This is a genomic window from Asanoa iriomotensis, assembly GCF_016862515.1.
GTDB lineage: Bacteria > Actinomycetota > Actinomycetes > Mycobacteriales > Micromonosporaceae > Asanoa > Asanoa iriomotensis.
On sequence record NZ_BONC01000026.1, the window covers coordinates 1 to 53,969 of the forward strand.

A 53,969-nucleotide genomic window follows, 5' to 3' on the forward strand; every position below is an offset into this window, starting at 1 on the left:
TGGCTAGTGCCGCACGTGGACTGGGACCGCGACGGGCCCGGTGGTCAGTGCCGCAGGGTCCGCTGGGCCGTGGTCGGGTCCGGCGTTGTCAGGTGCCGCACATCAGCCGCGACCGGGACCGGGTCCGGCGACTCGGTCGGGGCGCCGGTCGGGTCTGCGGCTGGGGCGGAGGTCTTGGGGAAGAGGGTCAGGTTGCGGACGCCCGGGACCACCGCGGTGCCGGCGGTCGACACCGCGACCAGGATGGCGGCGATGACAAGGGGAACCGCCTCGCCGCCGAACTGGGTCGCGGCCAGGGGAGCGAGGGCGTAGCCGAGGGGCATCGCGGAGTACGAGATGAGCATGTCCCAGGAGTTGACCCGCGCCAGGCGGTCCGGCGCCACGTGTTGCTGCACCACCGACACCCAGACGGGGTTGAGGAACCCGAGCCCGGCCATCGACAGCCCGTAGCCGGCGACGAGCCACGGCGCCGACGCCGGCACGGCGAACAGCAGCAGCGGCACCGAGAACGCCGACAGGGCGAGGTTGGCCCAGAGCACCGGCCGGCGCGGGTTGATGCCGAAGCGCCCAGTGGCCCCGACCCGGGTGGCCAGCACCGAGCCTGCCAGTATGCCGATCGCGCCGGCCTGGGTGACCGCCACCCACACCGCCTCGCCGCCGGCGCGATGGACCGCGATCAGTGGTCCGAGTGTCATCAGGACCGCGGCCGACAGGTTCCAGATCCCGTGGCCGATCAGCGTGGTCCACAGCCAGTCGTGCCGGCCCAGCTCGCGCCAACCCTCCGCCAGTGCTCGCCGCATCGGCACCACGGCCGCGGCCGCCCTGGCGACCGGGACATGCAGGCGGACCAGGGCCAACGCGATCGCGCTGACGACGAACGTGCCGGCGTCCACCACGAACGCCCAACCCGAACCCACGGTCAGCACCAGCGTGCCGCCGACCGCGGGCCCGAGCACCCCGGCCGCGCCGCGGGACACGCCGAGCAGCCCGTTGGCCCGCGGTCGGCCCTCCGGCGGCACCGTCGCGCTGACCAGGGGGCCGCCGGTCGGCAGCGCGAACGCCGCCGCCGCGCCGGACACTGCCGCCGCCACCGCGATGTCCGTCAGCCGGAACGTGCCCGCGACCAACTCCACCCCGATCCAGATCTGCACCGCTGCCCGCGCCACGTCGGCGACGATCGCCACCGTGCGCGGCGACCACCGGTCGGCGAGCACGCCCCCGATCGGCAGCAGCACCAGCCGCGGCACGCTGCCGCAGGCCAGCACCAATGCCAGCGCGCTCGCCGAACCCGTCGCCTGGATCACCGCCAGCGCGAGCGCGGCGGGCACCACCGCGTCGCCGAAGGCCGAGAGCGAGTAGCCCAACCAGATGAGTCGGAAGTTCATGGCCGCAGATTACTTCGGCACCGAAATATTCGTCAACAAAATGTCTGGCGCCGAAAAATCAAGGGCCGAAAAATCAGTTGACGAAGTACACTCACCGCCATGCGGGACTCCGTCGACGATCACATCGAGCAGTGGCTGCCGCTGCTCGTCGGCCTCGACCCCGACGCCGAGGGCGCGATCACCCGCATGCAGCACCTGGTCCGGCACATCCGCAAGCACAAGGACGCGATGCTGGCCAAGCACGACCTGCAGGCCGGCGAGTTCGACACGCTGCACACGCTGATGCGCCTCGGCGAGCCGCACCGCACCACACCCACCCGCCTCGCCACCGAGCTGGCCATGTCACCGGCCGCGATGACCGGCCGCCTGGACGCCCTCGCGCAACGCGGCTTCGTCCGCCGCGCACCGTCCACCACCGACCGCCGCAAGGTCGACATCGAGCTCACGGAAGCCGGCAAGCGCGCCTGGACCGACGCCATAGCGGACATGGGCTTCGAGGAGACCCGGGTGCTCGCCGTGCTCAACTCCCGCGAACGCCGCCAACTCTCCGACCTGCTCCGCCGGGTCCTCATCGCGGCCGAGAAGGGCCCACCCCCACCGCAGTAATGGGTCCGGACGTGCCGCCGGCCAGGCGGCGCCGGTCAGGACCGATCGGCGGCGGCCCGTCGGGATCGGAAAGTCCGCACGAAGCCGGCCCCGCCACCCAACACGGGCGACGGGGCCGTACGAACGTGAAGATCTTCACCTGCCAGGGTCAGGAAGCGTAAGCCTCCAGGCGCTGGGCGCGCGACGGGTGGCGCAGCTTCAGCAGCGTCACCTTCTCGATCTGCCGGATCCGCTCCCGCGACAGCCCGAACTCCCGACCCACCTCGTCGAGCGTGCGCTGGCGCCCGTCGTCGAGACCGAACCGCAGCCGGATCACCGCCTGCTCGCGCGACGACAGCGTCGACAGCACGATCTCGACCTCGTTGCGGAGCATCCCGTTGGACACCTCGTCGGCCGGCTCCTGGCGGGCGTCGACGCCGACCACGAAATCGCCGAGGGCGCTCTCGCCGTCCTCACCGACGGCCTGGTCGAGGCTGACCGGCTCCCGGTCGTACGAGATGAGCTCGATGATCTGGAACTCCGGCAGCGCCATCGCCGTCGCGACCTCGGCCACCGTGGGCTCCCGGCCCAGCGTCACCGCGAGGTCGCGGCGAGCCCGGACCATCCGGTTGACCTGCTCGACCATGTGCACCGGGATGCGGATCGTGCGCGACTGGTCGGCCATCGCCCGGGTGATCGCCTGGCGGATCCACCACGTCGCGTACGTCGAGAACTTGTAGCCCTTGGCGTAGTCGAACTTCTCGACCGCGCGGATGAGCCCGAGGTTGCCTTCTTGGATGAGGTCGAGGAACGCCATGCCCCGACCGGTGTACCGCTTCGCGATGCTGACCACGAGCCGGAGGTTGGCCTCTAGAAGGCGGTCCTTCGCGGCGTGCCCTTCCAGGGCGATGATCGAAAGGTCAGCCCGAAGGCCATCGGGTACGTTCGCCTCCGCCAACTTTTCCTCGGCGAACAACCCGGCTTCGATGCGCCGTGCCAGGTCGACCTCCTCGACGGCGGTCAGCAGCTTGGTGCGGCCGATTCCGTTGAGGTACGCGCGGACGAGGTCGGCGGAGACGCCCCGTTCATCGGTGGCGTCCAGGTCGATCTGGTCGTAGTCGTTCATGCTTCTGCTACCCCGCTTCCCGGCAACCCTCCGTGGTGCCGTGCGAAGAGCTTCTCGCAACGGGCGTGAAGCCGGGGTGAGGAGAATCGGCGGGTGGCATGAAACCGGGAGCCCCTTCAGGCGGCTTGCCCGATTTGTCTATCAGAAGAGCGACCGCGCCGCGCTCAGGAACCGTTGCGTCCGGCCGCTAGTCTGCCAGCAAATCCACAGGAGAAAGGCACGTCGTCGTGGTCTTCAAGCGAATGATGCAGGCGTTGGGCGTCGGCGGGCCGTCCGTCGAGACGGTGCTCAGCAACCCCAACTGCCGTCCCGGCGGTTTCCTGGAGGGCCAGATCCACGTCGTCGGTGGCGACCACGCGGTCGACATCGAGTACGTCGCCCTCGGCATGGTCACCCGGGTGGAGGTCGAGAGCGGCGACGCCGAGTACGACTCGACCACCGAGTTCCACCGCCAGCGCGCGACCGGGGCCTTCCGCCTGGAGGGCGGGCAGCGCTACGACATCCCGTTCCGCTTCGAGGTGCCTTGGGAAACCCCGATCACCGAGGTGTACGGGCAGCACCTGCACGGCATGACGATGGCCCTGCGCACGGAGCTCGAGGTGGCCCGCGCCGTCGACAAGGGCGACCTCGACGCCGTGGCCGTGCACCCGCTGCCGGCACAGGAGCGCATCCTCGACGGCCTCCTCCGGCTCGGCTTCCGGTTCGCCCGCGCCGACGTCGAGAGCGGCCGCATCTACGGCGTGCAGCAGAGCCTGCCGTTCTACCAGGAGATCGAGTTCTACCCGTCGCCGCAGTTCCAGCGGGCGGTCAACCAGCTCGAGCTGACGTTCGTCGCCACGCCGCAGCACCTGCAGGTCGTGCTCGAGCTCGACAAGCGCGGCGGCGTGTTCACCGAGGGCCACGACACGTTCGGCCGGTTCACGGTCGACTACGCCTCCGCCGAGCAGACCGACTGGGCCGCCCAGCTGCACGGCTGGCTCGAGCAGTCCCTCCGCAAGCGCGGCCTGTTCTTCTAGTGCGCAAGGAACGGTCCGTTGTTAACGCATAGCGTTAACAACGGACCGTTCCTTACAGCTCCAGCAGCACGGTTCGCGGGCCCACGTTGACGCTCTCCACGAGCATGTGGGCCCGGAACCGGCCCGTCTCGACGTGCGCGCCGCGGGTGCGCAGGGCGTCGGCGAACGCGGTCACCAACGGCTCGGCCACCTCGGCCGGCGCGGCGGCTGACCAGCTCGGCCGGCGCCCTTTGCGCGCGTCCGCGTACAACGTGAACTGGCTGACGACCAGCACCGGTGCGCCGACGTCGCTCGCCGACTTCTCGTCGTCCAGGATGCGCAGCTCCCAGACCTTGCGGGCCATCGTGTCGGCCGTCGCCGGCAGATCGCTGTGCGTCACGCCCAGCAGCACCAGCAACCCGTCGGAGATCGAGCCCACGACGCCGCCGTCGACGGTCACGGACGCGCGCGAGACCGTCTGGACCAGCGCCCTCACGCCACCGGCTCCACGATCCCGCGCTCGACCAGGTGCGCGACGATCGGCCCGGCGGCGTCGGCCAGGTCCTCCTCGGCGACCTCGTGGGCGACGGCCAGCAGGGCGATCTGGTCGCGCAGCGGCACCTGCCCGTCGGCGCCGCTGACCAGGGCCAGCACCAGCGGGTCGACCTCCTCGCTCCAGCGCAGGCCGGACGGCATGACCAGCACCTGGCGGTCGACGGCCCAACCGTCGTCACCGAGCGTGGCCTCCTGCTGGAGCTGCAGCCCGGGGGCGGTGCGGTATCGGGCGGCCAGCAGGTCCGCGTCGCGCACGAAGTCCTGCCGGTCGAACCACGCGGCGATCTGGTCGCCGAGCGGCTGCTGGGTCTGCTGGCGCAGGTCCTCGACGCGGACGACCGGGTCGTCGTTGCCGCCACGGCGCAGCGTGACCAGGCCGAACCCGATCGCCGCGACGTCGTTGGCGTCGAACCAGTCGAGCCAGGCGGCCGCGCGCGCCGGGTCGCCGTCCTCGTTGGCGTCAGCCAGCCACAGACCGACGTACGTCATGGGATCGGCGACCTCACGCTGGATCACCCAGGCGTCGAGCCCGGTGCCGTCGAACCAGCCGGCGACCCGGTCACCCCAGTCCTCACCGGCGACGTGCTCCCAGTTGGCCAGGAACTGCATGACGCCGCCCTCGTTGAGCAGCTCCGCCGCGGCGGCGGCGAGCTCGGCGCAGACGGCGTCGCCGGCCCGGCCCGAGTCGCGGTAGGTGTGCGTGGTGGTGCCGGGCCCGATCACGAACGGCGGGTTGCTGACGACGAGGTCGAACCGCCGGCCGCGAACCGGCGCGACCAGGTCGCCGCGGAGCATCTCCCACTGCTGGCCACTGAGCGCGGCGGTGGTGGCGGCGAACCGCAGGGCGCGCTCGGACAGGTCGGTCGCGGTGACGGAGCCGGCGTGGGTGGCGAGATGCAGCGCCTGTACGCCACAGCCGGTCCCGAGATCGAGCGCGGTCCCCACGGGCCGGCGCACCGCGGCGCCGACGAGGGTCGACGACGCCCCACCGATGCCGAGCACGTGGTCGGGCCGCAAGGGCTGCCCGGGCCGCGCGGACGAGGGCACGTCGGAGAGGACCCACCAGGAGTCGCCGTACGGCTCGAGGTCGACCCCCTGCCGCACGCCACCACCGGGCGCGGCCTCGACGAGCCCGGCGTCGAACGCGTCGGCGAAATCAAGCGGAGCGAGCGCGGCGGCGACGGCCTCGACGGGCTCGGTCTGCGCGCAGACGAACACCCGGATCAGGGTCGCGAGTGGATCCCGGTCCTCGGTGACCCGCAAAGCGGCCCGAAAGTCGTTGCGGGCAACCGCGGCGGTGGCCACGGGCCCGAGCCGCTCGGCGATACCCGCGGAGGTGAACCCAGCGGCGGCGAGCGCATCCCGCAACCGCGCGACCCCATCGGTGGAGAGGAGCATGTCGGACACGTACGGCATCCTGCCAGGCGAAAGGCCCCTCCCTGGTAGCGGGAGGGGCCTTCGCGTAAGCGGTGCTAGATGGAGCCTTCCTTGCCGATGTAGAACGGGCCCGCAGCCGAACGGGCGGCGGCGGCCGTCGTGCGCTCCGGGATCGACGACGTGTCGAGGGCGAACGTGAGGATCGCCGTCGCCATGGCGTCGGAGTTGATGTCGAGCGCTTCCAGGTTGAGGTTGCCGAGCATGTCGTACTGGCGGTCAAGCTCGGCGTAGAGTGCCGCGTCCGCGCCGTTGCGGACCGGGAACAGGCTGTCGCACGGGTCGTGGTAGCACGGGTCGTACTGCGCACCCTCGACGCCGCCGTAGTCGATGACGTCCTGTGCCGTCTTCGGGACCTCCGCGCCCGTGAACAGGCCGCCGGCCGGGATGCCCACCGCCGGAGCGATGAACGGGCCGTAGTCGGAGCGGCCGCTGAAGTCGGCCGCCCGCGTCGGCTTGCCGCGGCTGGCGAAGAAGTCCTGGAAGACCGCCTCGATCTGGGCCGAGCCCGGCGGGCCCGCGCCCGCGCCTTCGGCCGCCGAGTCGTCGCCGTCGTACACGCCGAGCATGTAGTTGGCGGAGGCGATCATGTCGAAGTTGAGGTAGAGCGTGATGTCGGCCTGTTGCGCCGGCGTCAGCGTGTTGACGTAGAGGGTCGAGCCGACCAGGTTGGCCTCCTCGGCGCCCCACCAGGCGAACCTGGTCTTGTTGGGCGTCTTGGTCTTGGCCATCTGGAGCGCGACCTCCAGCAGCGCGGACGAGCCGCTGGCGTTGTCGTTGATGCCGACGGTGTCCGGCTCGGAGTCGAGGTGGGCACCGGCCATCACGACGTTGCGCGGGTCGCCGCCCTTGGACTCGGCGATCACGTTCTCGGTCTGGCGCACCTCCGACGTGGTGTCGGCGGTGATCCGGACCGTCAGGCCGGGCGTGTTGGCGAACTGCTCGCCGGTGGCGTACGCGACGCCGACCGCCGGGATGCCGACCGGCGCGCCGAGCGTGCCGAGCAGCAGGTTGTAGCGGTCCACGTTGGCCACCGGGTCGCCGTTGCCCTGGTTCATCACGATCGCGCCGATCGCGCCGGCCGCCTCGGCGTTGGCGACCTTCGTGCCGAACGGGCAGGTGCCGCGTTGCAGCAGCGCGATCTTGCCGGTCACCAGACCACCCGCGAAGTCTTCGGGCTCGCAGCCGGACGTCGAGTTGCGCGGCGGGTCCAGCGCCAGGTCGACGCCGACGACCGCCGCCGTCACGTCACCCGGGCCCGAGTAGTCCATGAGGTCGTAGTCGGTGCCGGACACGTACGTGGTCGGAGTCGGCGCCGTCTGCGCGAACGACGAGCCGAACTCCTCGAAGTAGTTGAACGGGAACGGTTGACGCGTGACCTGGTAGCCGGCCAGCCGCATCAGGGTCGCGACGTAGTCAGCGCTGCGGTCGTAGCCCGCGAGGCCCGAGCCGCGGTTGCCGCCGCTGAGGCTGCCGATCGCCTGGAAGGCGATTTCATGCCGCAGCACGCCCGCCAGCGTCACCGCATTGGTGAGCTTGCGTACCGAGTTGTTGTTGGAAGTCGCCTGTGCCGGGTTGGCCAGCGCCAGGGCACCCACAAGGCTGGCGGCGCCTATGACCGCCAGGGTTTTGCGGACGGTGCGGGACACCACGATGTGCACTCTCCTCGCCGTTCGCCATCGCCCGGCCTCCATGCCCCCGCGCCGGGCGAACCCCGACGATGACATAGACCGGCGATGATCGAAACGGCCGTTCGGTCGAGAAGATCACACCATCCTGAAATCGGTGAAGTCGAACCCCGGCGCCACGACGCAGCTGACCAGGACCGGATCGGCACCGAGGGGCGCCGCCGACTGCCACACGCCACCGGGTACGCGCAGCTGCGGGCGGGCTCCGCCGGCCACGTCCGGACCGAGCACAGTGGACTCCTGCAAAGACGGGGAGGGGCCGGACCCGCCTAGGCGCAACGCGAGCGGGCCGCCCGCGTGCCAGAGCCACAGCTCGTCCGACCGGACCACGTGCCACGCCGACTCCTCGCCCGGGAACAGCGCGAAGTAGATGCCGGTGGCCGCCGCGCGCGGGCCCGCGTACCCGGTCGGCGTGAAGGTGTGTGCGGACCGCCAGGTCTCGGCGAACCAGCCGCCCTCGGGGTGGGGTTCGAGGCCGAGCTCGGTGATCCAGGGATGCGTCATGCGGCTGACGCTATCTTTCACGGTGCTTACTCGCATGCGTATACTCGCATGCGAGTAAAGGAGCCCCGCCCCGTGCCCGCCGCTCGACCAGGGTCGCGAGGACCGCGGGCCGAGTTCGTCGACTGGACCCGCGACTGGTCGCGGTGCCGGGCCGCCACCCGACTCCGTTCACCGCCGGGCTCTCCGTGCTCGGCGTGCTGGCTCCCGACGACGTGGCCGCGCTCCTCGGTGAGCGGGCGGCCGCGCTCGACGCGGAGATCGCGGCGGCGGAGCAGGCGGACAGCTTCGACCTCGTGGTCTGCCAGGCGGCGTTCAAGAACTTCGCGAGCCCGGTGACCGCGCTCGACGAGATCCACCGGGTGCTGCGGCCGGGCGGGGTCGCTGTGATCCTCGACCTGAACCGCGGCGCGACCGCCGGCGACATCCGGGCCGACGTTGCGGCCATGCGGCTCAACCAGGTCAACAGCGCCGTGACCCGGATGACGCTGACCTGGCTGCGGCGCCGCGCCTACGCGGCCGCCGATTTCGCGCGCGTCGCCGCCGACAGCACCTTCGGCGGCAGCGCGGCGCACGCCGACGGGATGACCCTGGAGGTGCGCCTGACCAAGGCGGCCTGACGCCGCGGTCCGTGGTCGGCGAAGATGGTCGGCATGACGTTCTCGCTGCCCATCCCACCGGAGGCGAACGCGCTGCTTGACCGGAGCACGCTCGCGCTGCTGATGGGTATGACTCTGGATCAACAAGACAAACTCGAAAAAGCGTTTACCTCGCCGTACGTCCTGTCGCAGCGGCTCGGCCACGAGCCGACCGTGGAGGAGATCGCCGGCTTCGACACGGACGAGCTGATCCGCGTGTTCGCGGGGCCGCCCGCACTGCACCGGTTCCCCAAGGCGATGGCCACCCGCACCCAGGAGGTGTGCCGGCTGATCGTGGCGAAGTACGACGGCGACACCGCGCGCCTGTGGACCGAGGCGACCGACGGGCGCGACCTGCTCAAGCGGGTGACCGAGCTGCCCGGGTTCGGCAAGCAGAAGTCGCAGATCTTTGTCGCCCTGCTCGGAAAGCGTTACGGCGTGCAGCCGGCGGGCTGGCGGGAGGCGGCCGGGGCCTACGGCGAGGAGGGCGCGCACATGTCGGTGGCGGACATCGTCGACGAGGCTAGCCTTGGCAAGGTACGCGAATACAAGAAGGCGATGAAGGCGGCCGCGAAGTCTGTCGGGTAATCGCCGGATCCCTCGTTTGGGCGTGTCCGGCCGGTGCCACACAGGCGAGGTCAGGATACCGTGGGAGAGGCCCCCGGCCCAACGCTGAGTCACCTTTTAGACACGCAACGTCAATAGATCCACGTCAGAAGCGGGTTGTCCGAGCGAGATCATTGACGCGGCCCCCTTGGGTGCCGGCACACTGTCACCAACCAAGGTGTGACCTGGGTCCCCCGGGGGCATCTAGGGAAGGCCGCGGCACCACCGGGTGTTGCACGATAGGTGAGCAAAGACCGAAGAAGGATGTTCATCGGTGACGAAGGAGGAAGGCGATGACCCCCACTCTCACGCCGCCGCCTGAGACGGTGGTTCCCCCAGCAACCGATGAACGGTGCGACCGGTGCAACGCCGCCGGCAAGCTCCGCATCACGATGGCCGGCGGGGGTGAGCTCGTGTTCTGCGGGCACCACGCCAACAAGTACGCCGACGACCTGGTCAAGATCACGGTCCAGTTCGCCGCGGACCCTGACTTCCAGTGGCGCGGCGCCGACCTGATGGCGTCGAACTCCGCTAACTGAGTCGCCCGATAAAGGCAGAACCGGCCGGAACCTCTTAAGGGGTTCCGGCCGGTCTTTTGGTATCTGGAGCGTCTCAGAGCGTCTGCACGGTGGCGATCCGCTCCTCGAGCTGCTCGATCGTCGCCTGTGCGCTCGGCGGACCCCCGCAGATCCGCCTCAGCTCCGCGTGGATCTTCCCGTGTGGCAGACCAGTCCGGTGATGGTGCGCTGCGACCAGAGCGTTGAGCTGACGGCGCAGAACGACCCTTCGTTCGCCGGCCGAGACCGGCCCGGGCGGGGCCGCCGTCATTCCCGCCACCCGCGCACCACCGGAGCCGTCCGCCCCGGCCGTTGCCGTCGACCGGCGGCGCTGTGCCGCGAGCTGGTCAGCCTGGCGCTTGTTGAGCAGCGTGGCCACCTGGTCGGCCGTGAGCAGGCCCGGCAGGCCGAGATATTCCTCCTCCTCGGGCGTGCCGGCCAGCGCGCCCGTGCCGAACGAGGCGCCATCGAAGATCACCTGGTCGAGCTCCGCGGTGGCGGAGAGCATCTCGTGCCGCTTCGTCAGCTCGTCGCTGGCGTCTTCGGTCTGCTGCGCCCGCTCCAGCAGCGCGTCGTCGAGCCCGTCGTCCTCCTTGGGCTTGCCGAGCACGTGGTTGCGCTCGGCCTCCATCTCGCTGGCCAGCCCGAGCAGGTGCGGCACGCTCGGCAGGAAGACGCTGGCGGTCTCGCCGGGGCGGCGGGCGCGGACGAACCGGCCGATCGCCTGCGCGAAGTAGAGCGGGGTCGACGCGCTGGTCGCGTAGACGCCGACGGCCAGGCGCGGGATGTCGACACCCTCGGAGACCATCCGGACCGCCACCAGCCAGCGCTGGTCGGACGCCGCGAACGCGGCGATCCGGGCCGAGGCGCCGGTGTCGTCCGAGAGCACGACGACGGCCTTCTCGCCGGTCACGCGTTCGATCAGCTTGGCGTACGAGCGGGCGTTCTGCTGGTCCGTCGCGATGATCAGCCCGCCCGCGTCGGGCATGCCGCCGGCCCGCTTGACCTGCAGCCGGGCGTCGGCGGCCCGGAGCACCTGGACCATCCAGTCGCCGGTCGGGTCGAGCGCCGTGCGCCACGCCTGCGCCACCAGGTCCTGGGTCATCGGCTCGCCGAGCCGGGCCGCCAGCTCGTCGCCGGCGCTGGTGCGCCACCGGGTCTCGCCCGAGTAGGCGAGGAAGATGACCGGGCGCACGACGCCGTCGCGCAGCGCGTCCGCGTAGCCGTAGACCGAGTCGGCGCGGGACCGTTGCAGCCCGTCCTCGCCGCGCTCGTAGGTGACGAACGGGATCGGGTTCTCGTCGGAGCGGAACGGCGTGCCGGTCAGCATCAGCCGCCGGGTGGCGTTCTCGAACGCGGCCTTGACCCCGTCGCCCCACGACCGGGAGTCGCCGGCGTGGTGGATCTCGTCGAGGATCACGAACGTGCGCCGGGTCATGGTGCGGCGGCGGTGCACCTGCGGTGCCATGCCGACCTGGGCGTACGTGACGACCGCGCCGTGGAAGTCGGCCGAGGAGTGCAGGTCGGCGTTGCGGAACGCCGCGTCGAGCTGGATGCCGACCCGGGCCGCTGACTGCGCCCACTGTGTCTTGAGGTGCTCGGTCGGCGCGACCACGGTGACGGCGTCGATGCTGCCGTCGTTGAGCAGCTCCGCCGCGATCCGCAGGGCGAACGTGGTCTTGCCGGCACCGGGGGTCGCGACCGCCATGAAGTCGTCGGACCGGCGGCGCAGGTAGTCGACCATGGCCTTGCGCTGCCAGGACCGCAACGGCGGGAACGTCTCCAGCGACGGCATCGCCACCACCCGGCGTCCCCCCTCACGTCACGAAAAACGCCCTCGCGGCGAGGCGAAGGCGGCTCTCAGCATAACCACGCGCACACCGTGATCCCCAGCAGACACAAGGGTGACGAACGCATCAGGAGGGTGGGGTCGTGTTCCAGTGCCGGCGCAGCGCGACCAGGCGGATCGCGAACACCAGGACGCCCGCACCGATCATCGGCCAGCCGGTGAGGCCGGCCCGGTGGAGGCCCATCACCATGACCGCGCCGGCCAGCGCGGCGACCGCGTAGATCTCCCGGCGCAGGACGATCGGGATCTCGCCGAGCAGGAGGTCGCGGGCGACGCCGCCGCCGATCGCGGCGATCATGCCGAGCAGGCAGGCACCGACCGGCGGGACGCCGGCGCGCAGTGCGACCAGCGTGCCGGTGACGGTGAACAGCGCGAGGCCGGCCGCGTCGAGCACGACCACGACCCGGCGGAGCCGGGCGAGCTGAGGGTGGAAGAAGTAGACCGCGACGGCTGTGAGAGCTGCCACAACCGCGTAGCGCCAGTCGTCGAACGCCAGCGGTGGGGCCTGGTTGACCACGAGGTCACGGACGATGCCGCCGCCCAACGCCGCGACGAACCCGACAAAGCAGACGCCGAACAGGTCGAGCCGCTTGACTACTGCGGCGGATGCGCCGGAAGCGGCGAAAACGGCCACACCGAGGAGATCGGCGAAGAGGAGTGCGGCGGTGGCTGACACCGCCGAACTCTAGATCACTGCTCGGGTTTGGGTTCCTTGTCGTAGAACCGGTTGTCGTCTTCGAAGATCTCTTTGCACTCAGGGCAGACCGGGAAGCGGCTCGGGTCGCGTGACGGGACCCAGACCTTGCCGCACAACGCCTTGACCGGCGTGCCGAGGACCATCGCCTCGGTGATCTTGTCGCGGTCGGCGTAGTGCGCGAACCGCTCGTGGTCGCCCTGCTCGAACGGCGTCTCGACCGGACGCTCGAGGATGGTGCCGCTGGTTTCGGGGCTAGGACTGGTCACCAATCAAGTCTGCCAGGTAGGTGCGGTCGCCGCACCTGGCCACCCGTACGGTGACAACGTGAACGACTTGGTATTAGCGCCGGAAGTGGCGGACGCGCTGGGCGCCGGAAGCCCGGTGGTCGCGCTGGAGAGCACGATCATCGCGCACGGGCTGCCCCGCCCCGACAACCTGAGGGTGGCGCGCGAGATCGAGGCGACCGTCCGGGCGGCCGGCGCGGTGCCGGCGACGATCGCGGTGCTCGGCGGCCGCGTGCATGTCGGGCTCGACGACGCCCAGCTGATCCGCCTGGCCGAGGCCGACGGCGTGGCCAAGCTGTCCGCGCGGGACCTGGCGGTGGCCGCGGCGAAGGGCGTCGACGGTGCCACCACGGTCGCCGCGACCAGCGCGGTCGCGGCCGCCGCCGGCATCCGGGTGTTCGCCACGGGCGGCCTTGGCGGCGTGCACCGGGACGCGCCCTACGACGAGTCGGCCGACCTGGTCACCCTGGCCCGCACGCCGATCGCCGTGGTCTGCGCCGGCGTCAAGTCCATCCTCGACGTCGGCGCGACCCTGGAGCGGCTGGAGACCCTCGGCGTGGCCGTGGCCGGCTACCGCACGCTGCGGTTCCCGGGGTTCTACCTGAGCGACAGCGGGTTCGGTGTGGACTGGTCGCTGGACTCGCCCGAGGAGGCGGCGCGGGCGGTCCGGGCGCGCGAGGCACAGGGTGTGCACCGCGGCGCCCTGGTGGTCGCGAACCCGCTGCCCGCGGAGGAGCAGCTCGACCCCGCGCTGCACGACCGCACGCTGGCAGAGGGCATGGCGGCGCTGGAGGCCCAGGGCGTCACGGGCAAGGCGGTCACGCCGTTCCTGCTCGGCTGGTTCCACGAGCACACTGGCGGCGCCAGCCTCGAGGTCAACGTCCGGATCATCCTGCGCAACGCCGACCTGGCCGCCCGGATCGCCGCCGCTGCCGCATGAAGGGCCGCGTCGCCGTTCTAGGGGATCTGGTGACGGATGTCGTTGCGGTGCTGGCCGAGCCGCCCACGGCGGACACGGACACCGCGGCTTCGATCCGGTTCACGGGCGGCGGCCAGGCGGCCAACACCGCGGCCTGGCTGGCCTGGCACGGACTGCCGGTCACACTGTTGGCCGCGGTCGGCGACGACGCCGCGGGCGCGGCCCGGCTCGCCGAGCTGGCCGCGGCGGGTGTCGACTGTCCACTGCCGCCGCGGGCCGGCGCGCCGACCGGCACCGTGATCGTGCTGGCCGAGGGCGGCCGGCGGACCATGGTCACCGACCGCGGCGCGAGCCTGCTGCTCGACCCCGACGAGGTCGCCTCGGCTCTGGCCGTGGGCGGCGCGGGGCACCTGCACCTGTCCGGCTACGCGCTGCTCGACGAGCGGTCGCGGCCCGCCGGGTTGCGGGCGCTCGCGGTGGCGCGCGGGTTGGGGCTGACGGTGAGCGTCGACGCGGCCTCCGCGAGCCCGCTGCGGCAGGTCGGCGGTCCGGCTTTCCGGTCGTGGGTACGCGGCGTCGACCTGCTGCTGGCCAACGAGGACGAGGCGGCGGTGCTGGCCGCCGACCGCCGGGACCGGGCACGGGCCCTGGCGGCGGAGTTGGGTGCGGCGGTGGTGGTCAAGCTCGGCGGTGCCGGCGCGGTCTGGGCCGGCCCGGACGGTGAGGAGCAGACGGCGCCGGCCGTCGCCGCGAACGTCGTGGACCCGACCGGCGCCGGCGACGCGTTCGCGGCCGGCCTGCTGGCGACCTGGCTGGCCGGTGGCGACCCGCGACGCTGCCTGGCGGCGGCGGTCGCGGCCGGCGCCCGCGCCGTGGTGACGGTCGGCGCCCGACCCTGACGGCCAAGGAACGGTCCGTTGTTAACGCAATGCGTTAACAACGGACCGTTCCTTGCGCTGGGCTCAGGCGCGGGCCAGCGCCGCGATGTCCGGGTTGTCGAGGATGTGCTTGGGTGCGCCCGTGCGGGCCACCGCGAGCATCGCCTTGCCGACCTCCTCGGTGGTGACCACCTGGGTCGGCGCGAGCCGGCGGAACAGCGGGATCAGGAAACCGCCCGCGCTCAACAGGACGCGGTAGAACCGGCTGCGCGGGCGGATGCCGTGCAGCGGCTGGATGAACCCCGGCCGGAACATGTAGCCCTTGGGGAAGCGGGCGAGCAGGTCGCGCTCGGTGCGCCCCTTGACCTGGGCCCAGCGCTGCCGCGAGGTCTCGGACGTGCCGGCGCCGGAGACGTAGACGAACGTCGGGTCGGGGGAGTGCGCCGCCAACGCGTCGGCCACCCCGAGCGTCAGGTCGTGGGTGATCCGCTCGTAGGTCTCCGCGCTCATCCCCACCGAGGACACGCCGAGGCAGAAGAAGCAGGCGTCGACGCCGGTCAGGCCGTCGCCGACGCCGTCGAGATCGAACAGGTCGGTGACGACGATCGAGCGCAGCTTCGGGTGGTCCTCGTTGAGCGGTGAGCGGCCGAGCGAGATCACCTCGGACACGTCGGGCGCGTCGAGGCACTCGCGCAGCACACCTTGGCCGACCATCCCGGTCGTGCCGGTGAGCAGGACGCGCATCGCGGTCAGGCCGCGTTGTTGCGGGGCAGGGTGGCCAGCGCCCGGCGCAGGTCGGCCAGGGACACCGTCGCCGAGTCGTCGAGGTCGGCGAGCCCGGCCTCGATCCACTGGCGCATCAGCGTCGTGACGCCGATGCCGCGGGCGTCGGCCGCGGCCCGGACCCGTTCGTAGGTGTGCAACGGGAGCCGCACCGACCGGCTGACCATCGGTTGCTCGGTGTCGGGCACGGGCAGCTCACCCGGACTGCCGTCGCTGATCAGGTCGGCGAAGTCGTCGCCGCCTTCATGGAACCGCTTGATGGCCTGGTCTCTGTCCACGGCTACCGCCCCCAACCGGAGATGGTTTCCTCGTAGCGCTTGATTTCGCTGTCGCTCATCTCGCGCGCCGAGAGGATGTCGAAGTCGTGGTCGTCGTGGGCTGTCTCGGCGAGCAGGACCACGAGCCGCCGGCCGCGCCGGCTGGCGGCGTAGACCACGGTGAGCTCGCCGAGGTGCCGGATGACCCGCCGGGTGCCGTGCAGGGCCTCCCAGACCTCGCCGGGCGTCACGTCGTAGACCGCGAGGTTGCTCAACGAATCGTCGGTGAAGCTGTACCGGCGGCCCACGCCCTCAAAGTACCACGGACGTAACACGGACTGCGCCGTCGCGCGTACACCGTCATGGTGATTGGATGGAAGGGTGAAGGCGGGTCGACCAGTCCTGATCACCGACGCCGAACGCAGCCAGGACGACCAGCTGCGCCGCCGGACGCATCGCTACGTCTTCATGATGCTGGTCCGCGCCGTCTGCGTGATCATCTTCGCGGTGCTCGTGGCGACCCGGCCGCCGCTGCTCTGGCTCTGGCTGTTCCTCGTCGGCGCCGCCGCGGTCGTGCTGCCGTGGACGGCCGTGATCCTGGCCAACGACCGGCCGCCGAAGGAAAAATATCGCCACCTGCACAAGGGCGACCGGAAACCGCCGGCCCCGCCGAGCCTTCCGACGCAGCCGACGGCCGAGGCGCCGCACAAGACGATCGACGCCGAACCGTAATCTTCTCGGTCAGTCCAGGTAGTCGCGCAGGACCTGCGAGCGCGACGGGTGGCGCAGCTTGGACATCGTCTTGGACTCGATCTGCCGGATCCGCTCGCGGGTCACCCCGTAGACCTGGCCGATCTCGTCGAGCGTGCGCGGCTGGCCGTCGGTGAGGCCGAACCGCAGCCGGACCACGCCCGCCTCGCGCTCGGAGAGCGTCTGCAGCACCTGCTGGAGCTGGTCCTGCAGCAGCGAGAACGAGACCGCGTCGACGGCCACGACCGCCTCGGAGTCTTCGATGAAGTCGCCGAGCTGGCTGTCGCCCTCGTCGCCGATGGTCTGGTCGAGCGAGATCGGCTCCCGTGCGTACTGCTGGATCTCGAGGACCTTTTCCGGCGTGATGTCCATCTCCTTGGCGAGCTCTTCGGGCGTGGGCTCGCGGCCCAGGTCCTGGAGCAGCTCGCGCTGGATGCGGCCGAGCTTGTTGATGACCTCGACCATGTGCACCGGGATGCGGATGGTGCGGGCCTGGTCGGCCATCGCGCGGGTGATCGCCTGCCGGATCCACCAGGTCGCGTACGTCGAGAACTTGTAGCCCTTGGTGTAGTCGAACTTCTCGACCGCGCGGATCAGACCCAGGTTGCCCTCCTGGATCAGGTCGAGGAAGGCCATGCCGCGGCCGGTGTAGCGCTTGGCCAGCGAGACCACGAGGCGCAGGTTGGCCTCCAGCAGGTGGTTCTTGGCGCGCTCGCCGTCGCGGGAGATCCAGCCCAGATCGCGGTTCATCTGGATCGGCAGCTTCTCCTCGCGCTCGTCGGCGGCGCGCAGCTGCTCGGAGGCGTAGAGGCCGGCCTCGATCCGCTTGGCGAGCTCGACCTCCTGCTCGGCGTTGAGCAGCGGGACCTTGCCGATCTGCTTGAGGTAGGCGCGGACGGAGTCGGCGGACGCGGTCAGCTCCGCGTCGCGGCGGGCCTGCTTGAGCGCCTCGGACTCTTCGTCGTCCCACTCGAAGTCGTTGTCGGTCGCGGCCGATGCGGCGTCGGAGGCGGCGGCCTGGGCCAGCTCGGCCGGCTCCTCCTCGACGACGACGTCTTCGATCTCGGCGGCGAGCTCCTCGGGATCGATCTCTTCGCCCTCGGGGCCTTCGCCGGGCTCGGCGGTCCCCTTGGCGTCCTCGGTGCCGGGCTTGGCGGCGGCCTTGGTGGCCTTTGCGGCCGTCTTGGCGCGGGTGGCCTTGGCGGGGGCTGCCTTGGCCGGTGCCGCACCGTTGGCCGCGGCTGCCTCGTCGGCCGCGGGCACCTGCTTGGGCGGCGCGGTCTTCTTGGCGGCCGCCGTGGCCTTGGCGGTGGTCGCCCGGGACGCCGGCGTCGCGGAGCGGGCGGCGGCGACCTTGCGCTTGGTGCTCGCGGAGCCGTCGACGACCACGGTGATGCCGGCGTCGACGATCGCGCGCAAGATCTTCTTGGCCTGGGCCGGAGTCACCTCGGCCGACTCGACCGTGCGCTGGACCTCCGCCGACGTGATGTTGCCGCCGCCGCGCTGGGCGTGGGCGATCAGAATCTCGGTGATCGAGCGGACGTCTGCGCCGGTTTGGCGTGGCTCTGTCACGAATGACCTTCCGGAGGCGATCGAGCGGGCACAGCCGGCAGGAACCAGCGATGCGGTGGGCCAGGTTTCAAAGGTAGTGGGCCCCCGAGCCACGAACCGGCCTGCGCGGGAAGTTCGTGACAGGTGGGCAGGCGTGAATTGTAACGCCGTCTGCGGCGAAACATCGCGCGGCGCACGCCTGCACAGCGGCCCGGCCGCTGACGGCGGCTGCCGGAGGAAGGGAAAACGATGGACTTTGACAAAATCGTAACCGAATCGAAGGGGGACTGATGAGCGACAACACGCCGGATCCGCTGTCGAAACGGGCCGCGGAACTGCTGGCGATCGCGGTGACCGTCGCGCGCGAGGCGGCCGACACGGCCCGGAGCATGCGCGCGGAGGGCGTCTCCGGGGTCAGCACGAAGTCGACCGATACCGACGTGGTCACTGCCGCCGACCGGGCCGTCGAGCGCCAGGTGATCGCCGCGCTGGGTGCGCTGCGGCCCGGCGACACGGTGCTGGGTGAGGAGTACGGGGGCACCGACGGCGCGGGGTCGGTGCGCTGGGTGGTCGACCCCATCGACGGGACGGTCAACTACCTTTACGGCCTGCCGCAGTACGCCGTCTCCCTGGCCGCCGAGGTCGACGGGGTGGCCGTGGCCGGTGTGGTGCGCAACGCGGCGACCGGCGACGAGTGGACGGCCACGCTGGGCGGCGGCGCGTACCGGGGCAGGCGCCGGCTGGGCGGCTCCACGCAGACCGACCTGGCGCAGGTGCTGGTGGCCACCGGGTTCGGCTACGACGCGAAGCGGCGGGCGCACCAGGCCGAGGTGCTGACGCGGCTGATCACCCGGGTCCGGGACATCCGCAGGTTCGGTGCCGCGGCGCTCGACCTGTGCCTGGCCGCCGAGGGCGGCGTGGACGCCTACTTCGAGAAGGGGCTCAACCCCTGGGACCACGCCGCCGGCGGCCTGATCGCCCGCGAGGCGGGTCTGCTGGTCGGTGGACTCGACGGGCGGCCGGCGGGCCCCGACATGGTCGTGGCGGCGCCACCGGCCATCTTCGGCCCGCTGACGGAGCTGCTGGCGGAGCTGGACGCCGCCGGTGGGCCTTAGGTCCTGTCCGACGGACAGGACCTCCTAGGGCGCCGGGCAGGACTGGGGCGGCAGCTTCGGCTCGCCGCCCGCGGCCAGCTCCACAAGTGACTGGTTGACCTCGGTCGAGGTGGCGAGCTGCTTGAACTGGTCGCCGATCACCACGTCGACGACGTCGTCCTTGCGGGCCGGGTCGTATTCCGTCTTGGCCTCGTCGAGGAAGTAGGCCCGGATCACGTGCGCGCCGGCGACCGCCTTGGGTCCGTAGCGGAGCAGGGCGACACCGTCGACCGCGGTCTTCGAGTTGCCCTTCTTGATCACCTGGAACTTGCGGTTGGCGAAGTCGCTGCCGACCGAATCCGCGATGCCTACCTTGTCGGTCGCGTTGAAGACATTGATCTTGATGTCCTCGGACTTCTTCAGTGTCAGATCGACGACTGGCCAACCTTCGGGACACTGCGCCGCGAGGGTGCGACCCTTCTGCGAGTCGTCGACCAGCGCGTAGACCACAAAGGCCACAGCCAGCACGGCGAGCGCACTCACGACGACGAGCGCTCGCACTCGCGCAAAGGTCATATCCCGCTCCCGTGCAGGTGACGGTGATGGTGCACGGTTGGCGCTGCCTGCTGGCGTGGCCTCGGTCACCCGGTCTGCGACCGAGGTTAACGGTTGTCCGCTCGACGCGCGGAAACACCCGGGACATCCCCGGCGCGCCGAACGTGATCCACGGCGTCAGACACCTATCTTCGTGTCGCCTGAGTCACATCGGGAACAACTTCGGGCCAAAGAGCGTCTTAGAGGGCCACGAGGGCGGTATACATGCCTCCCGCAGGGGCAGGTAAGGTACCGCGCTCGCGGGCGCCCGTCGGGCCCGCGCCCGAAGTTTCGCGGCCGACCGGGAACCGAAACACCGTCGCTTGGCGTTACACCTAGGCGACTTATCGATACGGGAGAGTGACACCGATGGCCACCGACTACGACGCCCCGCGTCGCGACGAGGTCGACCTCGGCGAGGACAGCCTGGAAGAGCTCAAGGCCCGGCGCACGGACGCACAGTCGGGCGCCGTGGACGTCGACGAGGCCGAAGTGGCTGAGAGCTTTGAGCTGCCGGGCGCCGACCTCGCCGACGAAGAGCTCACGGTCAAGGTGCTGCCGATGCAGCAGGACGAGTTCCGCTGCGCGCGCTGTTTCCTTGTCCACCACCGCAGCCAGCTCGCCTACGAGCGCAATGGCGACCTGATCTGCCGGGAATGTGCCTGACCGGCGATCGCTGACCAGGGCGGCGGCCCCCGACGGGTCGCCGCCGACGACCACTAGACCTGCGGTCGTGGCCTCGACCTGCTTGACTCGTAACGACGGGACACAAGCGGGAGGGCACAGATGAGCCACGCCGAACGGTCCGCGGGCGACCCGGACTCCGCCGCCCCTCCGGAGTCCCCGCCCGAGGCCGCCGAGATTGGCGACACGGTCGCCAAGCTCACCGCCGAGGATCTCGAGCCCGGCCAGCGCAACCGCCTGCTCGGGCGGCTGGTCGGCCAGGTGCGCGCCCGCGGGGTGGGCGACCTGTTCAAGCCGCGTGCCGCGCTGAAATGGATCGCCGACGCCGTCAACGACGTCGCACCGTACGTCGACGTGCGCGACCTCGAGACGCTCCGCAAGCACCACCCCGGCCTCGACGACGACGATCTCGCCGAGCGCCTCGTCCGCAACGCCAGCCGCGCCACGGCCGGCGTCGGCGCCGCCGGCGGCGGTGTCGCCGCCATCGAGTGGGCCGCGACGCCCACCCTGCTCTCCGCACCGGTGCTGCTCGCCGCCGAGACCGTCACCGTCGTGGCCATCGAGATCAAGCTGATCGGCGAGCTGCACGAGGTGTACGGGCAGCCGGTGCCCGGCAACGGCGCGCAGCGCGCGATCCCGCTGGTGATGGCCTGGTCGCAGCAGCGCGGCGTCAACCCGATCGTGCCCGGCGTCGGCATCGGCGCCGTGCTCGGCACCGCCGCCCGCAAGGAGATGCGCGACCGGCTGCTGCGCCGGTTCGGCCGCAACCTGACCACCCTGGGCCCGTTCCTGACCGGTGCCGCGGTCGCCAGCTACCTCAACAGCCGGGCCACGAAGGCGATCGGCGAGCAGGTCATCAAGGACCTGCGGAAGCGCAAGCGGAACGTCATCGAGGGAGAGGCGCGCTGACCTTCGCGCGGGTGATGCCCTCCGCCAGCCGGACCGGGTCACGGGAGCTGACCACCCAGTACGGCGTCGGGTCGGCCGGGTCGTCGATGACCACCTGCACGGCGCCGGCGATCCACGGCCGCTGCACGACGAAGGCCAGCTCGTGGTTGCCGACGCCGAGCAGCTCGCGCTTGCCGGCCGCGTCCAGCGGCACCGCGTCGGTGACGAACGACAGCGGGATGTGCGCGTCGTCGACGTGCAGCTCGCCGCCGCGGACCGCGATCCGGATCCGCCCGGCCCGAGCGAGCCCGAGAAGGGCCAGCGGGATCAGCACCACGAACGGGAGCCAGGCACGCATGCCGCCGGCACCCATCCACACCTCGAAGGCCAGCAGCGCCGCGACACCCACCCCGCAGAGCCACAGCCACCATGGGAGCCGTAACCGCTCGGCGTAGTCATCGGTAGCCACGATGTCCGAGGGTACGGCGCGCCGTACGCTCGGCACCCGGCAGGATAGGTAGGACCGCGCCCGCGGGACCCACACAGAAAGCTGACACTGTGACCGACGCCGCCGTCCGGGTGGCTGTGCGCCAGCTCGACCCGGACCTCCCGCTCCCGTCGTACGCCCATCCCGGTGACGCGGGTGCCGACCTGTCGGCGGCCGCCGACGTGGAGATCCCACCCGGTGGCCGGGCCATGGTGCCGACCGGTGTGGCGATCGCGCTGCCCGAGGGTTTCGTCGGCCTGGTGCACCCGCGCTCCGGCCTGGCCGCCCGGATGGGCGTGACGGTGCTCAACGCGCCCGGCACGGTCGACGCCGGCTACCGCGGTGAGATCCTCATCAACCTGGTAAACCACGACCCGTCCGCGCCTGCGAAGATCTCGCGCGGCGACCGTGTCGCGCAGCTTGTCGTGCAGCGCGTCGAGCGGGCACACTTCCACGTCGTCGAGGACCTGCCCGAATCCGTACGCGGGTCCGGTGGGCACGGCTCGACCGGCGGGGTGGCCTCTTCCGAAAGGCAGGCGGACTGATGTTCTCGCGAGGCGGATCCGGGCGGCACGCCCGTGGCGATCGGGGCGGCCGTTCCGATCGCCCGGCCCGGGGCAGCGCCCCGGTGCCACAGCCGCCGGCCGAGCGTCGGCACGGCCCCTACGACATCTCCGAGGCACCGTCCGGTGTGGAGCGCCTCGACCTGGGCAGCCTGCAGATCCCGGCCGTGCCCGAGGTGGAGATCCGCGTCCAGGCCAACCCCGACGGCGCCGTGCAGCAGGTCGTACTGGTCAACGGCGACAACGCGCTGCAGGTCGGCGTGTTCGCCGCACCGCGCTCCGAGGGCATCTGGGAAGAGGTCCGCGAGGAGATCCGCGAGTCGCTGTTCAGCGAGGGTGTCGCGGTGCAGGAGACCGAGGGGGAATACGGGGTCGAGCTGCGCGCCCGCGTGCGCACCGCCGACGGCCTGACCGACCTGCGCTTCCTCGGCGTCGACGGGCCGCGCTGGATGGTCCGTGGCGTGTTCCAGGGCCCGGCCGCGACCGACCCGTCCCGGGCCGGGGTGCTGGTCGAGTGCCTGCACGGGCTCGTGGTCGACCGTGGGCAGGAGGCCAAGCCGGTGCGCGAGCCGCTGCCGCTGCGGCTGCCCAAGGAGGCCAGCGAGCAGGTGCACGAGCAGCAGGCCGCGCCGGAGACGCCGCTGGCGCCGCCGGCCAACGGTTCCGGCCCCGGACCGCGCCGCCGGCCCTCGCCTCGACCACGCTGAGCGATCGACACCTTTCTCCGCGTCGACCCATCGGCGTGGGGAGGTGTGTGGCGCCGGTCACGCGTACGCTGAAAGGGGCGTGCGCCCGGCCGGGGCGCCGAGGAGAGTGAAGCGCAAAGGTCATGGCCATCGACCAGAGCCGCACGTCGCTGCGGCGCTTCTTTCAGCGGCTGACGGCTGACGAGGAGACCCTGGAGGCGGAAAACCTCCAGCGGGAGAGCGCGAAGTCCGGCTGTGTGCCGGCCGGGCTCTGCATGCGCGGGCAGCTCGTGGCACTGAGCGGGCGCCTCAAGACCGTCGTCTACACCCCCCGCACCAACCTCCCCACGCTCGAGGCCGACCTCTACGACGGCAGCGACGTGGTGACGCTGGTGTGGCTGGGCCGGCGGCACATCGCGGGGATCGAGCCGGGGCGACAACTGACCGCGCGTGGTCGCGTCGCGGTGCGGGATGACCGTAAAGTCATCTACAACCCGTACTACGAGCTGGAAGCCACCAGATGACCTCTGCGCCGCGCGCCGCCGACGAGTCCACCCGCGACCCCGACGGCGAGGAGCCGCTGCCCCCGTTCGGTGAGATGGTCTCGCAGCAGCTCGGCGGCTGGCGGGGGCTGGTCGAGTCGAGCATCCCGATCCTGGTGTTCGTCGTCGTCAACATCGTCTGGGATCTCAACCCCGCGCTGATCGCGTCGGTCGGCATCGCCCTGGTGATCGGCGGGGTGCGGCTGGCGCAGAAGCGCCCGGTCCGGCACGCCGTCAACGGCCTGTTCGGCATCGCCCTGGGTGCGCTGATCGCCTGGCGCACCGGCGAGGCCCGCGACTTCTACCTGCCGGGCATCATCCAGAGCTACATCTTCGCCGCCGCGCTGCTGGTCTCGGCGGCCGTGCGGCAACCGCTGGTCGGCTGGGGCTGGTCGGTGATCATGGCGGGCGGCAAGTCCGAGTGGCGCCAGGACCGCCGGCTGATGCGCACGTTCATATGGCTCACCGTGCTCTGGGCCGTGGTCTGGATCCTCAAGGTCAGCGCGCAGGCCTGGCTCTGGTACGACAAGCAGGACGACCTGCTCGGCGTCGCCCGGCTGGTGCTCGGCACGCCGCCCTACGTGCTGCTCGCGCTGTTCACGGTCGCCGTGGTCCGCCGGGTCACCCGCGACCGCGAGCCGGTGGTCGAGAGCGCCTGAAGCGAAAGCAACGGTCCGTTACTAACGCTTTCCGCATAGGAACGGTCCGTTGCTAACTCGCCGCGAGCGTGTGCCGTTAACAACGGACCGTTCCTATAGCGAAAGCGTTAGTAACGGACCGTTCCTTGCGAGCTAGGTCAGCGCGCGGCGGTCGGTGGCGTCGGGGCCAAGGATGACCGCGCGGACGGCGTCCTCGACCTCGGCCGTGCAGACGAAGATCAGCTCGTCGCCGGCCTCCAGCGGGTCGTCCGGCGTCGGCACCAGCACGCGCCGGCCGCGCAGGATCGCGGTGAGCGCCGAGTCGCGGGGGAGCGGCACGTTGCGCACCGGCAGGCCCACGTAGGGCGCGGTCGGCGGCAGCGTGATCTCCACGAGGTTGGCCTCGCCCTGGCGGAACGTCATCAGCCGCACCAGGTCGCCGACCGTGACCGCCTCCTCGACCAGAGCGGCCATCAGCCGCGGCTTGCTCACCGCGACGTCGACGCCCCACTGCTCGGTGAACAGCCACTCGTTCTCGGCGCGGTTGACCCGGGCGACCACCCGCGGCACCGCGAACTCGGTCTTGGCGAGCAGCGAGACGACCAGGTTGACCTTGTCGTCGCCGGTGGCCGCGACCACCACGTCGCAGGTCGCGACGTTGGACTCCTCGAGGCTGGCCAGCTCGCAGGCGTCGGCCAGGATCCACTCGGCGGCCGGCACGCGCTCCGGCCGCAGCATCTTCGGCGAACGCTCGATGAGCATCACCTCGTGGCCGTTGCCGACGAGCTCGGCGGCGATCGAGCGGCCCACGTTGCCCGCTCCGGCGATGGCGACCCGCATGGTCAGTGCCCCCCTTCCGGAGCGGCGGCGGCGACCTCGGTCACCGACGTGGCGATGTCGTCGGTGACCAGCATGAACAGCTGGTCACCCTCCTGGATCACGGTCGACGCCGTGGGCAGGGTGCCGATGCCGAAGCGCATGACGTACGCCGCCCGCGCACCGACCGCGTCCTCCAGCGAGCGCAGCAGGCGGCCGATCCAGTCCTTGTGCGCCGGCACCTCGATGATCGAGACGGTGCTGGTCGGGTCGCGGAAGATCTCGGCGTGCCCCTCGGGCAGCAGGTGCCGGATCATCCGGTCCGCGGTCCACCGGACCGTGGCCACCGTCGGGATGCCCAGCCGCTCGTACACCTCGGCGCGTTTCTGGTCGTAGATCCGGGCCGCGACGCGCGTCACACCGAACGTCTCGCGGGCCAGCCGGGCCGAGATGATGTTGGAGTTGTCACCGCTGGAGACGGCGGCGAACGCGTCGGCCCGCTCGATGCCGGCCTCCCGCAGCACGTCGCGGTCGAAACCCACGCCGGCCACCGTGATCCCGCCGAACTCGGGCCCCAACCGGCGGAACGCGTCGGCATTCTGGTCGATGACGGCCACCGAATGGCCGCGCTCTTCGAGGGTGTGTGCGAGCGTCGAGCCGACGCGACCACATCCCATGATCACGACGTGCACCGGTGACACCCCTTCCACGGCGGATTACGGCCGATTGACCGTACCGCCTGGCGGCCGATCTTCGGCGCGGCCCTACCGCTCGGCGGCCCTTTCCAGCCGGCCGTACCCTTACCCGTTGTGGCCAGACCCACCTCGGTGATGAAGCGTCTGCTGCTGGGCCGACCGTTCCGGTCGGACCGGCTGCAGCACACGCTGCTGCCCAAGCGCATCGCCCTGCCGGTGTTCGCCTCCGACGCGCTGTCCAGCGTCGCGTACGCGCCGGACGAGATCCTGCTGACGCTCTCCATCGCCGGCGCCTCGGCGTACGTGTTCTCGCCCTGGGTCGCACTCGCCGTGGTCGTCGTGATGCTCACCGTGGTCGCCAGCTACCGGCAGAACGTGCACGCGTACCCGTCCGGCGGCGGCGACTACGAGGTGGCCACGGTCAACCTGGGCCCGAAGTTCGGCATCGGCGTGGCCAGCGCGTTGCTGGTCGACTACGTGCTGACGGTGGCCGTGTCGGTGTCGTCGGGCGTGGCCAACCTCGGCTCCGTGGTCCCGTGGGTGGCGGAGCACAAGATCGCGGTGGCGGTCGGCGCCGTCGTGGTGCTGACCGCGATCAACCTGCGCGGCCTGCGGGAGTCGGGCACCGCGTTCGCCATCCCCACGTACGGCTTCATGATCGTCATCATCGGCATGCTGTTGACCGGTTTCTTCCGGATATTCGTGCTCGGTGACGATCTCCAGGCGCCCAGTGCGGGTTTGACCATCGCGGCCGAGCATGACGTGACCGGCTTCGCGATGGTCTTTCTGTTACTGCGGACGTTCTCCTCCGGTGCGGCGGCGCTGACCGGTGTCGAGGCGATCTCCAACGGCGTGCCCGCGTTCAAGCCGCCCAAGAGCCGCAACGCGGCGACCACGCTGCTGCTGCTCGGCACGGTGGCGGTCACCATGCTGGTCGGCATCGTCTACCTGTCGCGCCTGACCCACCTGCAGTTCATGGAGGACCCGGGCCGGCAGATCGTCGGCGGTGCGGGCGACTACGTGCAGAAGACGGTGACCACCCAGCTCGGCGAGACCGTGTTCGGCAACGGCTCGGTGCTGCTCTACGTGGTGGCCGGCGCCACGGCGCTGATCCTGTTCCTGGCCGCCAACACCGCGTTCAACGGCTTCCCGGTGCTCGGCTCGATCCTGGCGCAGGACCGCTATCTGCCCCGCCAGCTGCACACCCGCGGTGACCGGCTGGCGTTCTCCAACGGCATCATCTTCCTGGCCGTGTTCGCGATCGTGCTGATCGTCGCGTTCCAGGCCGAGGTGACCCGGCTGATCCAGCTCTACATCGTGGGCGTGTTCGTCTCGTTCACGCTGTCGCAGACCGGCATGATCCGGCACTGGAACCGGCTGTTGCCGCGTGAGCGCGACCCCGGGGCGCGCCGCCGGATGCAGCGGGCGCGGGCCATCAACACGTTCGGCGCGTTCCTCACCGGCACCGTGCTGGTCATCGTGCTGGTCACGAAGTTCCTCCTCGGCGCGTGGATCGCGATCGCCGCGATGCTGGTGATCTACGCGGTGATGCTGGCCATCCGGCAGCACTACGACCGGGTCGCGCGGGAGTTGGCGCCCGACGAGGGCCGGCCGATGCTGCCGGCCCGCAACCACGCCGTCGTGCTCGTCTCCAAGGTGCACATGCCGACCCTGCGGGCAGTCGCGTACGCGCAGGCGACCCGGCCCGACACGATCACCGCCGTGACAGTCAACGTCGACGACAAGGACACCCGCGCCGTGCAGGCGGAGTGGGAGCGGCGCGAGGTGCCGGTCCCGCTGACGGTCATCGACTCGCCCTACCGGGAGATCACCCGGCCGATCATCGACTTCGTCAAGCGGGTCCGCACGGACTCGCCGCGCGACGTGGTCACGGTCTTCATCCCCGAGTACGTCGTCGGCCACTGGTGGGAGAACCTGCTGCACAACCAGAGCGCGCTGCGGCTCAAGGGCCGGCTGCTGTTCGAGCCGGGCGTGATGGTGACCAGCGTGCCGTGGCAGCTCGCCTCGAGCCAGACCCGCAACCTCGACCGGCTGGACGCGACGCTGATCCGTGGGCCGGCGCGCGGCCCGCGCAACCGGGGTGGCCACAAGCACGGCCCGATGGTCACGCCCGAGGCCACCGAGCCGACGTCGCCTGGCGCGCCGGGCGGGGACGAGACCGCGCCGGCCCCGGCGGACCGCGCGTGACCGCCGAGCGCACCGACCCGATCGGTGAGGAGGAGCGGATCACGCTCACCGTGGGCGCGCCGGCGCACGGCGGGCACTGCGTCGCGCGGCTCGACGGGCAGGTGGTGTTCGTCCGGCACGCGCTGCCCGGCGAACGGGTCACCGCGCTGGTCACCGAGGTGCACAGTGGATACCTGCGGGCGGACGCGATCGAGATCCTCGAGCCGTCGCCGGACCGGGTCGCGGCGCCCTGCCCGTACGCCGGACCGGGCCGCTGCGGCGGCTGCGACCTGCAGCACGTGGCGCCGCCGGCGCAGCTCGCCTGGAAGACCGCGGTGCTCCGCGAGCAGCTCACCCGGCTGGGCAAGCTGTCGGAGGACGAGGTGGACGCGCTCGGCGTCGCGGTGACCGCGCTGCCCGGCGGGCCGACCGGCTGGCGCACCCGGGTCCGCTACACGGTCGACGCGGCCGGCCGGGTCGGGCTGCTCAAGCACCGCTCGCACGAGGTCGTGCCGATCGACCGCTGCCTGATCGCGCACCCGGCCATCCAGGCGCTGCCCGTGCTCGACCGGGCGTGGCCCGCGGCTGACGCGGTGGAGACCGTGGCGTCGGGGGAGGGCGACGTCGCCGTCCTGCCACAGCCTGGTGCTCAGCCGGCCACCGTGCGTGAGCGCGCGCTCGGTCGCACCTGGACGATCGGCGCGGAGACGTTCTGGCAGGTGCATCCCGCCGCCGCGGAGACGCTGGTCGGCGCGGTGCTCGACCTGGTCGGGCCGCGGGCCGGCGAGCGGGCCTGGGACCTCTACGGCGGTGCCGGCCTGTTCGCGGCCGCGCTGGCCGAGCGGGTCGGTCCCGGCGGTCGCGTCACGCTGGTCGAGTCGGCGCCCGACGGCGTCGCCGCGGCCCGCGACAACCTCGGTGACCTGCCCTGGGTCGAGGTCGTGCCGGCCCGCGTGGAGACCGCGCTGGCCCGGCGCCGGGTGGCGGGGCCGGTCGACGTGGTGGTGCTCGACCCGCCGCGCACCGGCGCGGGCGCCCGGGTGGTCGAGTCGCTGACGGCGTCGGGTGCGCGCGCGGTGGGCTACGTCGCCTGCGACCCGGCCTCGTTCGCCCGTGACGTGCGCACGTTCCGCGACCGCGGCTGGCGCCTCGCCGAACTGCGCGGCTACGACTGTTTCCCGATGACGCACCATCTCGAATGCGTCGGGTTGTTGCTCCCCGAATCGTGAAGCCTAATTAGTTTCGGAATTCAGTTTCGGTAAATTGACCCCCGATCGGGGGTCAGTGCTGTGCCGCGGCCATCGGGCGATTGGGGGCGACTGGGCCGCCCTCCTGTTCGGGGCCGGACACGCGCGCGGCGGCGCGCCGGTCGCGGAAGCGGATCCAGGCGATGACGAGCAGGATCAGCGGGAGCAGCGGCAGCGTGATGATCGCGACGAAGACCAGCGCGAGCAGTTGACCCCCCGCGTACTTCCCGGAAACGCGTGTCATGGGCACACCTTTTTCGGGACGGAAACAACTGCCGCCATCGTACGTCTTTCTCGGGTGTGCCCCATTTATCGACGGCGGGCCGAAACGGGGTTTCCGGTGGCTGCGCGTACCCATCGATCATGGCCATAGCAAGGGGTTATGAAGATCGGTGCGGTCATGGCCGGCGTCACCAACTGTCACGGTCCCGTCAGTAAGACTTGCCCGATCGGACCACCGGTTCACCCGAACGGGCGGCGTCACCCTGCGCGGCCGGCCGTGCGCGCACCGTCCACATGAAGGGGATCGCGGCCCTTGCGGAAAGGGAGATTCGGTGAAGACGATCTCGGATCGGGGTGCGGCAGATGCACGCCCGATTACACTTGCCGGTCATGAGCGTTGAAGAGAGTCGGGCCAGTCTGTTGTCCGCCATCCGCGGCCCGCAGGACCTCAAACGGCTCTCCGCCGAGGAGTTGGTCCTGCTCTCCGCCGAGATCCGCGACTTCCTGGTCGCGAAGGTCTCCCGCACCGGCGGGCACCTCGGGCCCAACCTCGGCGTCGTCGAGTTGACGCTGGCGATGCACCGGGTCTTCGACTCGCCGCGCGACAAGTTCCTCTTCGACACCGGCCACCAGGCCTACGTGCACAAGATCGTGACTGGCCGGCAGGCCGGGTTCGACCAGCTCCGCCAGCGCGGTGGCCTATCCGGCTACCCCAGCCAGGCCGAGAGCGAGCACGACCTGGTCGAGAACTCGCACGCCTCGACGGCGCTGAGCTACGCCGACGGCATGGCCAAGGCCTACGCCCTGCGCGGCGAGCAGCGCAGCGTGGTCGCCGTCGTCGGCGACGGCGCGCTCACCGGCGGCATGTGCTGGGAGGCGCTCAACAACATCGCCACCGCCGGCAACCCGCTGGTCATCGTCGTCAACGACAACCAGCGCTCCTACGCGCCGACGATCGGCGGCCTCGCCGACCACCTGTCCTCGCTGCGGCTCAACCCGGGCTACGAGAAGGTGCTCGACCTGGTCAAGGAGTCGCTGGGCTCGACGCCGCTGGTCGGCAAGCCGCTCTACGAGGTTTTGCACGCGGTGAAGAAGGGCATCAAGGATGCCGTGGCGCCGCAGGCCATGTTCGAGGATCTCGGCATCAAATACGTCGGGCCGGTCGACGGCCACGACATCACCGCCGTGGAGTCCGCGCTGCGCCGTGCCAAGGGCTTCCGCGGGCCGGTCATCGTGCACGCGGTGACCCGCAAGGGCTACGGCTACCGCCCCGCCGAGGAGGACGACGCCGACTGCCTGCACGGCCCGAGCAGCGCGTTCGACGTCGAGACCGGCAAGCTGCTGGCCGCGCCGAGTGTCAAGTGGACCCACGTGTTCGCCGACGAACTGGTCGCGATCGCCGACGAGCGCCCCGACGTGGTCGGCATCACCGCCGCCATGGCCGAGCCGACCGGCATAGCCGCGTTGGCCCGCAAGCACCCCGAGCGCGTCTACGACGTGGGCATCGCCGAGCAGCACGCCGCGACCTCGGCCGCCGGCCTCGCGCTCGGCGGTCTGCACCCGGTGGTCGCGGTCTACGCGACGTTCCTCAACCGGGCGTTCGACCAGGTGCTGCTCGACGTCGCAATGCACAAGCTGCCGGTGACCTTCGTGCTCGACCGCGCCGGCATCACCGGCCCCGACGGGCCGAGCCACTACGGCATCTGGGACATGTCGGTCTTCGGTGTCGTGCCGGGCCTGCGCATCGCCGCCCCCCGCGACGCCGCCACGCTGCGCGAGGAGCTACGCGAGGCGGTGGCCGTCGACGACGGCCCGACGATCCTGCGCTTCCCGACCGGCTCCGTCGCCGCCGACCTGCCGGCCGTCCGCCGGATCGGCCCGGTCGACGTGCTGCGCGAGGACCGCCAGAAGGACGTCCTGCTGGTCGTGGTCGGCGCGTTCGGCCACCTCGGCATCGAGGTCGCGACCCGGCTCGCCGAGCACGGCTACGGCGTGACCGTCGTCGACCCGCGCTGGGTCCGCCCGGTGCCGGCCGAGCTGGTCACCCTGGCCGCCCGGCACCGCCTCGTGGTCACCGTCGAAGACGGCGTCCGCACCGGCGGCGTCGGCGACGCCCTCGCCAAGGCAATGCGCGACGCCGACGTCCGGATCCCGCTGCGTGACCTGGGCGTGCCCGCCGAGTGGCACCCGCACGGCAACCGCGCCCAGATCCTGGCCGACGTCGGCCTCACCGCCCAGGACGTGGCCCGCGAGGTCACCGGCTGGGTCTCCCGCCTCGACGACACCGCACCGGCCGAGCACATCGGCGCAGCAGCGACAGCGCCGAAGCCGGCACAGCGGGACAACGTCACGCCATAGGGGGCGCAGTGTCCCAGCGGCCGGGTGAGTGGGTGGTGATCGAGCTCGGCACCGCCCACGGTTCGGTTGACGAGGAGCAGGTGCCCGGCAGCCGGCACCGCCGGCGTTCGTGGCGTTCGCGGCTGGCCGCGACGACCGGTGCGCTGGTGCTGGTCTGTGGCGGCGCCGCCACCGCGAGCCCGCCGTTCCGGCCCACCGCCGCGGTCCCGGTCGAGGCCGGCTCCAGCGTCTCCGTCGCGGGCGACCTCCTGTTGGTGGCCGACCCGGCGCCGGTGCCGGCGACGCTCGCCACCTCCGCCGCCGGCGGCACGGCCGGCGGCGACGCCGACGCCGGCCTGGTCGAGCTGCGCGGCTATGACCTGCCCAGCGGCGCCGAGCGCTGGCGGCTGCGGCTGCCCGCGGCGATGTCCCAGTCCGCGGCCCGGGTCGGCGACCTGGTGCTCGTGGCGTCCCGGGACTCGATCCGCAGGCAGACCGGCACCACCGCGGTCGACGCCGGCACGGGCGAGGTGCGCTGGAACCGCGACGACGCCGTGCTGACCGTGCCGGGCGTCGGCGTCGGGCTCGCCGTCGACGAGGTGCGCAGCGCCAGCGGCGCCGGGCGCCGGGTCTCCGGCCGGATCGACGCGATCGACCTGGCCACCGGGCGCACGCTCTGGCACACCCGGGTGCCGTCGACCGCCGTCGCGCACGTGGTGGCCCGTGACCCGGCGCTGGCCGTGCTGGTGCTCGACTCCGGCCGCACCGAGGTGCACGACCTGGTCACCGGTGCGCTGCGCGGCGTCGGCACGCTGCCGCCGGCCGACTACGCGCCCGACAACCCGCGCCTCGTCGACGACGGGCTGGTGCTCCGCCACCCCGACAGCCGGCCCGGCCGGCGGTCCGCGCTGACCGCGTACAACCTCGACAACGTCGGCCTCGAATGGAGCCGCCCGGACCGCGCCCGGGACGTCAGCTGGGCCGACTGTGACGGCAACCTGTGTGCCCGTACCCCCGACGGGATCTGGACCCTCGACCTCGACAACGGCGGGCAGGCCTTCGTGACCGGTGACGGGCTGCCGTGGCTGCCCGTCCGGGGGAGCGCGAACCAGCTCGTCTTCCGGCTTCTGCCGGACGAGCGCGTCGCGGTGGCCAGCGGCGGGACGACCGCCGCGCCGCGACCGCTCGGCACGCTGCCGGCCGGCAGCCGCGACTGCCGCGCCGGCGACACGGCGCTGGTCTGCCGCGGCGGCGACGGCCACCAGCTCGCGATCTTCTCGCTCCCGTAGGGGGTGTCTCCTGGGCTCCGGCGGCACCATCGACCTCGGCTCGGTCGCGCGTCTGCCGGCCGAGCAGGTCGAGCGCGAGCTGCCCCGGCGGTCGCCGTTCTGGGGTGTCGTCGGCGTGCTGGCCGCGGCGTTCCTCGTGCTCGGCGGCTCGCTGGTGCCGGAGCCGCCGCTGACCGAGACCGGCAGCCGGGCCGGCGGCGTCGGTTCGTCGTACGCGGTGGTCGGCGACCGGCTCTACCTCGTGCGCCGGGCCGGCGAGGCGACCTGGTCGCTGACGGCCCTGCGGCTGCCGGCCGGCACCGACATCTGGACCTCGGCGTACGCGGCGACCGGCGAGCGGATCATCCGGATCGACACTGCGGGGCCGGTGGTGATGGTCTCCGGTGGCGAGACCACCGGGCGGATCCTGCGGACCGACGCGTACGACGCGGACACCGGGCGCCGGCTCTGGTCGGTGCCGGAGGAGATCGTGGTCGACGCGGACGCGAACACCGGCTACGTCAGCGACGCGGACCCGCCCCGGCTGCGCGCGCTGGACCTGGCCACCGGGCGGCAGCTCTGGTCGGCGGAGCCGGGCGACCGCTACACCTTCACCGCGCTCGGCGGGCCCGCGCCGGTGGCCGGCCGGATCCCGCCCCGGGACGCACCCGAGTCCGAGGCCAACGCGGTCGGCGGCGCGGGCGGCGCGACCGTGGCCACGGGCAGTGCCGGCTCCGGGACCGGCCGGGCGGGCCGGATCGTGGTCTTCGTCCGGTCGGGGCGGATCGAGCTGCGCGACGCCCGCACCGGGGTCGTGCTCAAGGCGGCCAGCCCGCTGGGTGACGAGGTGCTGCCGCTCTCGGGCCTGAGCGCCGGTGGCGGCCTGGTGCTGTTCTACGCCCAGCACGGCAGCACCGGCATGGTCGGGCTCGACCCGGACACCCTGGACGTGCGCTGGCGGATGCCCTACGACATCGACGGCGGCGGCATCGGCCGGTGCCTGGCGCTGGTCTGCGTGAGCAGCCACAGCGACGTGCTCGCCCTCGACCCGCTCACCGGCCGGCTGCGCTGGCGGGCCCCGGGCGCCAGCTTCGTGGTCGAGGCGCGCGGCCAGTTGGTCGCCCTCGGCACGGTGCCCGGCGGCCTCGGGCCGGTGCGCACCGTCGACCCCGACACCGGGGCACAGGTCGCCGACCTGCGCGGCTGGCGCACCGGCGCACGCGGCGACCCGGTCGTCACCCGCATCCCGATCGGCGCCGCCACCACCGTGATCGCCATCCTCGCGCCGCCCTCCGGCCTGCTGCGCCCGCTCGGCACAGCCCCGGAGGTGCTGCTCGGCTGCCAGTCCGGCCCCACAGCCATCGTCTGCCGCACCGCGACAGGGACACTGCGGATCTGGGCCATCCGGGCGTAGCGCTAACTTTGCTCACACGGGCTTGACACGGGGCAAGGGAGGCTGGACCGGTGCGGGTGTTGGTGGTCGAGGACGAGCGCAATCTGGCTGACGCGATCGCGCGCGGGTTGCGGCGGCACGGGTTGGCCGTCGACGTCGCCTACGACGGGACGTCGGGCCACGAGATGGCCTTCGTCACCCGGTACGACGTGGTCGTGCTCGACCGTGACCTGCCCGGCGTGCACGGGGACCAGATCTGCGCCGACCTCGTCTCGTCGGGCGCGCTGACCCGCGTGCTGATGCTGACCGCGAGCGGCACGGTCGCCGACCGGGTCGACGGGCTGCAGCTCGGCGCCGACGACTACCTGCCCAAGCCGTTCGCCTTCGACGAGCTCGTGGCCCGCGTGCGCGCGCTTGGCCGCCGGGCCACGCCGCCCGCGCCGCCCGTGCTCTCGGTCGCCGACCTGGTGCTCGACCCGGCCCGTCACGTGGCCACCCGGGCCGGCGCCCCCGTCGACCTGACCCGCAAGGAGTTCGGCGTGCTCGAGGAGCTGCTCAAGGCCCGCGGCGCCGTGGTGTCCAGCGAGGAGCTGCTCGAACGGGTCTGGGACGCCAACACCGACCCGTTCACGACCACGGTCCGGGTGACCGTGATGACGTTGCGCAAGAAGCTCGGCGAGCCGCCGCTGATCGAGACGGTGGTCGGCGCCGGCTACCGGATGCCGGGGGAGCTGGTCACATGACGATTTATGCGGCGGCTAAGCAGCGCTGGCCGCGGCCCACCCTGCGGCTGCGGCTCACCCTGCTCAACGGGGTGGTCGTGGTGGCCACCGGGCTCGTGCTGATCCTGCTGGCCTGGCTCCTGGTGGGCGACGCGATCCACCCCGCCGACCAGCTCCAGCCGGGCGCGTTCGTCGACCTCGCCGACGGCCGCCGCCTCGACGCCGCCGCCTGGCAGGCCCAGGTGGTCGACTCCGCCTCGCGCGAGCTGCTGTTCAAAGGGCTGCTGGCGCTGCTGGTGACCAGCCTGGTCGGCATCGTGGCCGCCTACGCGGTGGCCGGGCGGGCGCTGCGACCCCTGCACCGGGTGACCGCGACCGCGCGCCGGCTCGGCGAGCAGACGCTGGACCAGCGGATCCGCTACACCGGCGCCGACGACGAGATCGCCGAGCTGGCCCGGACGTTCGACGCGATGCTCGACCGGCTCGGTTCGGCGTTCGAGGCGCAGAAACGGTTCGTCGCCAACGCGTCCCACGAGTTGCGTACGCCGCTGGCCGTGATGCGCACCGAAATCGACGTCACGCTGGCCGACGACGAGGCCGACGAGGCCGAGTTCCGTCGGATGGCCACCGTCGTCCGCGACGCCTCCGAACGCGCCAACGGCCTGGTCGACGCGCTGCTGATCCTGGCACGCAGCGAGGCACAGCGCGGCCGGCGGCTCGGCCGCAAGGTGCCCGCCGACCTGGCCGACGGGCTGCGCTCCGCGCTGTCGGCCATGCGCGGCGAGGTCGCCCGGCTCAGCGTGACGGTGGAGACCGACCTGGCACCGGCGCCCGTCGTGGGCGACCCGGGCCTGCTCGAACGGCTCGCCGGCAACCTGGTGGAGAACGCGGTGCGCTACAACCACCTGCACGGGCGGCTGTGGGCGCGCACCGGCACCGAGGGCGACCAGGTGTTCCTCGTGGTCGGCAACACCGGCTTCGAGGTCGACGCGGGCGACGTGCCGGGCCTGTTCGAGCCGTTCCGGCGTGGCGGCCGGGAGCGCACCGGCGCCCGCGGTTCGGGCCTCGGCCTGTCGATCGTGCGGGCGGTGTGTGACGCGCACGGCGGCACCGTGACCGCCACGCCGCAGGAGGGCGGCGGTCTCGAGGTGCGGGTGACGCTGCCGGGCGCGAGCGTCACCCCGGTCGCGGCGGGCTCGGCGGTGGTGGGCTCGGGTGACGCGAAACCGCGCTGACCCTTACTCGCCCAGCAGGGTCGGCCGGAGGGTGGACCACTCCAGTGAATGCCGGATGCCGTCTTCGACCGTGTATTCGCAGGACCAGCCGAGGGCCGCGGCGGCCTTGTCCGTGCGGGCGTAGGAGCCGACCACGTCGCCCGGGCGCGGCGGGGCGTCCGACACCCGCAGCGGGCGGTCCACCACCCGCCGGAAGGCGTCGACGAACTCGCGGACCGTCGTGCCCATGCCCGTGCCCAGGTTGAGCACGTCGTAGCGGCGGTCGCCGCCCGCCGGCAGCACGTCGTCGAAGCGCCGCAGGGCCTCCACGTGGGCGCGGGCCAGGTCCCAGACGTGGATGAAGTCGCGGATGCCGCTGCCGTCGCGGGTCGGCCAGTCGGTGCCGGTGATCTGGAACTCCTCGCCGGCCTCCAGCGCCGTGATCAGCCGACCGAGCAGGTGCGTCGGCTTCGCCTGTTGCAGGCCCGTGCGCATCTTCGGGTCCGCGCCGATCGGGTTGAAGTAGCGCAGCGAGATGACCCGCAGGTCGTACGCGTTGGTCGCGTCCTCGAGCACCCACTCCATGACCGCCTTGGTCCGGGCGTACGGCGACTCCGGCAGCAACGGCGACGTCTCGTCGACGGTGAAGTCCGCGCCCGGCGCGTAGATCGACGCCGACGACGAGAACAGGTAGCGGTGGCAGCCGTTGCGGACCACGTGCTCGATCAGCTCGACCGACTTCGACACGTTCTCGCGGTAGTAGCGCAGCGGCTCGGACACCGACTCCGGCACCACGATCAGCGCCGCGGCGTGCACGACCGCCGAGATGTCCGGGTGGTCGGCGAAGATCCGGTCGATCAGGGCGCCGTCGGCGATGTCGCCGTCGTAGAAGATCCGGTCGCGGACGTACTCCGCCCGCCCGGTGACCAGGTTGTCGACGACGACCGGCGTGATGCCGGCGTCGAGGCAGGCCGACGCCATCGTGCTGCCGATGAACCCTGCCCCACCCGCGATCAAGACCTTCATGGGCAGGACCCTACCAATCGCGCCGTTGTGGCCGACTCCACGCTCCACGCGAGGTTACCGACGAGTAGCATACTGGTCAGTACCCCATCCGAGGAGGCCCCGACCCGTGCCCCGTTCAGTACGCGACGTCGCGTTCGTCGACGGCGTTCGCACCCCGTTCGGAAAGGCGGGTGGCATGTACGCGCACACCCGCGCCGACGACCTCGTCATCCGCTGCATCCGGGAGCTGCTGCGCCGCAACCCGCAACTTCCCAAGGAGGCAGTGGAGGAGGTCGCGATCGCCGCCACCACCCAGATCGGCGACCAGGGCCTGACCATCGGCCGCACCGCCGCCCTGCTGGCCGGCCTGCCGAAGACCGTGCCGGGCTTCGCGATCGACCGCATGTGCGCCGGTGCCATGACCGCGGTCACCAACGTCGCGGGCGGCATCGCGATGGGCGCCTACGACGTCGCCATCGCCGGCGGCGTCGAGCACATGGGCCGCCACCCGATGGGCGAGGGCGTCGACCCCAACCCGCGCATCCTGGCCGAGAAGCTGGTCGACCCGTCCGCGCTCGTGATGGGCAAGACCGCGGAGAACCTGCACGACCGGCTGCCGGCGGTCACTCGCGAACGGGCCGACGCGTTCGGGCTCGCGAGCCAGGTCAAGACCGCCAAGGCGTACGCGAACGGCAAGCTGCAGGACGACCTAGTGCCGGTCGCGACCCGCGACCCGGAGAACGGCTGGGGTCTGGCCACGGCCGACGAGGCGCCGCGCGAGACGAGCATGGAAAAGCTCGCCACGCTGAAGACCCCGTTCCGCCCGCACGGCCGGGTCACGGCGGGCAACTCGGCCGGCCTCAACGACGGCGCGACCGCGAGCATCATCGCCGCCGAGGACACCGCCCGCGAGCTCGGGCTGCCGGTGGCCATGCGACTGGTCTCGTACGGCTTCGTCGGCGTCGAGCCCGAGGTGATGGGCGTCGGCCCGATCCCGGCGACCGAGAAGGCGCTGCGGATCGCGGGCCTGTCCATCGGTGACATCGGCCTGTTCGAGCTCAACGAGGCGTTCGCGGTGCAGGTGCTGGCGTTCCTCGACCACTTCGGCATCGCCGACGACGACCCGCGGGTCAACCAGTGGGGCGGCGCGATCGCCGTCGGGCACCCGCTGGCCTCCTCCGGCGTGCGGCTGATGACGCAGCTCGCCCGGCAGTTCGCCGAGCACCCCGAGGTGCGGTACGGCATCACCGCCATGTGCATCGGCATCGGCATGGGCGGCTCGGTCATCTGGGAGAACCCGGCCTGGGAGGGTGCGAAGTGACCGCTACAGAGGTCGTCACCAGGGCGCTGGTGCGCGCCGTCAGCGTGAAGGGCGTCAAGGCCGCCCTGATCACCCTCGACAACGGGCTCGACCACACCAAGCCCAACAGCTTCGGGCCGGGCCGGCTGACCAGCCTCGACGAGGCGATCACCGCCGCCACGGCGCTGGAGCCCGCGTTCATCGCGATCACCGGCAAGCCGTACATCTTCTCGGTCGGTGCCGACATCACCGGCATGCCGATGATCGCGTCGCGGGAGCAGGCGGTCGAGCTGGGCCGGTTCGGGCACCGGGTGTTCAACCGGCTGCGCGAGTCGGCGATCCCGACGTTCGCGTTCGTCAACGGCGTGGCCATGGGCGGCGGCCTCGAGGTGGCGTTGCACTGCCACTACCGCACGCTCTCCGGCGGCGCCAACGCGCTCGCGCTGCCCGAGGTCTCGCTCGGCCTCGTCCCGGCGTGGGGCGGCACCCAGCTCCTGCCCAACCTGATCGGCATCGCGCCCGCCGCCCAGGTGATCATCCAGAACCCGCTCACCCAGCAGACGCTGCGCCCGAAGCAGGCCCGCGAGCTGGGCATCGCCGACGTGCTGTTGGAGCCGGCCGACTTCCTGGAGCGCTCGCTGGAGTGGGCGGCCGGGGTCGTGGCGGGCGAGGTCGCCGTCGAGCGGCCCGAGATCGACCGCGACATGTGGGACGGCGTGCTCTACTTCGCCAAGCTGCAGCTCGACGAGAAGTTGCACGGCGCGGTCGCCTCGGCCGAGAAGGCGCTGGAGCTGCTGGCGCTGGCCAAGGACGCCGACTTCGCCACGGGTACGGCCGCGGAGGACGAGGCGCTCGGCGACCTGGTCACCGGCCCGCAGCTGCGCAACAGCCTGTACGCGTTCGACCTGGTGCAGCGCCGGGCGAAGCGGCCAGCGGGCGCACCCGACCCCGCGTTGGCCCGCGACGTCACCAAGGTCGGCGTCGTCGGCGCCGGGCTGATGGCCGGCCAGATGGCGCTGCTGTTCGCCCGCCGGCTCGAGGTCCCGGTCGTGCTCACCGACCTCGACCAGGGCCGCGTCGACAAGGGTGTCGCCTACGTGCACGGCGAGATCGACAAGCTGCAGGGCAAGGGCCGGATCGACGAGGGCACGGCGGCCAAGCTGCGGGGCCTGGTCAGCGGCTCGGTCGACAAGGCGGTGTTCGCCGACGCGGACTTCGTCATCGAGGCCGTGTTCGAGGACCTGGGCGTGAAGAAGCAGGTCTTCGCCGAGCTGGAGAAGATCGTCTCGCCCGAGGCGGTGCTGGCCACCAACACCTCCTCGCTGTCCGTGACCGAGATGGCGGCGGACCTCGACCACCCGGAGCGGGTCGTCGGCTTCCACTTCTTCAATCCGGTCTCGGTGATGCCGCTGGTCGAGATCGTGCGGGCCGGCAAGACCGACGACCCCGCGCTGGCCACCGCGTTCGCCGTGGGCAAGCAGCTCCGCAAGTCCTGTGTGCTGGTCAAGGACGCGCCGGCGTTCGTGGTCAACCGGCTGCTGACCCGGTTCCTCGGCGAGATCTACGCGGCGATCGACGCCGGCACCCCGGTCGAGGTGGCCAACACGGCGCTCGACCCGCTGGGCCTGCCGATGCGCCCGCTCGCGCTGCTCACGATGGTCGGGCCGGCGGTCGCGCTGCACGTCTCGGAGACCATGCACGCGGCGTTTCCGGAGCGGTTCGGCGTCAGCGCCAACCTGGGCCGGATCGTCGAGAGCGGGAAGTCGCTGACCGACCGCGAGGGCGCGATCGACGAGTCGGTGGTCGCGCTGCTGCAGGTCGGCGACACGCCGCTGACCGCCGAGCAGGTGCGCGACCGGGCGCTCGACGCGATCGCCGACGAGGTCAAGGCGATGCTCGCCGACGGTGTGGTCGCGGACGCCAAGGACATCGACCTGTGCCTGGTGCTGGGCGCGGGCTGGCCGTTCCACCTGGGCGGGATCACCCCGCACCTGGCCGCCACCGGCCGACTCTGACGGCACGCGAAGGGGCCCCGGGATATCCCGGGGCCCCTTTCCTCGCTCAGGTGCTTACTGCTTCTCGACCTCGGCGCGCATGGCCACGAAGCTCTGGTAGGCCTTCGTGCCGTCGCTGTTGTAGATGCCGATCATGCCGACGCTGCCGCGGTCGGCCCACGCGCAGACGCCCATCGGCACCTCGGAGCCGGCGCTGGCGATCGTCGCGTCGCCACAGCGGGCCTCGCCGCCCAGCGGACCCGGCTCGACGTCCTTGACGTTCTTCATCGTCATGCCGCTGGCGCCGGCGCTGCTGAACGCGTCGTCGAGCTCCTTGCCCGGGTCGGCGACCAGACCGGACGCCGCGACGAGCATGACCAGGTCCTGCTTCTCCAGGTCGCCGTAGAACGCGGCGGCCGTGCTGGTGATCTCGGGCAGGTCGGAGTTGAGCCCGGCCTTCATCTCGTCGACCGCGGTCTGCAGCCCCGGATCGGTGATCTTGGGCTTGCCGCCCAGCGTGTCGGGCGCGACCACGCGGGTGTTGGCCGCCGCGACGACGTCCTGCACCGGGTCCTTGAGCAGGAAGTAGAGGCCGACGCCGCCACCGACGCAGAGCACCAGCACGATCGCGAGGATGATCAGCACGATCTTGCCGGCGCGGCTCTTCTTCGGCGGCGCGGTCGGCGGCATCGGCGGGCCGCCGAACGGCTGCTCACCGTAGGTCGGCTGCTGCGGCGGCTGGCCGTAGGGCGACTGCTGGTAGCCCTGCTGCTGTTGCCCGTAGGGCGCCGGGGAGGACGGCTGGCCGTAGGGCGCACCCGAGGAGGGCGGCTGCTGCTGGCCGTAGTCGCTGCCGTAGGCGGGCTGCTGGCCGTAGCCGGGCTGCTGCGGCGGCTGACCGTAGGTGCCGGGCTGCTGCGGCGGCTGGCCGTAGGTCTGCCCGTAGGGCGCCGTCGGCTGCTCGCCGTAGGGCTGCCCGTACTGCGGCGGCTGCTCGCCGTGCTGCGGCTGCTGCCCGTACTGCTGGCCGTAGCCGGGCTGCTGAGGTGGCTGCTGCTGGCCGTATTGCGGCTGTTGCGGTGGCTGATCGCCGTAAGGCGGCTGGGAGCCGTACTGCGGCGGCTGGGCGTAAGGGTCGGACATCACGGCTCCCTGGAAACTCTCAGGTTGACTGCCGGATCGTAACGACCCCGTGCACGTGTCGCTGGCCCTGCGTCGGGCACGGGACACAAACGTGTAGCCAGATCGTGACGTGCATCAACCCGCGGCCCGCTCCGCGGCGCTGCGCTCGACGCAGAACTCGTTGCCCTCGGGGTCGGCCAACGTGACCCAACCCGTGCCGTCGGGGCGGCGGTGGTCGCCGACCAGCGTCGCACCGATGCCGAGCAGGCGCTCGACCTCTTCGTCGCGGGTGTGGTCGGCCGGCTGCAGGTCGAAGTGGACCCGGTTCTTGACGACCTTGTCGTCGGGAACCCGACAGAACAGCACCCCGGGCCCGGCCCCGTCGGGCGCGATCAGCAGTGCTTCCGGATCGCCCGGAAAGTCTTCTTCGGAGCGCGCGTAACCGAGCACCTGCGCCCACCATCCGGCGAGCGCGTAGGGATCGTGACTGTCGACGTTGAGGTGATGGATGAGATTGGCCATGGCGGCAACGGTGCCAGCGCCCGCGACGTGGATCAACGCGGTTTCCCGTCAACCGCCGGGAAAGTGGGGTGATATGGATTCATGACAGAACCGGCGTCTCACATCGACTTCGCCAACCTGCCCGCGCCCACCGAGGGCTTTCTGGTGACGTTGTTCATCACCGTCCGTCAGGTGGCGCGGTCGCGTGACTTCTACTCGCGCATTCTGGGTGGCAGCGTCGTTCTCGACGAGAATCCGTGCATCGTCAAGCTGTCGAACTCGTGGATCATCATGAACCCCGGCGGGCCGCCCACCCCGGACAAGCCAGGCATCTCGGTCGTCGACTACGTGCCGGACGACACCACCTCGATCTTCCTGAACTTGCGGGTCGCCGACATCCACGCTTGCTACGACGAGTGGAAGGCCAAGGGCGCGGAGTTCGTGACCCCACCGATCGACCGCGAAGCGGAGATCCGCTGCTACCTGCGGGACCCGGACGGATACCTCATCGAAGTGGGTCAGTCCACGGGGCTGTTGCGCGGCAAGCTCGCCGCCAAGCGCCCCGAGGACCTCCCCGGCTGATCAGGCGGTCGTGGTCGCTCCGATGCGCTCGGAGAACTCGACCAGGCGGTTGGCGAAGCCCCACTCGTTGTCGTACCAGCCGAAGACTTTGACCTGGCTGCCGACGGACTCGGTGAGCGGCGCGTCGAAGATCGACGAGTAGGGGTTGCCGACGATGTCGGCCGAGACCAGTGGCGCCTCGGAGTACTGCAGGTAGTGGCGCAGTCGTGGTGAGGCGGCCGCCTCGCGGAACGCCGCGTTGACCTCCTCGACGCCGGCCCGCTGCCGGAGGACGACGGTCAGGTCGGTGATCGAGCCCACCGGGACGGGGACGCGCAGCGAGGCGCCCGTGAGACGGCCGTCGAGCTCGGGGATGACCTTGCCGATCGCCTTAGCCGCGCCCGAGGACGTCGGGATCGTGGAGACGGCGGCCGCGCGGGCCCGGCGCAGGTCGGAGTGCGGGGCGTCGTGCAACCGCTGGTCGCCCGTGTAGGCGTGGACCGTCGTCATCAGGCCCGACTCGATGCCGAACGCGTCGTTGAGCACCTTCGCCAGCGGCGCGAGCGAGTTCGTGGTGCACGAGCCGTTGGAGAAGACGTCGTGGCTGTCCGGGTCGAGGGTGTCGTCGTTGACCCCGAGGACGAACGTGGGGACGTCGCCCTTGGCCGGCGCCGAGATGACGACCTTCCGTGCGCCGCCCTTGAGGTGGGCCGCCGCGGCGGCGCCGTCGGTGAAGTGGCCGGTGGACTCGATGACGACGTCGGCGCCGACCTCACCCCAGGGGATCGTGGCCGGGTCGGACTGCGCGAAGACCGTGATCGGCCGGCCCGCCACGGTGATCGCGTCGCCGTCGACGGCGACACCGGCCAGGTGGCCGGAGACGGAGTCCCACTCGAGCAGGGTGGCCAGCGTGCGGGCGTCGGTGAGGTCGTTGACCGCGACCACCTCGACGTCGGCGTTGTTGGCCAGGGCCGCGCGCAGGTAGCTGCGCCCGATCCGCCCGAAGCCGTTGATCCCGATGCGTACCGTCATGAGTCCCCCTTCGGTGTGGCCGGTGCCGCCGCCCGGAGCAGGTCGAGGGCGCCGGAGCGGGCGTCGTCGAACGGGCCCGGGTCCTGCTGCGCGATCGCGAGCACGTAGCCGCCCTGCAGGACGGCCATCAGGGTGTGCGCGAGGCGCTCGGTGTCGAGGTCGGCCCGCAACTGGCCCGCGGCGACCGCCTCGCGCAGCACCTTTGCCCAACTCGCGTGGACCTGGGCGAACGCGCGCGCCACGGGGGCGAGCAGCACCGGGTCCTCGCGGACCTGCGGGTCCTGGGTCATCCGGCCGACCTTGCAGCCCTTGAGGGCGTCGCGGGGACGCATCAGGTAGGCCTCGATGCGGGCCATCGGGTCACCCGGACCGTCGAGCTCGGCCGCGGCCGGCAGCAGGTCGGCGACGTTGCGCTCGAGGGCGGCGAGCGCGAGGTCCCGCTTGGTCGGGAAGTGGTGGTACATGCTGCCCTGGCCCACACCGGACCGCTGGCGCACGTCACGCGGGCTCGTGTCGGCGTAGCCGCGCTCCCACATGAGCTCACTCATCGTCTCGACCAGCAGCTGACGCGACTCCATGGGTGCGAGTGTACATACCAGTAGGTACAGCGCCGCGCACGAGATCCACCTACCGGAGCCGAGCGGGGTCGCCATCGATATAAGCCGCACTTATACTATTCGCATGTGGGAGGTAAGCCTGCATCGCGAGGTCGAGGAATGGTTCCTTGGGATCTGCCGGACGGACCCCGTCTCGGCGAACCTCGTGGCGGAGGCGATCGAGCTGCTAGCCCAGCACGGCCCGGCGCTGGGTCGACCGTTGGTGGATCGGCTCAAAGGGAGCACGTACCACCACATGAAGGAACTGAGACCAGGCTCGGTCCGAGACACCGAGGTCAGGATGATCTTCGCTTTCGACCCTCGGCGAGAAGCGATCATCGTTGTGGCAGGTGACAAGTCGGGTCAGTGGCAGGCTTGGTACCGCGAGGCGATCCCTTTGGCGGACGACCGGTACGCAGCCCACCTAGTGCTGCTGAAAGAGGAGGGTCGGTTATGACCGACGCGGTGAGCTGGGAAGACGTCAAGGCCAAGGCGCGGGCGATCGACCCCACGTGGGACAGCGACGAACGTGTGGCGCAGCGTCGCGAGATGCGCGAGCGCATGCTCGCTTCGGTCAGCGGCGCCAAGCTCGCCGAGATCCGTCAGCAGCTTGGACTCACTCAGAAGCAGCTCGCCGAAGCTAGCGGTTTGTCGCAGGCGCGAATCAGCCAGATCGAGCACGGTGAAGTCGTGGCGCTCGAGTCCCTACGTGCGTACGTCGTCGGGCTTGGTGGCCACCTCGACATCGTCGCGCGCATCGGCAACATCCAGCTCAACGTCGCATAGCATCAGCCGGCCTTCGGGTCCGTGAGGGCGGTGGCCAGGTCCGTCGCCAGGAGGCCCACCTGCCAGGCGCGGGCGCCGTAGCCGCGGAGGGTGGCCGAGACCGTTTCCGGGGTGACGTCTTCCGGTGGGGTCCAGGCCAGGCGGCGGATCGAGTCCGGGGCGATCAGGTTTTCCGGCGGCAGTTTGTGTGCCGCCGCCGTGCCCGTGACCACCTCGCGGCAGCGGGACAGCCGCGCCGCGGCCACCGGGTCGCGTTCCGCCCAGCGGTGCGGCGGTGGCGGCCCGTCGATCGGCGGGTTGGTCGGCAGGGCGTCGTCCGGCAGCCCGCGGGCCGTGTCCAGGGCGTCCAGCCACGTCCGGGCCAGGCGGCGCACCGAGCGGCCGCCGAAGCCCGGCAGCGACAGCAGCGTGCGCTCGTCCTTCGGGTCGATCTCCGCGGCCGCGATGATCGCCGAGTCCGGCAGCACCCGGCCCGGCGCCGAGTCGCGGCGCGCGGCGATGTCGTCGCGGGCGTACCAGACGGCGCGGACCCGGGCCTGGGCCCGTGCGCCGCGGATGCGGTGGATGCCGGAGGTGCGGCGCCACGGGTCCGGGCGGTTGCGCGGTGGCTGGGCGCCCCACGCGACCAGCGCCGCGAACTCCTCGGCCGCCCAGTCCTGCTTGCCCTGCGCCACCAGCTCGGCGGCCAGCGCGTCGCGCAGGTCGACCAGCAGCTCGACGTCCAGGGCCGCGTAGGTCAGCCACGACTCCGGCAGCGGGCGGCTCGACCAGTCGGCGGCCGAGTGGTGCTTCTCCAGTGCGTACCCGAGAAGCTGCTCGGTCAATGCGGCCAGGCCGACTCGGTCGAAGCCGGCCAGGCGGCCGGCCAGCTCGGTGTCGAAGAGGCGGCGCGGGCGCAGACCGAGATCGGACAGGCAGGGGAGGTCCTGGCTGGCGGCGTGCAGCACCCATTCGGCGTCGGCGATGGCGGCGTCGAGCGTACGCAGGTCGCCCAGCGGCAGCGGATCGATGAGCACCGTGCCGGCACCGCCGCGGCGGAGCTGCACGAGGTAGGCCCGCTGGCTGTAGCGGTAGCCCGAGGCGCGCTCGGCGTCGATCGCCACCGGGCCGGTGCCGGCGGCGAAGCGGGCCACGGCCTCGGCGAGGTCGTCGGGCGTTTCCACGGGGCGGGGCGTGCCCTCGCGCGGTGCGGTGAGCAGCTCCGGCGCGGGGCCCGTGAGGGGTTCTGGAGCCGCCGGGCCGTCTGGGGAGCCGGTGGAGGGGCCGTCCGCTTCGGGGGAGGTGGGCGACTCGTCCCCCGCTCGGCGTGCGGCCCGACGGCGCAGGGGTGGTTCGTCGGTCACCTGCCAACCCTAGTAGGCGCGCCGTCACGCATCGGACAGCCGGGTCGGCGCGTCGGGAGGTGCGGTACCGTCGCGCGGGGGTCCAGTCCGGTGCGACGGGAGGGAGCGGAGATGTCCGCCGGGGACGAGCGCACAACCTGGCCCGAAACTTCACCTGGGTACGGCGGTCCCACGGCGCCGGAGGGGCCCATCTACCGCCCAGCCGACCGTGCACCGTCGCCCTACGCGCCGCCGCCGTACGCCCCGGCGCCTCGCGCACCCGTCGACGCGGTGCCGCCGCCGCGCGCCGTACCCCCGCCGCCGCCGGCCTTTGATCCTGGTGTGCCGTTCGGCCCGCACGTGGCCGCGCCGCCACCGCAGGCGGACACCCGGAGAGGTGAAAAGCGCCGCTGGCCCGCCGGTCTGACCTTCGGCATCGTCCTGGTGCTCGCCGGGGTGGTGGCCTATCAGGCGGTCCGGATCGAGCAGCTCGGCGACCGGCTCGCCGGCGCCGAGCGGGCCCAGGCCGACGACCGGTCCCGCGAGACCGCGCGGCTCGACGAGCTGGGCGACCGGGCCGGCGACCTGGAGAAGCGGCTCGGCGCGGCGTTCAACCCCGAGGCGATCTCCAGCGCGGCGCTGCCGAGCGTGCTGCGGGTGGCCGCGGGCAACGTGACCGGCACGGCGTTCGCGGTGGGCAAGCCGGCCAGCGGCGGCCGGACCAACCTGATCACCAACTTCCACGTGGTCGAGGACGTCTACGACGGCGGCGGTCGCGAGGTGTTCCTGGAGCGTGGCGGCAAGCGGTACGCGGCCCAGATCGTCTCCGTCAACCGCGGCGGGGACGTGGCGCACCTGCGTACCACCACCAAGATCAATGGTCTGGTCACCGCGCGGGGCGCGGTCAAGTCGGGCCAGCAGATCGTGGTGGTCGGCGCACCGCTTGGCCTGAGCGACTCGGTGACCACCGGCGTGGTGAGCGCGGTACGCGAACTGCCGGAAAGCAACGGGCCGATGATCCAGTTCGACGCGCCGATCAACCCGGGGAACTCGGGCGGTCCGGTGATCAACTCGGCCAAGCAGGTGGTCGGCATCGCCACTGCGAAGGCGGAGAATGCGGAGGGCATCGGTCTGGCTGTGCCGATCAAGGTCGCCTGCGACGCCTTCAAGGTCTGTTGAACAGCGGTGCGGCCGCCGCGATCCCTTCCGCGGCGGCCGCACTCGCCGGGCTGGGCTCTAGGCCGCGACCAGGGTCCGGTCGGTGAGGTGGCGCCAGACCAGGCCCGCCAGGACCGTCATGCCCGCCGCGGCCGCCCAGAACGGCGCGGTCAGCGAGGTCACGCCGGCCAGCGCGCCGCCGATCAGCGTGCCGATCGCCGCGCCGCCGAGGTCGAGCATCGCGTACGTGCTGGCCACCCGGCCGCGCACCGCGTCCGGCACCAGGCGCTGCCGGATCGACATCGTGACCACGCCCCAGACGGTCGTGTGCACGCCGAACAGCACCAGCACCGCCGCGGCGACCCAGGGTGCCCGGGTGGTCGCCAGCACCACGTGAGTGGCGATCTCGATGAGCAGGCCGGCCCGGAGCAGCAGGCCCGCGCCGAACCGGGCCCGCAGCCGGGCGGCGACCACCGCGCCGAGCAGGCCGCCCAGGGCCCAAACCGAGAGCAGCACGCCGTACGCCACCGGGGTCAGGCCCAAGCGGCGCTCGGCGTACAGGACGAACGCGGCGAAGGCCGCGCAGAACAGCAGGTTCATCACCGCGAGGCAGACCGCGAGCAGGCGCAGCGCGGGCCTGTGCCACAGCGCCCGCAGGCCCTCGGCGACGTCGGCACGCAGCGTCGTCGGCACCCGGGCCGTGGCCGGACCGCCGGGCACCGGCCGCAGCAGGGCCAGCAACCCGCCCGCGACCAGGAACGTCAGCGCGTCCGCGCCGAACGGCACCGCGGCGCCGACCACGAACAGGTACGCGCCGAGCGGCTTGGCGGCGAGTTGGTTGCCGATCGTGAACGTCGCCACGAGCCGTGCGTTGGCCCGTTCCAGGTCCGCGTCGGCGACGATCGAGGGCAGGATCGCCTGGTACGCCGGATCGGCCACCGTCTCGCCGACGCCGAGCAGGAAGAACGCGGCGTAGATCAGCGGGATGGTGGCCGTCGACGACCAGACCGCCGCGGCGAGGCCGAACATGACGGCGGCCCGGGCCAGGTTGGCGGCGACCACCACCCGCCGGCGGTCGATCCGGTCGACGTAGGCGCCGGCGACCGGCGCGAACAGCCAGGGGAGCTGTTGCACGAAGGCGGCTCCGGCGACCAGGGCCGGGTCGCCGGTGAGGGACGCGACGAGCAGGGGACCGGCGATCATCGTGACGCCGTCGCCGATGTTGGAGATCGCGGAAGCGGACCAGAGAAAACGAAAGTCGGAGCTGAGCACGGAGTTCTCCTCGGAAACCGGGCAGGGTGAATCCGCCCGCGTTCCGGGAGAGAAAGGGGAACGTCAGGCGGCGGGCGCGGTGCCGAGGAAGGCGTTAGTCATGATCGACCTCCGACGATCGAGTTGGGCACGACGATAGCGGAGATCGCCGCGTGACACGATGGAGCCGATGACGACGACGACCCACACCGACTCCGCTCTGGTCCGCGCCGCCCGGGGCGAGGACGCGCCGCACACGCCCGTCTGGTTCATGCGCCAGGCCGGGCGTTCGCTGCCCGAATACCGCGAGCTGCGCGCGGGCATCGGCATGCTCGACACCATCCGCCGCCCCGACCTGGTCGCCGAGATCACGCTCCAGCCGGTCCGCCGGCACGGCGTCGACGCCGCGATCCTGTTCAGCGACATCGTGGTGCCGGTCGCGGCGGCCGGGGTCGACGTCGACATCGTCGCCGGCACCGGGCCGGTGGTCGCGGAGCCGATCCGGGCGCCGCAGGACGTGGCCCGGCTGCGCCGGCTCGACCCGGTCGATGTGTCCTATGTCGACGAAGCGGTCCGCCTGACCACCGCCGCGCTCGGCGACACCCCGCTGATCGGTTTCGCCGGCGCGCCGTTCACGCTGGCCAGCTACCTGGTCGAGGGCGGGCCGTCGCGGACACACGCCAAGACCAAGGCGCTCATGTACGGCGACCCGGAAACCTGGCACGCCCTCTGCGCCCGCCTGGCCGAGAACGCGCTGACCTTCCTCCGCGTCCAGATCGACGCGGGCGTCGCCGCCGTGCAGCTCTTCGACTCCTGGGTCGGTGCGCTGTCGGAGGCCGACTACCGCCGCTTCGTCCTGCCGCACTCGGAGCGGGTGCTGACCGGGCTGGCGGACGCCGGCGTGCCGCGGATCCATTTCGGCGTCGGCACCGGCGAGCTGCTCGGCGCCATGGGCGAGGCCGGCGCCGACGTGGTCGGGGTCGACTGGCGCACCCCGCTCGACGTCGCCACCGGCCGCATCGGCGCCGGCAAGTCCGTGCAGGGCAACCTCGACCCGACCACGCTGTTCGCGCCGTGGGAGGTCATCGAGGCCGAGGTGCGCCGCGTGCTCGACCAGGGCCGGGCCGCACCGGGTCACATCTTCAACCTCGGGCACGGCGTGATCCCCGAAACAGACCCCGCGGTGCTGACCCGGGTCACGGAACTCGTACACACGCTGTCTGTCCGATAGGTGGCGTAATGTCCCATGATCGCGGCCGATCGTGCTAGTGCGTCCGGCGCGCCCTACCCCCACGGCGCCCCGATCCATGCATAGGCTGCGGTCATGGCTCCGACTGCTGTTCCCGACGTCTTCGCGAACGCCGTCGCCAGCCTTCGCGCCGCCACACCGCGCGCCGAGATCCTCCTCGAGGAGGTCGGCGCACCGCAGCGGCTGGCGCCCTTCACGTTCGCGCTGAGCGCCTCGGTCACCAAGCCCGACGACGACGAGATGGCCACCGGCCGGCTGATCCTGCTGCACGACCCCGCCGGCCACGAGGCCTGGGAGGGCACGATGCGGCTGGTCACCTACGTGACCGCCGAGGTCGACGTCGACATGGCCGCCGACCCGCTGCTGCCGACGGTCGGCTGGACGTGGCTGACGGACGCGCTCGACGCGCACGGCGCCCGATACCGGGCGATCGGCGGCACGGTCACCCAGACCATGTCGACCCGGTTCGGCGACCTCGCCGGCCCGCCGACCGCGGCCGACATCGAGATCCGGGCGAGCTGGACCCCGACCGACGAGGACCTGGGGGCCCACCTGCTGGCCTGGTCGACGCTGCTGGCCTCGACCGCCGGCCTGCCGCCGCCCGGCGTCACAGCACTGCCCGGCCGCCGCACCGCGTGAATCCGCCCGCCATATGGTGGGTGCCATGCGGCACGTCGCGATCATCGGTGGTGGCATAGCGGGCCTGGCCGCCGCGCTCCGGATCAACGACCAGGCGCCCGGCACCCGCGTGACCGTCTTCGAGCAGGGCCCGGTCCTCGGTGGCAAGCTCCGCACCGGTGAGCTGGCCGGGTCGCCGGTCGAGTTGGGCGCGGAGGCGTTCCTGGTGCGCGACACCGCAACCGGGGAGGACTCCCCGGCCGTCCTGCTCGCCCGCCGGGTCGGGCTCGGCGACGACCTGGTCAACCCGGCCGTGGGCGCGGCCGCGCTGGCGGTCGGCGGCAAGCTCGTGCCGATGCCGCGCGGGACGCTGACCGGTGTGCCCGGCGATCTCGGTGCCCTGGCCGGCGTGGCCACCGTCGACGACCGCGATCTGGACGCCGGTCACCCCCTGCTGGCCGAGGGTGAGGACGTCGCCGTCGGTGCGCTGGTCCGCCGCCGGCTCGGTGACCAGGTCGTCGACCGCCTCGTCGACCCCATGCTGGGCGGCGTCTACGCCGGCCGGGCCGACCGGCTCTCGCTGGCCGCCACGATGCCGGCGCTGGCCCGGCAGGCCCGCACCGAGGGCACGCTGACCGGGGCCGTGAAGGCCGCGCAGGCCGCGTTCCCGCGGGTGCCGGGCGGTGCCGTGTTCGCCACCGTCCGCGGCGGGGTGAGCCGGCTGGTCGACGCGACCGCCGCCGCCAGCAACGCGGAGATCCGGATCGCCGCCACGGTACGGGAGATCGCCCGCACCCCCGACGGCTGGCGGCTCACGGTCGGTGCCACCCGCGACCCGGAGCACGTGGACGTCGACGCGGTCGTGCTCGCCGTGCCGGCCCGCCCGGCCGCCCGGTTGCTCGCCGCCGTCGACGCCGCCGCGGCCACCGGCGTCGGCGCGCTCGACTACGCCAGCGTGGCGCTGATCACGCTGGCGCTGCCCCGGCCCGAGCTGCCGGAGCTGTCCGGGTTCCTCGTGCCCGCTGAGAACGGCACCGCGGTCAAGGCCGCCACGTTCTTCTCGACCAAGTGGGCGCACCAGCGCCGGTCGGACGGCGTCGCGCTGGTCCGGGCCTCGGTCGGCCGCTACGGCGACGAGCACGTGCTGCAGCGCGACGACGCCGAGCTGGCCGGCATCGTCCACAGGGAACTGTCCAACCTGGTCGACCACAGCCTGCCGAAGCCGGTGGAGACCAGGGTCCAGCGGTGGGGTGGTGCGCTGCCGCAGTACGCGCCCGGCCACCTCGGCCGGGTCGCCGCGGCCCGGGCGGCGCTGCGCTCCGGTGCCCCGACGGTCGCCCTGGCCGGCGCCGCCTACGACGGTGTGGGCATCCCGATCTGCGTGCGCTCGGGGGAGTCCGCCGCCGACGCGGTGCTCGCCGCCCTCCGCGACCGCCCCGAAGCAGCCTGAGAGAGGATGGTTCGCATGACCGACCAGACCAACGCCGCCCGGATCCGGGAGCTCAACGACACCATCCGCTACACCATGTGGTCGGTGTTCCGGGCCGCCGAGCCGCTGCCGGCGTCCCGCGGCGAGCTGGCCGCCGAGGTCGACACGCTCTTCGCCGACCTGGCGAGCAAGGACGTCACGGTCCGCGGCACGTACGACGTGTCGGGCCTGCGCGCCGACGCCGACCTGCTGGTCTGGTGGCACGCCGGGTCGAGCGACGCGCTCCAGGAGGCGTACGCCCAGTTCCGCCGCACCGGCCTCGGCCGCCACCTGGCCCCGGTCTGGTCGCAGATGGCGCTGCACCGGCCGGCGGAGTTCAACAAGAGCCACCTACCGGCGTTCCTGGCCGGCGAGGAGGCCCGGGCGTACGTCTGCGTCTATCCGTTCGTCCGCTCCTACGAGTGGTACCTGCTGCCCGACGAGGAGCGTCGCGACATGCTCGCGGAGCACGGCCGGCAGGCGCGCGGGTTCCCGGACGTGCGGGCCAACACGGTCGCCTCGTTCGCGCTCGGCGACTACGAGTGGATCCTCGCCTTCGAGGCCGACGAGCTGCACCGGATCGTCGACCTGATGCGCGAGCTGCGCGCCTCCCGGGCCCGCCGGCACGTGCGCGAAGAGGTTCCGTTCTACACGGGGCGGCGGCGCAGCGTGGCCGAGCTCGTGGAGGCCCTCCCTTAGGGCTGATAGGGCGGGGCGACGCCCCAGCCCCAGTGCGGCACCGGTGCGTGCTCGACCGGCGTCGCGCCCGGCTGTGAGTTGGACATCGCGATCCGGGTGCCCCACTCCAGATAGCCGACCAGCGCCGCCCGGAACTCCGGGTCCGCCGGCAGCGCCGCGTCGTCGGCGGCGACGCTCATCAGCGAGGCGAACCGGAACCGGTGCTCGGGCGTGATGCCCAGGTTCCGGTGGTGGGCCAGCATGTTCTCGTAGCCGCCGAGCTGGTCGGTGTAGTCGGCCGGCCCGCCGAACACCTCGCACCACCACGTGGTCACGTGGTCGCGGTGCGCCGCGCTCACGCCGCCCGGGAAGAACGGGCTGAGCAGCTCGTCCCGCTCGACCCGGTCGTAGAACGCGTTGATCATCCGCTCGATCGCGGGCCGGCCACCGGCCCACTCGTACAGCGTCGGGGTGGTCATGCCCCTAAAGCTATGCGGCGCGGGCCATCGGGACGTGCGGGATGCCGTCCTCGACGAAGCCTTCGCCGCTGACGGCGTAGCCGTAGCGGGCGTAGAAGGCCGCCAGGTGTTCCTGGGCGTCCAGCACCGACGGGCGGGCGCCGACGATCTCCAGGGCCGCGTCCATGAGCCGGCCGGCCATGCCGGAGCCCCGGGCCTCCTTGGCGACCACGACGCGGCCGATCCGCATCGAGCCGTCCGGCTCGCCGAGGACCCGCAGGTAGGCGACCGGCCGGTCGTCGCGGGCGACCCAGACGTGCCGGGTCGCCGGCTCGACGTCGCGACCGTCGATGTCGGGGTACGGCGACTCCTGCTCGACGACGAACACCGTGCAGCGCAGCTCCAGCAGCCGGTACAGGGTGATGGTGTCGAGGTCGGCGAAGGACGCCACCCGGAGCTCGTCTCGCATGAGCCCCGAGCATACGGACGGTCAGCCCGGGTGGGCGCCCACGGTGTCGGTGATCCCGGCACCCGCGGCGCCCGCGGACGCCCGGG

The 53,969-nt window shown here is 72.0% G+C and carries 60 protein-coding genes (1 of these 60 running past the window's edge); 32 read left to right on the forward strand and 28 right to left on the reverse strand.

The genetic code is table 11. From position 1 onward, the window contains the following. Nucleotides 1–44: 44 nt before the first annotated feature. Nucleotides 45–1,385, reverse strand: coding sequence for an MFS transporter (locus Air01nite_RS19145; protein WP_203704016.1), 1,341 nt, complete (start codon nt 1,383–1,385; stop codon nt 45–47). 99 nt (nt 1,386–1,484) lie between these two features. Between Air01nite_RS19145 and Air01nite_RS19150 the strand changes: the two genes are divergently transcribed. Then, the gene (locus Air01nite_RS19150) at nt 1,485–1,991 is read left to right on the forward strand and encodes a MarR family winged helix-turn-helix transcriptional regulator (RefSeq protein ID WP_203704017.1); all 507 of its coding nucleotides are present in this window, start codon (nt 1,485–1,487) and stop codon (nt 1,989–1,991) included. Nucleotides 1,992–2,139: 148 nt separating this feature from the next. Here Air01nite_RS19150 and sigB read toward each other — a convergent pair whose 3' ends face one another. After that, the gene (sigB, locus tag Air01nite_RS19155) at nt 2,140–3,096 is read right to left on the reverse strand and encodes an RNA polymerase sigma factor SigB (protein ID WP_203704018.1); all 957 of its coding nucleotides are present in this window, start codon (nt 3,094–3,096) and stop codon (nt 2,140–2,142) included. 227 nt (nt 3,097–3,323) lie between these two features. Between sigB and Air01nite_RS19160 the strand changes: the two genes are divergently transcribed. Further along, a complete protein-coding gene (locus Air01nite_RS19160; RefSeq protein ID WP_203704019.1) occupies nt 3,324–4,112 on the forward strand; it encodes a sporulation protein in 789 nt (262 codons plus the stop codon). Between the two features lie 52 nt (nt 4,113–4,164). On the opposite strand, the gene dtd is transcribed toward Air01nite_RS19160, so the two are convergent. The 4 genes from dtd to Air01nite_RS19180 all read right to left on the reverse strand — a co-directional run bounded on the left by dtd (nt 4,165) and on the right by Air01nite_RS19180 (nt 8,272). Then, on the reverse strand, nt 4,165–4,587 hold the full coding sequence (gene dtd, locus Air01nite_RS19165) for a D-aminoacyl-tRNA deacylase (RefSeq protein ID WP_203704020.1): 423 nt from the start codon (nt 4,585–4,587) through the stop codon (nt 4,165–4,167). Then, nucleotides 4,584–6,044 carry a DUF7782 domain-containing protein gene (locus Air01nite_RS19170; protein WP_203704143.1) on the reverse strand — a complete coding sequence of 487 codons (1,461 nt, stop codon included), beginning with the start codon at nt 6,042–6,044 and terminating at the stop codon, nt 4,584–4,586. Before Air01nite_RS19170 ends, dtd begins: the two co-directional genes overlap by 4 nt. Nucleotides 6,045–6,118: 74 nt before the next feature. Then, a complete protein-coding gene (locus Air01nite_RS19175; protein ID WP_203704021.1) occupies nt 6,119–7,732 on the reverse strand; it encodes a M28 family peptidase in 1,614 nt (537 codons plus the stop codon). 114 nt (nt 7,733–7,846) lie between these two features. Continuing rightward, nucleotides 7,847–8,272, reverse strand: coding sequence for a cupin domain-containing protein (locus tag Air01nite_RS19180; RefSeq protein ID WP_203704022.1), 426 nt, complete (start codon nt 8,270–8,272; stop codon nt 7,847–7,849). 143 nt (nt 8,273–8,415) lie between these two features. Between Air01nite_RS19180 and Air01nite_RS19185 the strand changes: the two genes are divergently transcribed. From Air01nite_RS19185 to Air01nite_RS19195, 3 genes are all read left to right on the forward strand, one after another. After that, the gene (locus tag Air01nite_RS19185; RefSeq protein WP_203704023.1) at nt 8,416–8,889 is read left to right on the forward strand and encodes a class I SAM-dependent methyltransferase; all 474 of its coding nucleotides are present in this window, start codon (nt 8,416–8,418) and stop codon (nt 8,887–8,889) included. A gap of 33 nt (nt 8,890–8,922) precedes the next feature. Further along, nucleotides 8,923–9,495: an HhH-GPD-type base excision DNA repair protein gene (locus Air01nite_RS19190; RefSeq protein ID WP_203704024.1), complete on the forward strand. Its 573-nt coding sequence runs from the start codon at nt 8,923–8,925 to the stop codon at nt 9,493–9,495. A gap of 311 nt (nt 9,496–9,806) precedes the next feature. Continuing rightward, nucleotides 9,807–10,052: a DUF7455 domain-containing protein gene (locus tag Air01nite_RS19195; protein WP_203704025.1), complete on the forward strand. Its 246-nt coding sequence runs from the start codon at nt 9,807–9,809 to the stop codon at nt 10,050–10,052. A 73-nt stretch (nt 10,053–10,125) separates the two neighbouring features. On the opposite strand, the gene Air01nite_RS19200 is transcribed toward Air01nite_RS19195, so the two are convergent. From Air01nite_RS19200 to Air01nite_RS19210, 3 genes are all read right to left on the reverse strand, one after another. Continuing rightward, nucleotides 10,126–11,865, reverse strand: coding sequence for a DEAD/DEAH box helicase (locus Air01nite_RS19200; protein WP_203704026.1), 1,740 nt, complete (start codon nt 11,863–11,865; stop codon nt 10,126–10,128). Between the two features lie 121 nt (nt 11,866–11,986). Continuing rightward, nucleotides 11,987–12,595 (reverse strand): trimeric intracellular cation channel family protein, encoded by a 609-nt coding sequence (locus tag Air01nite_RS19205; protein WP_203704028.1) that lies wholly within the window; start codon nt 12,593–12,595, stop codon nt 11,987–11,989. Nucleotides 12,596–12,609: 14 nt separating this feature from the next. Then, entirely contained in the window at nt 12,610–12,882 is a 273-nt protein-coding gene (locus Air01nite_RS19210) for a DUF3039 domain-containing protein (RefSeq protein ID WP_203704029.1), read from the reverse strand. 58 nt (nt 12,883–12,940) lie between these two features. On the opposite strand from Air01nite_RS19210, the gene Air01nite_RS19215 reads away from it, so the two are divergent. Together Air01nite_RS19215 and Air01nite_RS19220 are read left to right on the forward strand one after the other, a co-directional pair. Then, nucleotides 12,941–13,840: a pseudouridine-5'-phosphate glycosidase gene (locus tag Air01nite_RS19215; protein WP_239090810.1), complete on the forward strand. Its 900-nt coding sequence runs from the start codon at nt 12,941–12,943 to the stop codon at nt 13,838–13,840. Further along, nucleotides 13,837–14,718, forward strand: a complete 882-nt coding sequence (locus Air01nite_RS19220) for a carbohydrate kinase family protein (protein WP_203704031.1) — start codon at nt 13,837–13,839, stop codon at nt 14,716–14,718. The genes Air01nite_RS19215 and Air01nite_RS19220 overlap by 4 nt, the downstream gene beginning before the upstream one ends. 63 nt (nt 14,719–14,781) lie before the next feature. Here Air01nite_RS19220 and Air01nite_RS19225 read toward each other — a convergent pair whose 3' ends face one another. Genes Air01nite_RS19225 through Air01nite_RS19235 form a run of 3 tightly spaced genes read right to left on the reverse strand, consistent with a single transcriptional unit; the run spans nt 14,782 to nt 16,045 of the window. Then, on the reverse strand, nt 14,782–15,441 hold the full coding sequence (locus Air01nite_RS19225) for an NAD-dependent epimerase/dehydratase family protein (protein ID WP_203704033.1): 660 nt from the start codon (nt 15,439–15,441) through the stop codon (nt 14,782–14,784). Between the two features lie 5 nt (nt 15,442–15,446). Beyond that, the gene (locus tag Air01nite_RS19230) at nt 15,447–15,758 is read right to left on the reverse strand and encodes a YlcI/YnfO family protein (protein WP_203704034.1); all 312 of its coding nucleotides are present in this window, start codon (nt 15,756–15,758) and stop codon (nt 15,447–15,449) included. Between the two features lie 2 nt (nt 15,759–15,760). Beyond that, nucleotides 15,761–16,045 (reverse strand): hypothetical protein, encoded by a 285-nt coding sequence (locus Air01nite_RS19235; protein ID WP_203704035.1) that lies wholly within the window; start codon nt 16,043–16,045, stop codon nt 15,761–15,763. 73 nt (nt 16,046–16,118) lie between these two features. Between Air01nite_RS19235 and Air01nite_RS19240 the strand changes: the two genes are divergently transcribed. Further along, the gene (locus Air01nite_RS19240) at nt 16,119–16,469 is read left to right on the forward strand and encodes a DUF3099 domain-containing protein (RefSeq protein WP_203704036.1); all 351 of its coding nucleotides are present in this window, start codon (nt 16,119–16,121) and stop codon (nt 16,467–16,469) included. 9 nt (nt 16,470–16,478) lie between these two features. Here Air01nite_RS19240 and Air01nite_RS19245 read toward each other — a convergent pair whose 3' ends face one another. After that, nucleotides 16,479–18,059 (reverse strand): RNA polymerase sigma factor, encoded by a 1,581-nt coding sequence (locus tag Air01nite_RS19245; RefSeq protein ID WP_203704037.1) that lies wholly within the window; start codon nt 18,057–18,059, stop codon nt 16,479–16,481. 269 nt (nt 18,060–18,328) lie between these two features. On the opposite strand from Air01nite_RS19245, the gene Air01nite_RS19250 reads away from it, so the two are divergent. Beyond that, complete coding sequence (locus tag Air01nite_RS19250) at nt 18,329–19,153, forward strand: inositol monophosphatase family protein (protein WP_203704038.1); 825 nt, start codon at nt 18,329–18,331, stop codon at nt 19,151–19,153. A gap of 24 nt (nt 19,154–19,177) precedes the next feature. Here the strand turns inward: Air01nite_RS19250 and Air01nite_RS19255 are convergent, their stop codons facing one another. After that, complete coding sequence (locus Air01nite_RS19255) at nt 19,178–19,708, reverse strand: LytR C-terminal domain-containing protein (RefSeq protein ID WP_203704039.1); 531 nt, start codon at nt 19,706–19,708, stop codon at nt 19,178–19,180. Nucleotides 19,709–20,095: 387 nt separating this feature from the next. On the opposite strand from Air01nite_RS19255, the gene Air01nite_RS19260 reads away from it, so the two are divergent. After that, a complete protein-coding gene (locus tag Air01nite_RS19260) occupies nt 20,096–20,392 on the forward strand; it encodes a DUF4193 domain-containing protein (RefSeq protein WP_203704040.1) in 297 nt (98 codons plus the stop codon). Nucleotides 20,393–20,512: 120 nt separating this feature from the next. Next, entirely contained in the window at nt 20,513–21,319 is an 807-nt protein-coding gene (locus Air01nite_RS19265) for a hypothetical protein (RefSeq protein ID WP_203704041.1), read from the forward strand. Here the strand turns inward: Air01nite_RS19265 and Air01nite_RS19270 are convergent. After that, nucleotides 21,297–21,767: a DUF3093 domain-containing protein gene (locus Air01nite_RS19270; RefSeq protein WP_239090811.1), complete on the reverse strand. Its 471-nt coding sequence runs from the start codon at nt 21,765–21,767 to the stop codon at nt 21,297–21,299. The two genes, Air01nite_RS19265 and Air01nite_RS19270, sit on opposite strands and share 23 nt — an antisense overlap. 89 nt (nt 21,768–21,856) lie before the next feature. Between Air01nite_RS19270 and dut the strand changes: the two genes are divergently transcribed. From dut to Air01nite_RS19290, 4 genes are all read left to right on the forward strand, one after another. Beyond that, nucleotides 21,857–22,330: a dUTP diphosphatase gene (dut, locus tag Air01nite_RS19275; protein WP_203704043.1), complete on the forward strand. Its 474-nt coding sequence runs from the start codon at nt 21,857–21,859 to the stop codon at nt 22,328–22,330. Further along, nucleotides 22,327–23,055 (forward strand): DUF3710 domain-containing protein, encoded by a 729-nt coding sequence (locus Air01nite_RS19280; protein ID WP_203704146.1) that lies wholly within the window; start codon nt 22,327–22,329, stop codon nt 23,053–23,055. The genes dut and Air01nite_RS19280 overlap by 4 nt, the downstream gene beginning before the upstream one ends. A 122-nt stretch (nt 23,056–23,177) precedes the next feature. Beyond that, nucleotides 23,178–23,558, forward strand: coding sequence for an OB-fold nucleic acid binding domain-containing protein (locus tag Air01nite_RS19285; RefSeq protein WP_203704044.1), 381 nt, complete (start codon nt 23,178–23,180; stop codon nt 23,556–23,558). After that, nucleotides 23,555–24,235: a DUF3159 domain-containing protein gene (locus Air01nite_RS19290; RefSeq protein ID WP_203704045.1), complete on the forward strand. Its 681-nt coding sequence runs from the start codon at nt 23,555–23,557 to the stop codon at nt 24,233–24,235. The genes Air01nite_RS19285 and Air01nite_RS19290 overlap by 4 nt, the downstream gene beginning before the upstream one ends. Nucleotides 24,236–24,367: 132 nt before the next feature. Here Air01nite_RS19290 and Air01nite_RS19295 read toward each other — a convergent pair whose 3' ends face one another. After that, nucleotides 24,368–25,060 (reverse strand): potassium channel family protein, encoded by a 693-nt coding sequence (locus Air01nite_RS19295; RefSeq protein ID WP_203704147.1) that lies wholly within the window; start codon nt 25,058–25,060, stop codon nt 24,368–24,370. Next, nucleotides 25,057–25,731, reverse strand: coding sequence for a potassium channel family protein (locus Air01nite_RS19300; RefSeq protein ID WP_344385856.1), 675 nt, complete (start codon nt 25,729–25,731; stop codon nt 25,057–25,059). The genes Air01nite_RS19295 and Air01nite_RS19300 overlap by 4 nt, the downstream gene beginning before the upstream one ends. A gap of 108 nt (nt 25,732–25,839) precedes the next feature. Here Air01nite_RS19300 and Air01nite_RS19305 point away from each other — a divergent pair, with 108 nt between their 5' ends. Beyond that, the gene (locus tag Air01nite_RS19305) at nt 25,840–27,933 is read left to right on the forward strand and encodes an APC family permease (RefSeq protein ID WP_203704048.1); all 2,094 of its coding nucleotides are present in this window, start codon (nt 25,840–25,842) and stop codon (nt 27,931–27,933) included. Next, nucleotides 27,930–29,141, forward strand: a complete 1,212-nt coding sequence (locus tag Air01nite_RS19310) for a class I SAM-dependent RNA methyltransferase (RefSeq protein ID WP_203704049.1) — start codon at nt 27,930–27,932, stop codon at nt 29,139–29,141. Before Air01nite_RS19305 ends, Air01nite_RS19310 begins: the two co-directional genes overlap by 4 nt. Nucleotides 29,142–29,193: 52 nt before the next feature. Here the strand turns inward: Air01nite_RS19310 and Air01nite_RS19315 are convergent, their stop codons facing one another. Continuing rightward, nucleotides 29,194–29,403 carry a hypothetical protein gene (locus Air01nite_RS19315; RefSeq protein ID WP_203704050.1) on the reverse strand — a complete coding sequence of 70 codons (210 nt, stop codon included), beginning with the start codon at nt 29,401–29,403 and terminating at the stop codon, nt 29,194–29,196. A gap of 368 nt (nt 29,404–29,771) precedes the next feature. On the opposite strand from Air01nite_RS19315, the gene dxs reads away from it, so the two are divergent. The 5 genes from dxs to Air01nite_RS19340 all read left to right on the forward strand — a co-directional run bounded on the left by dxs (nt 29,772) and on the right by Air01nite_RS19340 (nt 36,336). After that, nucleotides 29,772–31,739: a 1-deoxy-D-xylulose-5-phosphate synthase gene (dxs, locus tag Air01nite_RS19320; protein ID WP_203704052.1), complete on the forward strand. Its 1,968-nt coding sequence runs from the start codon at nt 29,772–29,774 to the stop codon at nt 31,737–31,739. A gap of 8 nt (nt 31,740–31,747) precedes the next feature. Next, a complete protein-coding gene (locus Air01nite_RS19325; protein ID WP_203704053.1) occupies nt 31,748–33,007 on the forward strand; it encodes an outer membrane protein assembly factor BamB family protein in 1,260 nt (419 codons plus the stop codon). A gap of 115 nt (nt 33,008–33,122) precedes the next feature. After that, entirely contained in the window at nt 33,123–34,400 is a 1,278-nt protein-coding gene (locus Air01nite_RS19330) for an outer membrane protein assembly factor BamB family protein (RefSeq protein WP_203704054.1), read from the forward strand. Nucleotides 34,401–34,450: 50 nt separating this feature from the next. Then, on the forward strand, nt 34,451–35,122 hold the full coding sequence (locus Air01nite_RS19335; RefSeq protein ID WP_203704055.1) for a response regulator transcription factor: 672 nt from the start codon (nt 34,451–34,453) through the stop codon (nt 35,120–35,122). After that, complete coding sequence (locus tag Air01nite_RS19340) at nt 35,119–36,336, forward strand: sensor histidine kinase (protein ID WP_203704056.1); 1,218 nt, start codon at nt 35,119–35,121, stop codon at nt 36,334–36,336. Before Air01nite_RS19335 ends, Air01nite_RS19340 begins: the two co-directional genes overlap by 4 nt. Before the next feature lie 3 nt (nt 36,337–36,339). Here Air01nite_RS19340 and galE read toward each other — a convergent pair whose 3' ends face one another. Next, complete coding sequence (gene galE / locus Air01nite_RS19345) at nt 36,340–37,341, reverse strand: UDP-glucose 4-epimerase GalE (RefSeq protein ID WP_203704057.1); 1,002 nt, start codon at nt 37,339–37,341, stop codon at nt 36,340–36,342. 106 nt (nt 37,342–37,447) lie between these two features. Here galE and Air01nite_RS19350 point away from each other — a divergent pair, with 106 nt between their 5' ends. Both Air01nite_RS19350 and Air01nite_RS19355 read left to right on the forward strand, forming a co-directional pair. Beyond that, nucleotides 37,448–38,641, forward strand: coding sequence for a thiolase family protein (locus tag Air01nite_RS19350; protein ID WP_203704058.1), 1,194 nt, complete (start codon nt 37,448–37,450; stop codon nt 38,639–38,641). Beyond that, nucleotides 38,638–40,635: a 3-hydroxyacyl-CoA dehydrogenase NAD-binding domain-containing protein gene (locus tag Air01nite_RS19355; protein WP_203704060.1), complete on the forward strand. Its 1,998-nt coding sequence runs from the start codon at nt 38,638–38,640 to the stop codon at nt 40,633–40,635. Before Air01nite_RS19350 ends, Air01nite_RS19355 begins: the two co-directional genes overlap by 4 nt. Before the next feature lie 54 nt (nt 40,636–40,689). Here Air01nite_RS19355 and Air01nite_RS19360 read toward each other — a convergent pair whose 3' ends face one another. Further along, nucleotides 40,690–41,757 (reverse strand): hypothetical protein, encoded by a 1,068-nt coding sequence (locus tag Air01nite_RS19360; RefSeq protein ID WP_203704061.1) that lies wholly within the window; start codon nt 41,755–41,757, stop codon nt 40,690–40,692. 114 nt (nt 41,758–41,871) lie between these two features. Further along, nucleotides 41,872–42,258, reverse strand: coding sequence for a VOC family protein (locus Air01nite_RS19365; RefSeq protein ID WP_203704062.1), 387 nt, complete (start codon nt 42,256–42,258; stop codon nt 41,872–41,874). An 81-nt stretch (nt 42,259–42,339) separates the two neighbouring features. On the opposite strand from Air01nite_RS19365, the gene Air01nite_RS19370 reads away from it, so the two are divergent. Then, nucleotides 42,340–42,819, forward strand: a complete 480-nt coding sequence (locus tag Air01nite_RS19370) for a VOC family protein (protein WP_203704063.1) — start codon at nt 42,340–42,342, stop codon at nt 42,817–42,819. On the opposite strand, the gene gap is transcribed toward Air01nite_RS19370, so the two are convergent. Further along, a complete protein-coding gene (gene gap, locus Air01nite_RS19375; RefSeq protein WP_203704064.1) occupies nt 42,820–43,830 on the reverse strand; it encodes a type I glyceraldehyde-3-phosphate dehydrogenase in 1,011 nt (336 codons plus the stop codon). Continuing rightward, nucleotides 43,827–44,408, reverse strand: coding sequence for a TetR/AcrR family transcriptional regulator (locus tag Air01nite_RS19380; RefSeq protein ID WP_203704065.1), 582 nt, complete (start codon nt 44,406–44,408; stop codon nt 43,827–43,829). Before Air01nite_RS19380 ends, gap begins: the two co-directional genes overlap by 4 nt. A gap of 103 nt (nt 44,409–44,511) precedes the next feature. Between Air01nite_RS19380 and Air01nite_RS19385 the strand changes: the two genes are divergently transcribed. Then, nucleotides 44,512–44,883 carry a type II toxin-antitoxin system RelE/ParE family toxin gene (locus Air01nite_RS19385; RefSeq protein ID WP_203704066.1) on the forward strand — a complete coding sequence of 124 codons (372 nt, stop codon included), beginning with the start codon at nt 44,512–44,514 and terminating at the stop codon, nt 44,881–44,883. Next, nucleotides 44,880–45,212 (forward strand): helix-turn-helix domain-containing protein, encoded by a 333-nt coding sequence (locus Air01nite_RS19390; protein ID WP_203704067.1) that lies wholly within the window; start codon nt 44,880–44,882, stop codon nt 45,210–45,212. The genes Air01nite_RS19385 and Air01nite_RS19390 overlap by 4 nt, the downstream gene beginning before the upstream one ends. Nucleotides 45,213–45,214: 2 nt before the next feature. Here the strand turns inward: Air01nite_RS19390 and Air01nite_RS19395 are convergent, their stop codons facing one another. Next, nucleotides 45,215–46,555 (reverse strand): ribonuclease D, encoded by a 1,341-nt coding sequence (locus tag Air01nite_RS19395; RefSeq protein WP_203704068.1) that lies wholly within the window; start codon nt 46,553–46,555, stop codon nt 45,215–45,217. 111 nt (nt 46,556–46,666) lie between these two features. Here Air01nite_RS19395 and Air01nite_RS19400 point away from each other — a divergent pair, with 111 nt between their 5' ends. Beyond that, complete coding sequence (locus tag Air01nite_RS19400) at nt 46,667–47,713, forward strand: S1C family serine protease (RefSeq protein WP_203704069.1); 1,047 nt, start codon at nt 46,667–46,669, stop codon at nt 47,711–47,713. A 57-nt stretch (nt 47,714–47,770) separates the two neighbouring features. Here Air01nite_RS19400 and Air01nite_RS19405 read toward each other — a convergent pair whose 3' ends face one another. After that, nucleotides 47,771–48,964 carry an MFS transporter gene (locus Air01nite_RS19405; protein WP_203704071.1) on the reverse strand — a complete coding sequence of 398 codons (1,194 nt, stop codon included), beginning with the start codon at nt 48,962–48,964 and terminating at the stop codon, nt 47,771–47,773. A gap of 169 nt (nt 48,965–49,133) precedes the next feature. Here Air01nite_RS19405 and hemE point away from each other — a divergent pair, with 169 nt between their 5' ends. The 4 genes from hemE to hemQ all read left to right on the forward strand — a co-directional run bounded on the left by hemE (nt 49,134) and on the right by hemQ (nt 52,977). Next, nucleotides 49,134–50,174 carry a uroporphyrinogen decarboxylase gene (hemE, locus tag Air01nite_RS19410; protein ID WP_239090812.1) on the forward strand — a complete coding sequence of 347 codons (1,041 nt, stop codon included), beginning with the start codon at nt 49,134–49,136 and terminating at the stop codon, nt 50,172–50,174. 93 nt (nt 50,175–50,267) lie between these two features. Then, complete coding sequence (locus Air01nite_RS19415; protein ID WP_203704073.1) at nt 50,268–50,831, forward strand: DUF3000 domain-containing protein; 564 nt, start codon at nt 50,268–50,270, stop codon at nt 50,829–50,831. 25 nt (nt 50,832–50,856) lie between these two features. Beyond that, a complete protein-coding gene (gene hemG / locus Air01nite_RS19420) occupies nt 50,857–52,260 on the forward strand; it encodes a protoporphyrinogen oxidase (protein ID WP_239090813.1) in 1,404 nt (467 codons plus the stop codon). A gap of 15 nt (nt 52,261–52,275) precedes the next feature. Beyond that, nucleotides 52,276–52,977 carry a hydrogen peroxide-dependent heme synthase gene (hemQ, locus tag Air01nite_RS19425; protein ID WP_203704075.1) on the forward strand — a complete coding sequence of 234 codons (702 nt, stop codon included), beginning with the start codon at nt 52,276–52,278 and terminating at the stop codon, nt 52,975–52,977. Here hemQ and Air01nite_RS19430 read toward each other — a convergent pair. The 3 genes in view from Air01nite_RS19430 to Air01nite_RS19440 are tightly spaced (at most 21 nt apart) and all read right to left on the reverse strand, a layout consistent with a single transcriptional unit that may run on beyond the window. Then, on the reverse strand, nt 52,974–53,435 hold the full coding sequence (locus tag Air01nite_RS19430; protein ID WP_203704077.1) for a group II truncated hemoglobin: 462 nt from the start codon (nt 53,433–53,435) through the stop codon (nt 52,974–52,976). The two genes, hemQ and Air01nite_RS19430, sit on opposite strands and share 4 nt — an antisense overlap. A 10-nt stretch (nt 53,436–53,445) precedes the next feature. Further along, nucleotides 53,446–53,883, reverse strand: coding sequence for a GNAT family N-acetyltransferase (locus Air01nite_RS19435; protein ID WP_203704078.1), 438 nt, complete (start codon nt 53,881–53,883; stop codon nt 53,446–53,448). 21 nt (nt 53,884–53,904) lie between these two features. Further along, nucleotides 53,905–53,969: the end of a metallothionein gene (locus Air01nite_RS19440; RefSeq protein WP_203704079.1), read on the reverse strand. Its footprint extends 196 nt past the window's final position; only the last 65 of its 261 coding nucleotides appear in the window; the start codon falls outside the window, past its right edge; it ends in the stop codon at nt 53,905–53,907.

Coding starts and splice junctions, on each gene's coding strand:
- Air01nite_RS19145 (WP_203704016.1), bottom strand. CDS start 1,385: ATGAACTTCCGACTCATCTGGTTGGGCTACTCGCTCTCGGCCTTCGGC.
- Air01nite_RS19150 (WP_203704017.1), top strand. CDS start 1,485: ATGCGGGACTCCGTCGACGATCACATCGAGCAGTGGCTGCCGCTGCTC.
- sigB (WP_203704018.1), bottom strand. CDS start 3,096: ATGAACGACTACGACCAGATCGACCTGGACGCCACCGATGAACGGGGC.
- Air01nite_RS19170 (WP_203704143.1), bottom strand. CDS start 6,044: ATGCTCCTCTCCACCGATGGGGTCGCGCGGTTGCGGGATGCGCTCGCC.
- Air01nite_RS19180 (WP_203704022.1), bottom strand. CDS start 8,272: ATGACGCATCCCTGGATCACCGAGCTCGGCCTCGAACCCCACCCCGAG.
- Air01nite_RS19190 (WP_203704024.1), top strand. CDS start 8,923: ATGACGTTCTCGCTGCCCATCCCACCGGAGGCGAACGCGCTGCTTGAC.
- Air01nite_RS19195 (WP_203704025.1), top strand. CDS start 9,807: ATGACCCCCACTCTCACGCCGCCGCCTGAGACGGTGGTTCCCCCAGCA.
- Air01nite_RS19200 (WP_203704026.1), bottom strand. CDS start 11,865: ATGCCGTCGCTGGAGACGTTCCCGCCGTTGCGGTCCTGGCAGCGCAAG.
- Air01nite_RS19220 (WP_203704031.1), top strand. CDS start 13,837: ATGAAGGGCCGCGTCGCCGTTCTAGGGGATCTGGTGACGGATGTCGTT.
- Air01nite_RS19225 (WP_203704033.1), bottom strand. CDS start 15,441: ATGCGCGTCCTGCTCACCGGCACGACCGGGATGGTCGGCCAAGGTGTG.
- Air01nite_RS19250 (WP_203704038.1), top strand. CDS start 18,329: ATGAGCGACAACACGCCGGATCCGCTGTCGAAACGGGCCGCGGAACTG.
- Air01nite_RS19255 (WP_203704039.1), bottom strand. CDS start 19,708: ATGACCTTTGCGCGAGTGCGAGCGCTCGTCGTCGTGAGTGCGCTCGCC.
- Air01nite_RS19260 (WP_203704040.1), top strand. CDS start 20,096: ATGGCCACCGACTACGACGCCCCGCGTCGCGACGAGGTCGACCTCGGC.
- Air01nite_RS19265 (WP_203704041.1), top strand. CDS start 20,513: ATGAGCCACGCCGAACGGTCCGCGGGCGACCCGGACTCCGCCGCCCCT.
- Air01nite_RS19285 (WP_203704044.1), top strand. CDS start 23,178: ATGGCCATCGACCAGAGCCGCACGTCGCTGCGGCGCTTCTTTCAGCGG.
- Air01nite_RS19290 (WP_203704045.1), top strand. CDS start 23,555: ATGACCTCTGCGCCGCGCGCCGCCGACGAGTCCACCCGCGACCCCGAC.
- Air01nite_RS19315 (WP_203704050.1), bottom strand. CDS start 29,403: ATGACACGCGTTTCCGGGAAGTACGCGGGGGGTCAACTGCTCGCGCTG.
- dxs (WP_203704052.1), top strand. CDS start 29,772: ATGAGCGTTGAAGAGAGTCGGGCCAGTCTGTTGTCCGCCATCCGCGGC.
- Air01nite_RS19340 (WP_203704056.1), top strand. CDS start 35,119: ATGACGATTTATGCGGCGGCTAAGCAGCGCTGGCCGCGGCCCACCCTG.
- galE (WP_203704057.1), bottom strand. CDS start 37,341: ATGAAGGTCTTGATCGCGGGTGGGGCAGGGTTCATCGGCAGCACGATG.
- Air01nite_RS19360 (WP_203704061.1), bottom strand. CDS start 41,757: ATGTCCGACCCTTACGCCCAGCCGCCGCAGTACGGCTCCCAGCCGCCT.
- Air01nite_RS19365 (WP_203704062.1), bottom strand. CDS start 42,258: ATGGCCAATCTCATCCATCACCTCAACGTCGACAGTCACGATCCCTAC.
- Air01nite_RS19370 (WP_203704063.1), top strand. CDS start 42,340: ATGACAGAACCGGCGTCTCACATCGACTTCGCCAACCTGCCCGCGCCC.
- gap (WP_203704064.1), bottom strand. CDS start 43,830: ATGACGGTACGCATCGGGATCAACGGCTTCGGGCGGATCGGGCGCAGC.
- Air01nite_RS19380 (WP_203704065.1), bottom strand. CDS start 44,408: ATGGAGTCGCGTCAGCTGCTGGTCGAGACGATGAGTGAGCTCATGTGG.
- Air01nite_RS19385 (WP_203704066.1), top strand. CDS start 44,512: ATGTGGGAGGTAAGCCTGCATCGCGAGGTCGAGGAATGGTTCCTTGGG.
- Air01nite_RS19390 (WP_203704067.1), top strand. CDS start 44,880: ATGACCGACGCGGTGAGCTGGGAAGACGTCAAGGCCAAGGCGCGGGCG.
- Air01nite_RS19400 (WP_203704069.1), top strand. CDS start 46,667: ATGTCCGCCGGGGACGAGCGCACAACCTGGCCCGAAACTTCACCTGGG.
- hemE (WP_239090812.1), top strand. CDS start 49,134: ATGACGACGACGACCCACACCGACTCCGCTCTGGTCCGCGCCGCCCGG.
- Air01nite_RS19415 (WP_203704073.1), top strand. CDS start 50,268: ATGGCTCCGACTGCTGTTCCCGACGTCTTCGCGAACGCCGTCGCCAGC.
- hemG (WP_239090813.1), top strand. CDS start 50,857: ATGCGGCACGTCGCGATCATCGGTGGTGGCATAGCGGGCCTGGCCGCC.
- hemQ (WP_203704075.1), top strand. CDS start 52,276: ATGACCGACCAGACCAACGCCGCCCGGATCCGGGAGCTCAACGACACC.
- Air01nite_RS19430 (WP_203704077.1), bottom strand. CDS start 53,435: ATGACCACCCCGACGCTGTACGAGTGGGCCGGTGGCCGGCCCGCGATC.
- Air01nite_RS19435 (WP_203704078.1), bottom strand. CDS start 53,883: ATGCGAGACGAGCTCCGGGTGGCGTCCTTCGCCGACCTCGACACCATC.